The sequence below is a fragment of the Dankookia sp. GCM10030260 genome, assembly GCF_042666655.1.
GTDB lineage: Bacteria > Pseudomonadota > Alphaproteobacteria > Acetobacterales > Acetobacteraceae > Paracraurococcus.
In genome coordinates this window covers 1-53,718 of record NZ_JBHTDE010000001.1, presented here as the reverse complement: position 1 = coordinate 53,718, position 53,718 = coordinate 1, and the positions used below count along the sequence as shown (strand labels likewise).

General features: G+C 72.5%; 54 protein-coding genes (1 of these 54 only partly in view). 21 read left to right on the top strand and 33 right to left on the bottom strand.

The features are described 5' to 3' along the window. Both ACFQS7_RS00270 and ACFQS7_RS00265 read right to left on the bottom strand, forming a co-directional pair. A protein-coding gene (locus ACFQS7_RS00270) for a DEAD/DEAH box helicase (protein WP_380065012.1) crosses the window boundary here: on the bottom strand, positions 1-1,365 show its 5' portion. It extends 348 nt beyond the left edge of the window; only the first 1,365 of its 1,713 coding nucleotides appear in the window; its start codon is at positions 1,363-1,365; its stop codon lies beyond the left edge, outside the window. Between the two features lie 70 nt (positions 1,366-1,435). Continuing rightward, the gene (locus ACFQS7_RS00265; RefSeq protein ID WP_380065011.1) at positions 1,436-3,829 is read right to left on the bottom strand and encodes a helicase-related protein; all 2,394 of its coding nucleotides are present in this window, start codon (positions 3,827-3,829) and stop codon (positions 1,436-1,438) included. Positions 3,830-4,049: 220 nt separating this feature from the next. Between ACFQS7_RS00265 and ACFQS7_RS00260 the strand changes: the two genes are divergently transcribed. Beyond that, positions 4,050-4,976, top strand: coding sequence for a DMT family transporter (locus tag ACFQS7_RS00260; RefSeq protein WP_380065010.1), 927 nt, complete (start codon positions 4,050-4,052; stop codon positions 4,974-4,976). 128 nt (positions 4,977-5,104) lie between these two features. Here the strand turns inward: ACFQS7_RS00260 and ACFQS7_RS00255 are convergent, their stop codons facing one another. Further along, complete coding sequence (locus ACFQS7_RS00255; protein WP_380065009.1) at positions 5,105-6,115, bottom strand: hypothetical protein; 1,011 nt, start codon at positions 6,113-6,115, stop codon at positions 5,105-5,107. Continuing rightward, positions 6,112-6,825: a metallophosphoesterase gene (locus tag ACFQS7_RS00250; RefSeq protein WP_380065008.1), complete on the bottom strand. Its 714-nt coding sequence runs from the start codon at positions 6,823-6,825 to the stop codon at positions 6,112-6,114. Before ACFQS7_RS00250 ends, ACFQS7_RS00255 begins: the two co-directional genes overlap by 4 nt. Positions 6,826-6,912: 87 nt before the next feature. Here ACFQS7_RS00250 and ACFQS7_RS00245 point away from each other — a divergent pair, with 87 nt between their 5' ends. The 3 genes from ACFQS7_RS00245 to ACFQS7_RS00235 all read left to right on the top strand — a co-directional run bounded on the left by ACFQS7_RS00245 (position 6,913) and on the right by ACFQS7_RS00235 (position 9,293). Continuing rightward, the gene (locus ACFQS7_RS00245) at positions 6,913-7,368 is read left to right on the top strand and encodes a MaoC family dehydratase (protein WP_380065007.1); all 456 of its coding nucleotides are present in this window, start codon (positions 6,913-6,915) and stop codon (positions 7,366-7,368) included. Beyond that, the gene (gene argH / locus ACFQS7_RS00240) at positions 7,365-8,876 is read left to right on the top strand and encodes an argininosuccinate lyase (RefSeq protein WP_380065006.1); all 1,512 of its coding nucleotides are present in this window, start codon (positions 7,365-7,367) and stop codon (positions 8,874-8,876) included. Before ACFQS7_RS00245 ends, argH begins: the two co-directional genes overlap by 4 nt. Before the next feature lie 84 nt (positions 8,877-8,960). Further along, complete coding sequence (locus ACFQS7_RS00235) at positions 8,961-9,293, top strand: hypothetical protein (protein WP_380065005.1); 333 nt, start codon at positions 8,961-8,963, stop codon at positions 9,291-9,293. Positions 9,294-9,620: 327 nt separating this feature from the next. Here ACFQS7_RS00235 and ACFQS7_RS00230 read toward each other — a convergent pair whose 3' ends face one another. The 12 genes from ACFQS7_RS00230 to ACFQS7_RS00175 all read right to left on the bottom strand — a co-directional run bounded on the left by ACFQS7_RS00230 (position 9,621) and on the right by ACFQS7_RS00175 (position 21,013). Next, positions 9,621-10,091 carry a hypothetical protein gene (locus ACFQS7_RS00230; RefSeq protein WP_380065004.1) on the bottom strand — a complete coding sequence of 157 codons (471 nt, stop codon included), beginning with the start codon at positions 10,089-10,091 and terminating at the stop codon, positions 9,621-9,623. Positions 10,092-10,142: 51 nt separating this feature from the next. Continuing rightward, positions 10,143-11,285, bottom strand: coding sequence for a CaiB/BaiF CoA transferase family protein (locus ACFQS7_RS00225; RefSeq protein WP_380065003.1), 1,143 nt, complete (start codon positions 11,283-11,285; stop codon positions 10,143-10,145). A gap of 43 nt (positions 11,286-11,328) precedes the next feature. Continuing rightward, entirely contained in the window at positions 11,329-12,606 is a 1,278-nt protein-coding gene (fahA, locus tag ACFQS7_RS00220; protein ID WP_380065002.1) for a fumarylacetoacetase, read from the bottom strand. Positions 12,607-12,620: 14 nt separating this feature from the next. Next, positions 12,621-13,481, bottom strand: coding sequence for an HpcH/HpaI aldolase/citrate lyase family protein (locus ACFQS7_RS00215; RefSeq protein WP_380065001.1), 861 nt, complete (start codon positions 13,479-13,481; stop codon positions 12,621-12,623). Positions 13,482-13,492: 11 nt separating this feature from the next. Next, positions 13,493-14,686, bottom strand: coding sequence for a CaiB/BaiF CoA transferase family protein (locus ACFQS7_RS00210; protein WP_380065000.1), 1,194 nt, complete (start codon positions 14,684-14,686; stop codon positions 13,493-13,495). Next, positions 14,686-15,543, bottom strand: coding sequence for a MaoC family dehydratase N-terminal domain-containing protein (locus tag ACFQS7_RS00205; protein ID WP_380064999.1), 858 nt, complete (start codon positions 15,541-15,543; stop codon positions 14,686-14,688). The genes ACFQS7_RS00210 and ACFQS7_RS00205 overlap by 1 nt, the downstream gene beginning before the upstream one ends. 9 nt (positions 15,544-15,552) lie before the next feature. Beyond that, a complete protein-coding gene (locus ACFQS7_RS00200; RefSeq protein WP_380064998.1) occupies positions 15,553-16,524 on the bottom strand; it encodes a Bug family tripartite tricarboxylate transporter substrate binding protein in 972 nt (323 codons plus the stop codon). Between the two features lie 21 nt (positions 16,525-16,545). Further along, positions 16,546-17,826 (bottom strand): TRAP transporter large permease, encoded by a 1,281-nt coding sequence (locus ACFQS7_RS00195; protein WP_380064997.1) that lies wholly within the window; start codon positions 17,824-17,826, stop codon positions 16,546-16,548. Next, positions 17,823-18,320 carry a TRAP transporter small permease gene (locus tag ACFQS7_RS00190; protein ID WP_380064996.1) on the bottom strand — a complete coding sequence of 166 codons (498 nt, stop codon included), beginning with the start codon at positions 18,318-18,320 and terminating at the stop codon, positions 17,823-17,825. The genes ACFQS7_RS00195 and ACFQS7_RS00190 overlap by 4 nt, the downstream gene beginning before the upstream one ends. Further along, the gene (locus tag ACFQS7_RS00185) at positions 18,321-19,316 is read right to left on the bottom strand and encodes a TRAP transporter substrate-binding protein (protein WP_380064995.1); all 996 of its coding nucleotides are present in this window, start codon (positions 19,314-19,316) and stop codon (positions 18,321-18,323) included. Between the two features lie 78 nt (positions 19,317-19,394). Beyond that, positions 19,395-20,117 carry a hypothetical protein gene (locus ACFQS7_RS00180; RefSeq protein ID WP_380064994.1) on the bottom strand — a complete coding sequence of 241 codons (723 nt, stop codon included), beginning with the start codon at positions 20,115-20,117 and terminating at the stop codon, positions 19,395-19,397. After that, positions 20,114-21,013: an ABC transporter substrate-binding protein gene (locus ACFQS7_RS00175; protein ID WP_380064993.1), complete on the bottom strand. Its 900-nt coding sequence runs from the start codon at positions 21,011-21,013 to the stop codon at positions 20,114-20,116. Before ACFQS7_RS00175 ends, ACFQS7_RS00180 begins: the two co-directional genes overlap by 4 nt. Positions 21,014-21,052: 39 nt before the next feature. Here ACFQS7_RS00175 and ACFQS7_RS00170 point away from each other — a divergent pair, with 39 nt between their 5' ends. Then, positions 21,053-21,892: a DUF1932 domain-containing protein gene (locus ACFQS7_RS00170; RefSeq protein ID WP_380064992.1), complete on the top strand. Its 840-nt coding sequence runs from the start codon at positions 21,053-21,055 to the stop codon at positions 21,890-21,892. Between the two features lie 135 nt (positions 21,893-22,027). Here ACFQS7_RS00170 and ACFQS7_RS00165 read toward each other — a convergent pair whose 3' ends face one another. The 3 genes from ACFQS7_RS00165 to ACFQS7_RS00155 all read right to left on the bottom strand — a co-directional run bounded on the left by ACFQS7_RS00165 (position 22,028) and on the right by ACFQS7_RS00155 (position 24,430). Further along, a complete protein-coding gene (locus ACFQS7_RS00165; protein WP_380064991.1) occupies positions 22,028-22,993 on the bottom strand; it encodes a Bug family tripartite tricarboxylate transporter substrate binding protein in 966 nt (321 codons plus the stop codon). 2 nt (positions 22,994-22,995) lie between these two features. Beyond that, positions 22,996-23,787: an enoyl-CoA hydratase/isomerase family protein gene (locus tag ACFQS7_RS00160; protein ID WP_380064990.1), complete on the bottom strand. Its 792-nt coding sequence runs from the start codon at positions 23,785-23,787 to the stop codon at positions 22,996-22,998. 220 nt (positions 23,788-24,007) lie between these two features. Further along, positions 24,008-24,430, bottom strand: a complete 423-nt coding sequence (locus ACFQS7_RS00155) for a VOC family protein (RefSeq protein ID WP_380064989.1) — start codon at positions 24,428-24,430, stop codon at positions 24,008-24,010. Positions 24,431-24,509: 79 nt separating this feature from the next. Here ACFQS7_RS00155 and ACFQS7_RS00150 point away from each other — a divergent pair, with 79 nt between their 5' ends. The 4 genes from ACFQS7_RS00150 to ACFQS7_RS00135 all read left to right on the top strand — a co-directional run bounded on the left by ACFQS7_RS00150 (position 24,510) and on the right by ACFQS7_RS00135 (position 27,141). Beyond that, positions 24,510-24,776, top strand: coding sequence for a hypothetical protein (locus tag ACFQS7_RS00150; protein WP_380064988.1), 267 nt, complete (start codon positions 24,510-24,512; stop codon positions 24,774-24,776). A gap of 34 nt (positions 24,777-24,810) precedes the next feature. Further along, positions 24,811-25,599: an aldolase gene (locus tag ACFQS7_RS00145; protein WP_380064987.1), complete on the top strand. Its 789-nt coding sequence runs from the start codon at positions 24,811-24,813 to the stop codon at positions 25,597-25,599. A gap of 126 nt (positions 25,600-25,725) precedes the next feature. Further along, the gene (locus ACFQS7_RS00140; RefSeq protein ID WP_380064986.1) at positions 25,726-26,676 is read left to right on the top strand and encodes an alpha/beta fold hydrolase; all 951 of its coding nucleotides are present in this window, start codon (positions 25,726-25,728) and stop codon (positions 26,674-26,676) included. Positions 26,677-26,766: 90 nt separating this feature from the next. Then, entirely contained in the window at positions 26,767-27,141 is a 375-nt protein-coding gene (locus tag ACFQS7_RS00135; protein WP_380064985.1) for a hypothetical protein, read from the top strand. An 11-nt stretch (positions 27,142-27,152) separates the two neighbouring features. Here the strand turns inward: ACFQS7_RS00135 and ACFQS7_RS00130 are convergent, their stop codons facing one another. Further along, positions 27,153-28,007 (bottom strand): DUF4743 domain-containing protein, encoded by an 855-nt coding sequence (locus ACFQS7_RS00130; protein ID WP_380064984.1) that lies wholly within the window; start codon positions 28,005-28,007, stop codon positions 27,153-27,155. Between the two features lie 440 nt (positions 28,008-28,447). Here ACFQS7_RS00130 and ACFQS7_RS00125 point away from each other — a divergent pair, with 440 nt between their 5' ends. The 3 genes from ACFQS7_RS00125 to ACFQS7_RS00115 all read left to right on the top strand — a co-directional run bounded on the left by ACFQS7_RS00125 (position 28,448) and on the right by ACFQS7_RS00115 (position 31,515). Then, entirely contained in the window at positions 28,448-29,389 is a 942-nt protein-coding gene (locus ACFQS7_RS00125) for an MYG1 family protein (RefSeq protein WP_380064983.1), read from the top strand. Positions 29,390-29,597: 208 nt separating this feature from the next. Then, positions 29,598-31,028 (top strand): DUF1254 domain-containing protein, encoded by a 1,431-nt coding sequence (locus ACFQS7_RS00120; RefSeq protein ID WP_380064982.1) that lies wholly within the window; start codon positions 29,598-29,600, stop codon positions 31,026-31,028. 91 nt (positions 31,029-31,119) lie between these two features. Continuing rightward, complete coding sequence (locus ACFQS7_RS00115) at positions 31,120-31,515, top strand: MYG1 family protein (RefSeq protein WP_380064981.1); 396 nt, start codon at positions 31,120-31,122, stop codon at positions 31,513-31,515. A gap of 229 nt (positions 31,516-31,744) precedes the next feature. Here the strand turns inward: ACFQS7_RS00115 and ACFQS7_RS00110 are convergent, their stop codons facing one another. Further along, the gene (locus ACFQS7_RS00110) at positions 31,745-32,509 is read right to left on the bottom strand and encodes a DUF6602 domain-containing protein (RefSeq protein WP_380064980.1); all 765 of its coding nucleotides are present in this window, start codon (positions 32,507-32,509) and stop codon (positions 31,745-31,747) included. Between the two features lie 179 nt (positions 32,510-32,688). Between ACFQS7_RS00110 and ACFQS7_RS00105 the strand changes: the two genes are divergently transcribed. The 4 genes from ACFQS7_RS00105 (at position 32,689) to ACFQS7_RS00090 (ending at position 36,143) form a co-directional block, all read left to right on the top strand. After that, positions 32,689-34,566 carry an ABCB family ABC transporter ATP-binding protein/permease gene (locus tag ACFQS7_RS00105; protein ID WP_380064979.1) on the top strand — a complete coding sequence of 626 codons (1,878 nt, stop codon included), beginning with the start codon at positions 32,689-32,691 and terminating at the stop codon, positions 34,564-34,566. Positions 34,567-34,649: 83 nt separating this feature from the next. Beyond that, positions 34,650-34,919, top strand: a complete 270-nt coding sequence (locus tag ACFQS7_RS00100) for a hypothetical protein (RefSeq protein WP_380064978.1) — start codon at positions 34,650-34,652, stop codon at positions 34,917-34,919. Positions 34,920-35,029: 110 nt separating this feature from the next. Further along, on the top strand, positions 35,030-35,335 hold the full coding sequence (gene rpmB / locus ACFQS7_RS00095; RefSeq protein ID WP_380064977.1) for a 50S ribosomal protein L28: 306 nt from the start codon (positions 35,030-35,032) through the stop codon (positions 35,333-35,335). A gap of 49 nt (positions 35,336-35,384) precedes the next feature. After that, on the top strand, positions 35,385-36,143 hold the full coding sequence (locus ACFQS7_RS00090; RefSeq protein ID WP_380064976.1) for a sensor histidine kinase: 759 nt from the start codon (positions 35,385-35,387) through the stop codon (positions 36,141-36,143). 161 nt (positions 36,144-36,304) lie between these two features. On the opposite strand, the gene ACFQS7_RS00085 is transcribed toward ACFQS7_RS00090, so the two are convergent. From ACFQS7_RS00085 to ACFQS7_RS00060, 6 genes are read right to left on the bottom strand one after another with little or no spacing between them, the layout of a single operon-like run. Continuing rightward, positions 36,305-38,290 carry a DUF6212 domain-containing protein gene (locus ACFQS7_RS00085; protein ID WP_380064975.1) on the bottom strand — a complete coding sequence of 662 codons (1,986 nt, stop codon included), beginning with the start codon at positions 38,288-38,290 and terminating at the stop codon, positions 36,305-36,307. Next, entirely contained in the window at positions 38,287-40,965 is a 2,679-nt protein-coding gene (locus ACFQS7_RS00080) for a glycosyltransferase (protein WP_380064974.1), read from the bottom strand. Before ACFQS7_RS00080 ends, ACFQS7_RS00085 begins: the two co-directional genes overlap by 4 nt. After that, positions 40,958-42,115 (bottom strand): glycosyltransferase, encoded by a 1,158-nt coding sequence (locus ACFQS7_RS00075; RefSeq protein WP_380064973.1) that lies wholly within the window; start codon positions 42,113-42,115, stop codon positions 40,958-40,960. The genes ACFQS7_RS00080 and ACFQS7_RS00075 overlap by 8 nt, the downstream gene beginning before the upstream one ends. Next, positions 42,112-42,669 carry a 16S rRNA (guanine(966)-N(2))-methyltransferase RsmD gene (gene rsmD / locus ACFQS7_RS00070; RefSeq protein ID WP_380064972.1) on the bottom strand — a complete coding sequence of 186 codons (558 nt, stop codon included), beginning with the start codon at positions 42,667-42,669 and terminating at the stop codon, positions 42,112-42,114. The genes ACFQS7_RS00075 and rsmD overlap by 4 nt, the downstream gene beginning before the upstream one ends. Before the next feature lie 6 nt (positions 42,670-42,675). After that, complete coding sequence (locus tag ACFQS7_RS00065; protein ID WP_380064971.1) at positions 42,676-43,557, bottom strand: pseudouridine synthase; 882 nt, start codon at positions 43,555-43,557, stop codon at positions 42,676-42,678. Next, positions 43,550-44,269 (bottom strand): gamma-glutamyl-gamma-aminobutyrate hydrolase family protein, encoded by a 720-nt coding sequence (locus tag ACFQS7_RS00060; protein ID WP_380064970.1) that lies wholly within the window; start codon positions 44,267-44,269, stop codon positions 43,550-43,552. The genes ACFQS7_RS00065 and ACFQS7_RS00060 overlap by 8 nt, the downstream gene beginning before the upstream one ends. A 68-nt stretch (positions 44,270-44,337) precedes the next feature. Between ACFQS7_RS00060 and ACFQS7_RS00055 the strand changes: the two genes are divergently transcribed. Then, positions 44,338-44,769 (top strand): nucleoside deaminase, encoded by a 432-nt coding sequence (locus ACFQS7_RS00055; protein ID WP_380066178.1) that lies wholly within the window; start codon positions 44,338-44,340, stop codon positions 44,767-44,769. 67 nt (positions 44,770-44,836) lie between these two features. On the opposite strand, the gene ACFQS7_RS00050 is transcribed toward ACFQS7_RS00055, so the two are convergent. Continuing rightward, positions 44,837-45,016 carry a hypothetical protein gene (locus tag ACFQS7_RS00050; RefSeq protein WP_380064969.1) on the bottom strand — a complete coding sequence of 60 codons (180 nt, stop codon included), beginning with the start codon at positions 45,014-45,016 and terminating at the stop codon, positions 44,837-44,839. Between the two features lie 271 nt (positions 45,017-45,287). Here ACFQS7_RS00050 and ACFQS7_RS00045 point away from each other — a divergent pair, with 271 nt between their 5' ends. Next, positions 45,288-46,262 (top strand): Bug family tripartite tricarboxylate transporter substrate binding protein, encoded by a 975-nt coding sequence (locus tag ACFQS7_RS00045; RefSeq protein WP_380064968.1) that lies wholly within the window; start codon positions 45,288-45,290, stop codon positions 46,260-46,262. A 123-nt stretch (positions 46,263-46,385) separates the two neighbouring features. Here the strand turns inward: ACFQS7_RS00045 and ACFQS7_RS00040 are convergent, their stop codons facing one another. The 5 genes from ACFQS7_RS00040 to ACFQS7_RS00020 form a co-directional block, all read right to left on the bottom strand. After that, positions 46,386-46,640, bottom strand: coding sequence for a hypothetical protein (locus tag ACFQS7_RS00040; RefSeq protein WP_380064967.1), 255 nt, complete (start codon positions 46,638-46,640; stop codon positions 46,386-46,388). 52 nt (positions 46,641-46,692) lie between these two features. Continuing rightward, on the bottom strand, positions 46,693-47,142 hold the full coding sequence (locus ACFQS7_RS00035; protein WP_380064966.1) for a DNA polymerase III subunit chi: 450 nt from the start codon (positions 47,140-47,142) through the stop codon (positions 46,693-46,695). Between the two features lie 159 nt (positions 47,143-47,301). Continuing rightward, positions 47,302-48,720: a leucyl aminopeptidase family protein gene (locus ACFQS7_RS00030; RefSeq protein ID WP_380064965.1), complete on the bottom strand. Its 1,419-nt coding sequence runs from the start codon at positions 48,718-48,720 to the stop codon at positions 47,302-47,304. Between the two features lie 13 nt (positions 48,721-48,733). Then, positions 48,734-50,236 carry a leucyl aminopeptidase gene (locus tag ACFQS7_RS00025; RefSeq protein ID WP_380064964.1) on the bottom strand — a complete coding sequence of 501 codons (1,503 nt, stop codon included), beginning with the start codon at positions 50,234-50,236 and terminating at the stop codon, positions 48,734-48,736. Positions 50,237-50,367: 131 nt separating this feature from the next. Continuing rightward, complete coding sequence (locus ACFQS7_RS00020; protein ID WP_380064963.1) at positions 50,368-51,045, bottom strand: hypothetical protein; 678 nt, start codon at positions 51,043-51,045, stop codon at positions 50,368-50,370. Positions 51,046-51,175: 130 nt separating this feature from the next. Here ACFQS7_RS00020 and ACFQS7_RS00015 point away from each other — a divergent pair, with 130 nt between their 5' ends. From ACFQS7_RS00015 to ACFQS7_RS00005, 3 genes are all read left to right on the top strand, one after another. Beyond that, complete coding sequence (locus ACFQS7_RS00015; protein WP_380064962.1) at positions 51,176-51,598, top strand: hypothetical protein; 423 nt, start codon at positions 51,176-51,178, stop codon at positions 51,596-51,598. A 65-nt stretch (positions 51,599-51,663) separates the two neighbouring features. Then, positions 51,664-52,431: a 3'(2'),5'-bisphosphate nucleotidase CysQ gene (gene cysQ / locus ACFQS7_RS00010; RefSeq protein ID WP_380064961.1), complete on the top strand. Its 768-nt coding sequence runs from the start codon at positions 51,664-51,666 to the stop codon at positions 52,429-52,431. Further along, complete coding sequence (locus ACFQS7_RS00005; protein ID WP_380064960.1) at positions 52,428-53,405, top strand: L-threonylcarbamoyladenylate synthase; 978 nt, start codon at positions 52,428-52,430, stop codon at positions 53,403-53,405. Before cysQ ends, ACFQS7_RS00005 begins: the two co-directional genes overlap by 4 nt. The last annotated feature ends 313 nt before the right edge of the window (positions 53,406-53,718 follow it).

Genomic DNA, 53,718 nt, shown 5'->3' with positions numbered 1-53,718 from the left:
GCCGGAGTCGCGCTGCATCCGCGGCCCGGGCGACGGCCCGCGATCGGTCACCGCGGCGAGTTCCTCGGGCGCGGCCAGCGGCGCGCGCAGCGCCTGGATCAGCGCCGCGGCGACGGCCTCGGCCGGCCGGTCCTCCAGCAGCTTGCGGGCCAGGGCCAGGTCGCCGTCGCCGGCATCCTCCCCGCCCGTCTTCTCCAGCGCCTGGACCAGGATGCGGGCATCATCCTGGGCGTGGATCGCCTCGGCCGAGGGGGCCGGCGCCCAGGTCGCGCGCAGCCGCGCATCCATCAGCAGGCGCTCGGCGGCGCGGCGCTTGTTGTGCGGCACCAGCAGGACCGAGGTGCCCTTGCGGCCGGCGCGGCCGGTACGGCCGGACCGGTGCAGCAGCGTCTCCGGGTCGGTCGGCAGGTCGGCATGGATGACCAGGCCGAGGTCGGGCAGGTCGATGCCGCGCGCGGCGACGTCGGTGGCGACGCAGACGCGGGCACGGCCGTCGCGCAAGCCCTGCAGGGCGCGGTTGCGCTCGGCCTGGGACAGCTCGCCGGACAGGGCCACGGCGGCGAAGCCGCGTTCCGCCAGGTTGCCGTGCAGCCGGGTGACGGTGGCACGCGTCCGGCAGAACACCAGCGAGGCGCGCGCCTCGAAGAAGCGCAGCGCGTTGACCACGGCGCGCTCGGTCTCGTGCGGCGCGATCAGCAGCGCCCGGTAGTCGATGTCGCCATGCTGCGCGCCCTCGTCGCCGGCCGAGATCCGCGCCGCGTCGCGCTGGTACTGCTTGGCGAGCTGGGCGATGCCGCGCGGCACGGTGGCCGAGAACATCAGGGTGCGGCGCTCGGCGGGCGTCGTCTCGAGGATCGCCTCGAGCTCCTCCTTGAAGCCCATGTCGAGCATCTCGTCCGCCTCGTCGAGGATGACGACGCGGATCGACCTGGCGTCGATGTTGCCGCGCTCGAGGTGGTCGCGGAGGCGCCCCGGCGTGCCGGCGACGATATGCGCGCCGCGGGCCAGCGCGCGGCGCTCGGCGATCGGGTCGGTGCCGCCGACGGCGGAGACGACGCGGCCGCCGGCCGCGGCATAGAGCCAGGTCAGCTCGGCCTGCACCTGCAGGGCCAGCTCGCGCGTCGGCGCGACGACGAGGGCGAGCGGCGCGCCGGCCGGCGGCAGGCGCTCGGCCTCGCCCATCAGCTCGGCGGCCATGGCCAGGCCGAAGGCGACGGTCTTGCCCGAGCCGGTCTGCGCCGAGACCAGCAGGTCGCGGCCGGCGGTGGGCGCCTCCAGCACGGCGGCCTGGACGGGGGTGGGCTCGGCATAGCCGCGCTCGGTCAGCGCGGCGAGCAGCGTGGGGGGAAGGGCGGGAAAGGGCATCAGTGCGGTACTCGGCTCGGGGCGACGAGCGGCCCCTCGAAACGGAACAGGAAGGCGGGCATGGCAGGCATCAGGCGACCAGCTTCGAACGGCGCTGCTGGCGCAGCACGTCCTCGATCCAGCGGTCCAGCCGCTCGGTCTCGCCATTGGCCTCGTCGCGGGCGACATAGGCATCCGGGAAGCGCAGGGCGAGCCAGCGCCAGGCGACCAGCCGCTTGTGGGTCTTCTCGGCACGCTCCAGCTCGTCCCGGCTGGCGCGTTCCGGCGCCGGCAGGCGGCCGGCGGAAGGCGGCTGCACGGGGCGGCCGGCGCCGTGGTCGATCGCCCAGCGGGCCAGGCGCGCGGTGCCGTTGTCGCGTTCGTCCACCGGGCACATGGCGTAGGTCCAGCGCTCCAGCAGGGTCATGCCGGCGACGCCGTCGATCGCGCTGGCCACCGCCATCGCCTGGGTCAGGTCGGCCAGGCGGTAGTTGGGATCGTCCGGCCGCAGCACGGCGCGCTTGATCCGCGCCAGCACGCCGAACAGGCTGTCGGAGCCGATCTCCTGCGCCACGTTGGCGATGATGTCGGCATCCGGCTGGACCAGCGGGCGGGAATCCTCCGGCTGGACCGGGTCGGCATCCAGCATCATGCGGATGAATTCCGGGCTGCCGCCGCCGGCCAGCACCGCGACCACGCCTTCCTCGAAGCGGCCGTAGCGGCCGGCGCGGCCGCCGATCTGCTTCACTTCCTGGGTGTTCAGCTCGCGGCGCTGCTCGCCGTCGAACTTCCGCAGCGTCGAGAAGATGACGCGGCGGATCGGCAGGTTGAGGCCCATGCCGATGGCATCGGTGGCCACCAGGATATCGGCGTCGCCGTCGCGGAAGCGGGCCGCCTCGGCGCGCCGCACCTCGGGGCTCAGCGCGCCGTACACGACCGCCACGCGGCGGCCGCGGCGGACGAGTTCCGCCCGCATGTCGAGCACGTCGCGGCGGGAGAAGGCGACGATGGCGTCGCCGACCTGCAGGTCGCCCAGCGAGACCGGGGTCTTCGAGGCGGTCAGCGGGCCCTTCCGCTTGAGGCTGATCTCCTCCATCGGGTCGCCGCAAAGGGCGGCGATCCGCCGCACCTGGGTCGCCGCTTCCGGCGCGCCGAGCACGAAGACGTCGCGCGCCGGGGCGCCCATGATGGCGGCGGTCCAGGCGGCGCCGCGGTCGCGGTCGCCCAGCATCTGCGCCTCGTCGATCAGCGCCACGTCCACCGGCAGGTGGAAGGGGCACATCTCGACCGTCGCGGCCAAATGCCGGCTGCCGGGGACGCGGATGCGCTCCTCCCCGGTCGAGAGCGAGGCGGGCACGCCGCGGGCGGCCAGCGCATCGCGGAACTCATGCGCCAGCAGCCGCAGCGGGGCCAGCGCCATGCCGTTCTCGGCCTTGGCCAGGCGGTCGAGCGCGGTGTGGCTCTTGCCCGAATTGGTCGGGCCGGTGATCAGCGTGATGCGGCGGTTCAAGGCGCGGGCGGTGGCGAAGTGGCCGGCATAGCGGTCGAGCGCCGCGACCCGGGCGATGGCGGCGCTCGCCCCGCGGCCGAGCTTGAAGGCCGGGGATGCCAGGCCGCCGCGCTTCTTCGCGTCCAGCGCGCCCTTGTCGGCCTCCCGCCACTGCGGGACGCTACCACGCAGGTTGGCCAGCTCGGCGGGATCGAATTCCCACTTCTCCCGGCCGCCCTTCTGCGGGATGCGGCGGGCGACCGGGATCAGCCCGGCGGCGACCCAGCGCAGCGCCTCCTTCTCGACGCAGCCGAGCAGGCCGGACACGTCGCGGAATTCGACGAGGCTCTTTTCCCAGGTCTTGAGCCGCTGGACCTCCTCGCGCCGCTTGTTGCGGGCGGCGGTCTCGGCGTCGCGCACCTCGCGGCGGCGGCGGGCCTCGGTGGCGCCGACCGATTCGAGGAAGGGGATCGCCTCCTCGCCATGCAGGCCGAAGGCGACCGCGACCTCGCGCGCCAGCTCGGCGTGGCGGTCGGGCGCGAGCGTCCCGGCGGCGGCGCCGTTGGCGGCCTCGGACAGGTCGATGACGACCGCTTCCAGCGAATCCTCGGGCGAATGCCCCAGGGCGCGGAAGCGATGGCCCAGCGCCGCGTCGAGCGCGGCGAGCAGGGTCGCGTCGTCCGGCGCGAGGTCGGTGATGGTGGCGGCCGCGGCCTCGGCATCGGCACGGCGGACCCAGGCCCGGCCGGCCTTGCTGGCCAGGTGGTTGAGCCGGGAGATCCAGGCGCGGCGGCGGACCTCGCGCAGGGCGATGCGGACGGACGCGGCGTCGGCCGGCAGGCGGCGCTCGACCCGGCGGATCAGCGCGGGCATCTCCCGCGCCTCGACCTCGAGGCCGGAGGCGAGGATCGCCGCCTCGGCCGGCGAGATGCCATGCGGGGGGGCTTCGTCCGGCGCGTCGGCCAGGTCGAAGGGAACATCAAAGGGTGTGGTCAACAGTGTTCTTCTCCGCGCCCCCCTTGGGGGTCGCGCCATGAAACGGGCCAGATGGGCTGCCGGATGCAAGCCGTAGGCCGTTCATGGGCCTGTTTGGCGGTTCGGGGGCGCAACACGCCCCTCCCGGCACCTACCTTATATAGTGCCGCGTGCTGCGGTTGCGAGAAAAAGCTGCACGCCGCATCGTGTGCAGCCATGCAATAAGCGAGCATCAGAGCGCGTGACCGAGGATTCCAGGCCGCCGCCCCCGGCCGTGGCGACCGCTGGCGCCCCCGCCTACCCGGCGCAACGCATCCTGCTCGGCATCCTGTTCATGTGCGCATCGGGCCTGCTGTTCCCGATCATGAGCAGCTTCGCCAAGCTGCTGGGGGCGGAGTATTCCAGCCTGCAGGTCTCCTGGGCCCGGGCCTTCGGGCATATCCTGTTCCTCCTGGCGGCCTTCCTGCCGAAATATGGGCTGCGCGTGCTGCGGACCCGGCGGCCTGGGGTGCAGCTGGCGCGGTCGGCGATGCTGTTCACCTCCAACCTCTGCCATTTCTTCGCCATCACCTTCATCCCGATCGCCAAGGCGGCCGCGATCAGCCTGACCGCGCCGCTGATCGTGGCGCTGCTGGCCTGGCCGATGCTGGGGGAGCGGACCACGCCCGCCCGGGTGGCGGCGCTGGGTTGCGGGTTCCTCGGCGTGCTGGTGGTGATCCGGCCGGGGACGGCGCTGTTCCACCCGGCCTCGCTGCTCGTGGTGCTCAGCGCCTGCTGCTACGCGCTGTATCAGATCCTGACCCGGCGGGTGGCCGGGGTGGACAGCCCGGAGACCTCGGCGCTGTTCAGCTCGGTGGTCGGCGCCTTCGTCATGCTGCTGGTGCTGCCCTTCGTCTGGCAGACGCCGGACGGCTGGGGCGACCTGGCGATGTTCTGCGGCCTGGGCGTGCTGGGGGCGACCGGGCATTACTGCGTCGCCAAGGCGCTGGGCTATGCGCCGGCCAACATCATCTCGCCCTTCCAGTATTTCCAGTTGATCGGTTCGGTGGTGATCGGCTGGTTCGTCTTCGGCGACTGGCCGGATGCCGGGGTCTGGGTGGGTGCCGCGGTGATCATGGCGGCGGGGTTGTGGATCGGCTGGAGCCAGACGCGGAAGCGGCAGGCCTGAGCGCGGCCGCAGCGCGAGGACATGCCCGCGACGGCGGTTTGCGTTCGGAAGCGACCGCGGCACCGCCGTGGCGCCTTGTTCCCGGAGCCGATCCACGCCTCCGGGCGCGCGCCCGCCCGCGATCTGCTCTATCCCAGGCGCGGCGGTGGCGCCGCGGTCGGCCCCGACCGCGCGAGCAGTTCCTGCAGGAGCAGCCGGAGGTCGCCGCTCATCAGCGCAATCTGCGCCTCCAGCAGGTCGAGCATGGCGTCCCGTGCCTCGAGCTCCTCCACCGTGTAGACACCGCCCGGGCCGAACAGCAGCGCGATCCGCGCGCGCTCGGTGTCCGAACCCGGCTCGCCGAGCAGGTCGGCGGCACGCCAGGCCGCGATGACCGCCTCGGCGATGCTCGGCCGGCCCGCCTCGCCGTCGGGCCGCCGCGTCAGGTAGCGCCAGACCGGGGCGGGGAAGAGGTCCGACCGCGCGGGCCGTAGCCAGACATCGCGGAGCAGGTTGCGTTCCGACCGCAGGCGGCCGGAGGCCGAGCCGAACAGCAGCGCCGTGGCGACCGAGGCCTCGGCCAGGCCGCCCGTCATCGCCGCGACATCGCTGCCCCCGACGCCCGCGACCGAAAGGCCGCCCGAGACCGCCGCGGTCAGCGCGCCGACCATGATGCTGGCGATGCCGAGGCTGCGGGTACGCCGGTTCTCGATCCCCTGCAGGCGGACCCGCAGCTGGTCCCCGCGCTCCCCCTCGCAGTCGATCGCGGCGAGCATGCCGGAGATGTCCAGCATCGTCAGCATGATCCGGTCCATGACCGCCTGGCGCAGGCGCAGCAGGCGCAATTCCTCGGCAAGGCCGCGTGGCCCGCGGGCCTCCAGCATCGCCATCTGCAGCAGGGGTGCGCCGGCACCGATCGCGTCGGCGACCTCGGCCGCATTGCGGGAGAAACCGGACGCGACCAGGTCGCCGGGACCGGCACCGGGATCCTTTCCGGGGGGCTCGGGCCGCGCTCCGACCCGCGCCGCGCAGAGCCGGTCGTCATCGGCCAGCAGCGACGGTGGCGCCCTGTCCGCCGCCGGGCCGGCGCAACCGAGCAGCGCGACGGCCAGCAGCCCGGCCGGCAGCGCGATCCATCCCGGGCTCGCGCCGTTCCTCATGCCTGCAGGAAGGCCAGCCGATCGTCCTCCAGCACCAGGCAGGTCAGCTCCCGCCCGAAGACCGCGCCGGTGTCGATGCCGATCCGGTTCGCCTTCACCACCGGCCCGCGGGTCGGCGAATGGCCGTGCACCACCACGGCGCCGAAATCCGCGTCCGAGTTCAGGAAGGCGTGGCGGATGCGGATCAGGTCGTCGGGCGACTGGTCCTCGAAGGCCAGGCCCGGCCGCAGCCCGGCATGGACGAAGAGATAGCCGCCGAGCCGGTGGTGCAGCGCGAGGCCCCGCACGAAATCGAGATGCGCCGCCGGGATGCCCGCGCCCCAGAGCGCCGGGTCGCCGTCGGCGTCCAGCCCCCAGCTTGCCAGGGCCTCCCTGCCCCCACTGATCCGCCAGTCGGTGACCGCGGCGCGTTCGCCGTGCAGGGCGTCGAGCATGGTGCGCTCGTGGTTGCCCATCAGGTTGACCACCGGCACCCCGGGCAAGGGGGACCCGCCGGCCAGCCGCGCCACCACCCCGGCGCTGGCCGGGCCGCGGTCGACATAGTCGCCGAGGTGCAGCAGCAGCGGCGCCGCCACCGGCCGTGCCGCGAGGTCGGCCGCGACCATGGCGTGGAGGCTGGCAAGCTGGTCGTCGCAGCCATGCACATCGCCGATCGCATAGACGCGGTGGCCGGGTGGGAGCGATCCGGGGGCGGGCTGGAAATCGGGCATCACGCCGCATGATCCCCCGCCCTGCCCCGCTGGCCAAGCCCGCCCGCCCGTGCCAGGAATTCCCCCAAGGATAAGACGGAGGAAACCATGCTCGAGATCGAGACCATCGCCGACCTGCCGAAGCATATCGGCCAGAAGCTCGGCAGCAGCGACTGGCTGGTGGTGGACCAGAAGATGATCGACCAGTTCGCCGAGGCGACCGGCGACCACCAATGGATCCATGTCGATGTCGAGCGTGCCAAGCGGGAGATGCCGGGCGGCAAGACCATCGCGCATGGCTACCTGACGCTGTCCCTGCTGCCGAAGCTCAACCACGGCATCTGGAAGGTGAAGCAGCGCAGCCGCGGGGTGAATTACGGCTCGAACAAGGTGCGCTTCACCGCGCCGGTGCCGGCCGGGTCGCGCGTCCGCGGCCACCTGACGCTGAAGGCCGTCGAGCCGATCCAGGGCGGCGCCCGCGTCACCATGGAGGCGACGGTCGAGGTCGAGGGCAGCGACCGCCCGGCCCTGGTCGCCGAGACCCTGTCGCTGGTCTACGAGTGAGCGGCGCGGCGGAGGTCGGCCTGCGGGAGCGGGTGAAGGAGGCGCCCTCCGCCCTGCTGGTCGAGAGCTACTACCGCCCCGCCGTCGCCCGCGCCCAGGCCGCGGTGTTCGAGCATGAGATGTGGGCGCATTGCGCGCATGGGCTGATGCTGGAACGCCAGGGCATCGTGGGGCGGGAGGCGATCGGCGCCTGCCTCCGCACCGTGCTGGAGCTGGCGGCGCAGGGGCCGGACGGCGTGCCGGTCGACCACCGCTCGGAGGATCTCTATTCCTATGTCGAGCGGCGGATCGTCCAGGTGCTCGGCGCCGATGTGGGGGGACGGCTGCATACCGGGCGCAGCCGCAACGACCTGAACGCCACCACCTGGCGGATGGCGCTGCGCGGCGACCTGGCCGCGGCGCAGCGCGCGCTGCTCGGCCTGCGCGGCACGCTGCTGCGGCTGGCCGAGGAGCATGCCGCCGTGGTCATGCCGGGCTATACCCATGCCCAGCATGCCCAGCCCGTCACCTTCGGCTATTGGCTGCTGGCCGCCGCCGACGTGCTGGCGCGCGACCAGGTCCGGCTGGCGGGCGCCCTGGCGCATGCGGATCGCTGCCCGCTCGGCGCCGGGGCGCTGACCACCACCGCCTTCCCGCTCGACCGCGCGCTGGTCGCCGACCTGCTGGGCTTCGCGGCCCCCCTGGAGATCGCCTACGACGCCGTCGCCTCGCGCGACGACGGGCTGGAGGCGGCCTCGGCCATGGCGGTGCTGGCCAGCTTCCTGTCGCGGCTGGCGACCGACCTGATCGCCTGGTCCACCTGGGAATACGGCTTCCTCGAGCTGGCGGACCGGCATTCCGCCGTCTCCTCGATCATGCCGCAGAAGAAGAACCCGGCGGCGCTGGAACATGTCCGCGCCGCGGCGGGGATGATCCAGGGGGCGCTGACCGCAGCGCTGGCCTGCACCAAGAACACCCCCTTCGCCGATGTGGGCGACGCGGTGACCGCGGTGAACGAGCCGATCCTCGATGCGGCGCTGCGGACGCGGCGAATCCTGGCGCTGCTGGAGGAGGTCTTCGCCGGCCTGGCGTTGCGGCCGGAGCGCATGGCCCGCGCCGCCGCCGAGGGCTTCGGCAGCGCCACCGAGCTGGCCGACGTCATCGTCCGTGAAAGCGGGATGTCCTTCCGCATGGCGCACAACGTGGTGGCACTGGTGGTCCGCGACGCGCTGGCGGCCGGGCTGCCGGCGGATGCGATCCGCAGCGCCGATCTCGACCGTGCCGCCGCCGCGCTGTTCGGCAAGCCGCTGGGCATCGCCGAGGCCGCAGTGGCGCAGGCGCTGGACCCGGCGGCGAACATCCGGGCGCGCAGCGTGCTCGGCGGCCCGGCCCCGGCCGAGATGGCACGGCTGCTGGCGACGCGGCGGGACGCGCTGGCGTGCGACGCGGCAAGGCTGGACGGCATCGACCGGCGCATCGCCGCCGCCCGCGAGCGTTGCCTGGCGGAGGCCCGCACCCTGGCCGGTTGACGACCGGATTGCACCGGGCCGGCAGCGGCCTATCTTCGGCATCCGTGCCGGCCGCCGCGGCCGCGCGGAACCGGAGGGTGCACCATGTCGATCCGTCGCGCCGCCTGCCTCGCCGCCGCGCTGGGCCTGGCGGCGTCCCTGGCACCAGGCGCCGCGGAGGCACGCGGCTGGCATGGCGGCGGGTTCGGCGTCTATCTCGGCCCACCGGCCTATTACGCGCCGCCGCCCTATTACGGCGGCTACTGGGCGCCGCCGGCCTACTACCCGCCGCCGGTGTACTATGCGCCGCCACCGCCGGCCTATTACGCCCCGCCGGTCGTCACCTATCCGCAGCCGCACTACATCGTGCCGCCGCAGGACCAGGTCGCGCCGGCACCGGCGCCCGTTCCGCCGATCGCCTCCAGGAGGCCGCGCTGACGCACGCGGCGTCGGGCTTCGCTCACGCAGCATGGTTCAGCGTCCGCGAGGCCGCGCGACCGGGCTTTCCGGCGATTCCGCCCCAAGCCATCGCGCTCCGGGGTCCGGTTCAGGTGGCGGAGTCCGCCGGCGGCATCGACCGGCGCGGAGGCCGGGCGTTGCTCGACGATGCGGGGCACGGCCTGCGGGGTCATGCCGCCGGCGCCGTCGGCCCGGCGACGGTGCCGGCATCCGCCTGAAGGATGCCGGCGGCCAAGGCGCGCCGCCGGTCGTGGCTGGCTTTGCATGCGGTCATGGACAGGAGTTCCTGGCCGATGCGCCGCAGGCTCAGGCCGCGAGGCGCGCGGAACGGCTCAGGCCGGTGTATTCCAGCTCCGCCAACAAGGCGACGACCAGCGCCTGGGCGACGACGAAGGTGCCGCCGAGCACGGTCGGCGCCACCCAGCCGGAGACCAGCAGCAGCACGCTGTCGAGCGCCCAGAGCGCGTTGCCGACGATCACCAGCCAGACCAGCAGGCGCGGCGAGGCGCGCCGGAGCCCCAGCACCGCGACAAAGCCGGCGAAGGCCAGCAGGAAGACGCCGACCTGCAGCAGCATGGCGGCAGGCAGGCCGAACCAGCGCGCGAGCGGTCCGGCGAGCAGCGCCAGCAGCAGCCCCATCGCGCCGCTGCAGGCCGCATCCGCCAGCAGCACGCGGCGGAGGAAGTCGGAGGGGATGATGCGTTCCATGACGCTCGCTCGTGCCGCGACGCCTGCGTTCCGGCGGGCGACGGTGCGGTCGGTCGGCGTGTCGTGCATAGGGTCTCTCCTGCGTTGCGCGGCGGCCGGGGGCCGTCGACGCGAGCAGGATCAGCCCTTGCGGGGCGCCGGATCGATTACCTGCGGGGTCATCGGCGCCTCGCCCAGCCGCGGCGCCGCGTGCCGGATGCGCGGGCGTTCGCCGTCGAAGGAAAGCGGCATGGCGAGGAGGGAGAAATCCTCGCCCGGCACCGGCTGCAGCATCTCCATCGCCGCGGTCTGCGGCTCCGCCATCACCTCGGGGATGGAGTTGACCGGGGAGCACGGCACGCCGGCGGCGATCAGCGCCTCCGCCAGCTCGCCGCGCGGCCGCGGCCGCAGCAGCGCGGCGATCGCCGGCAGCAGCGCGGCCTGGTTGGCCAGCCGCTGCCGGTTGGTGGCGAAGCGCGGATCGGCCGGCCAATCCTGGCCGAGCACGTCGGCGAATTTGCGGAACAGCCGGTCATTGCCGCAGCAGACCAGCAGCGGGCCATCAGCGCAGTCGAAGGCCTGGTAGGGTACGAAATTGGGGTGGCCGGAGGCGTGGCGCTCGGGCAGCTTGCCTTGGTTGACATAGGCGCTGATCTTCTGCCCGCCCCACATCAGCGCCGTCTCGAACAGGGAGGTATTCACCACGCAGCCGCGCCCGGTGCGCGCGCGCTGCTGCAGGGCGGCCAGCGCGCCGATGACGGTCCACATCCCCGTCCCCTGGTCCACCACGCTGGCGCCCATCCGCACCGGCGGGCCGCCGGGCTCGCCGGTGATCGAGGAGAGACCCGCGAAGGCCTGGAACAGCGGCTCGTAGCCCGGGCGGCGAGACAGCGGACCCTTGTGGCCGAAGGCGCCCATGGCGCAGTAGATCAGCCGCGGATGCAGCGCGGCGACGGCCTCCGGCCCGAGCCCCAGGGCTTCCGCGACACCGGGGCGCAGGTTGTGCACCAGGATGTCGGCATCGGCCAGCAGCCCATGCAGCGCGGCGACGCCCTCGGCCGATTTCAGGTCGAGCGTGACGCTGCGCTTGCCGCGGTTGAACTCGTGGAAATTCAGCGCGTCGCCATGCCGGAAGGCGGGGCCCATCTGCCGCGCATCGTCGCCGCCATCGGGCTTCTCCACCTTGACGACGCTGGCGCCGAGATCGGCGAGGATGGCGCCGGCGAAAGGCCCGGCCAGCACCTGGCCGAGCTCGACCACCTTGATGCCGTCCAGCACGCTCATCTCCATCGCTCCCCCGCCATGCGGCGCGCCGCCGATCGAACCGTCATGTCGCGGGCAGCACCGTGCCGCGGCATTCGCCGAAGCCGATCGTCACGTAGCCGTCGCGCTTCGCCTGGGCGCGGAACACCACGGTGTCGCCATCCTCCAGGAAGCGCCGCTCCTCGCCATTCGGCAGCGTGATCGGCTTGCGGCCGCCCTGGGTGATCTCCAGCAGCGCGCCGAACCCGTCCTCGGTGGGGGAGGAGATGGTGCCGCTGCCGAAGAGATCGCCCGGCGCCAGGTTGCAGCCGCCGCAACTGTGGTGCGCGACCATCTGGGCGAAGGTCCAGTACAAATGGCTGGTGTTCGACAGCGAGAGGCGGAACGGCCCGCCCTGCCGCGTCACCAGCGATACCTCCACAGCCAGGTCCAGCGCGCCCTGCGCCTGGTCGGCCTCATCCCACAGGTAGTCCAGCGGCTTCGGGTCGCCGTCCGGCCGCGGCGCCTGGGCGATGCGGAAGGGCGCCAGCGCTTCCGGCGTGACGACCCAGGGGCTGATGGAGGTGTGGAAATTCTTCGCCAGGAAGGGGCCGAGCGGCTGCGCCTCCCAGCCCTGCACGTCGCGCGCCGACCAGTCGTTCAGCAGGCAGAAACCGGCGATGTGCTTGGCCGCCTCGGCGATCGGAATCGGCTCGCCCTGCGCGTTGCCAGTGCCGACCCAGATGCCGAATTCCATCTCGTAGTCGAGGTTGCGGCTCGGACCGTAGCTCGGCACCGTCTCGTTCGCCGGCTTGCGCTGGCCCTTCGGCCGCCGCACCGCGGAGCCCGAGACGCGCACCGAGGAGGCCCGGCCGTGATAGGCGACGGGGACATACCTGTAGTTCGGCAGCAGCGGATTCTCCGGCCGGAACAGCTTGCCCGCGTTGCTGGCATGGTGGATGCCGGCGAAGAAATCCGTGTAGTCGCCGATCCGCGCCGGCAGGTGCAGCGTGCAGTCGGTGGCGTCATGGAGGTTCGGCCGCACCGCGGCCTGCTGCGCGCTGCCCGTCGCCAGCAGGTCGGACAGCGCCGCGCGCAACGCCCGCCGCGGCCCGGCGCCGAGTGCGAAAAGCCCGTTCAGCGCATCGCCGGCCGCCGCTTCCGCCGCGCGCTTCGCATCGCCGGACAGCAGATGCGCCACCGCGGGCAAATCGAGGATGCTGTCGCCGATCGCCACGCCACCGCGCGCCTCGCCGCCGCGCGGGGAGAAGATGCCGAGCGGCAGGTTCTGGATCGGGAAATCCGCATGCCCATCGGCGGAGGCGACGAAGCTTCGCCGCTGCGGGTCGTGGGTGGCGTCCATGCGCGTCTTCTCCCTCAGCGTGCCCGCGCCAGCAGCCGGCGCGCGCGTTCCACCACCGGCAGGTCGATCATCGCGCCCTCGAAGGCGACGGCGCCGGCACCCTTCGCCAGCGCTTCGTCGAAGGTGGCGATCAGCCTCCGGGCGCGGTCGGCCTCGGCCGGCGCCACGCCGTATTCCTCGTTGATGATCGGCACATGCAGCGGATGGATGCAGGACGTGCAGGCGAAGCCCAGCCTGCGCGACCGCTTGAGCGCCGCGCGATAGCCGTCCAGGTCGTTGAAATCGGCGAAGGCGCCGATCGAGCCCAGCGGCAGGATGCCGGCCGCCCGCGTGGCGGCCACGACCATCATGCCGAAATGGTACAGCATGTCGGCGCCCGGCACGGCTTCCAGCTCGGTCGAGAGATCCTCGCTGCCGACCGCCATCGCCGCCATGCGCGGGTCGGCCGCGGCGATGGCATAGAGGTGCGGCAGCGCCTGCGGCGTCTCCACCAGGGCGATGAAGCGGGTATGGCCGATGGGCAGGCCGAGCGCCGCCTCGCGTGCGCCGACCACCTCCGACAGCAGCCTGATGTGTTCCGGCCCCATCACCTTCGGCAGCATCAGCGCGGTGACCTGCGGCATGACGGCAGCGGCGATGTCGGGGATGGCGATCTCAAGCTGCCGGTTGATGCGCACCGCGATCTCGGCGCCGCCCTGGCCGACCACCGCCGCCGCGGCCGCCAGCGCGGCGCGCGCGGTGTCCTTCTCCGGTGGCGGGATGCTGTCCTCGAGGTCGAGGATGATGACATCCGCGCCCCGCGTGTGCGCCTTGGCGACGAAGCGCTCGGCAGTCACCGGGACGAACAGCAGGGAGCGCCAGTTGGGCAGCGTCATGGCCGTGGTCCTCATTGGGCGGCGCCGGTCGCGCGCAGCGCGGCGATCTCGGCCGGGGTGTAGCCGGCTTCCGCCAGGATGGCATCGGTCTGCGCGCCGGGGCGCGGCGCGGGCAGCGTCTCCTCCCGCATGCCGCCGGCGAAGGTGACGGGCGTACGGGTACGGCGGATGCGGCCCTCGGTCGGGTGGTCGTCGAGGTGCCAGAAGCCGACATCCCGCAGGTGCGGGTCTTCCAGCAGGTCATCCAGCGTGTTGTAGCGCGCCGCCGGCACGTCCGCCGCGGCGAAGATCTCCAGCCATTCGGCGGTGGTCTTCCGCGCCAGGCCATCGACGCGCACGCGGAAGTACTCGGCGGCGTTATCGGTGCGGGCGATCGGCGTGTTGAAGCGCGGGTCGTCCTTCAGCTCCGCCCGGCCGATGGCATCGAAGAAGGCGAAGGCCTGCGGGTTGCTGTTGGGCTGGACGGTGATGTAGCTGTCGGCGGTCGGCAGCGGGCGGTAATCCGGGCTCAGCAGCCGGGCATCGCCGGTCGGGCCTTCCGGCGGGTCGAAGGTGGCGGCGCCCAGGTGCTCGCTCATGACGAAGCTCGCCGCAGTCTCGAACATCGGCACCTCGATCGCCTCGCCCTGCCCCGTCTTCTCGCGGCGGTACAGCGCGAAGCCGATCGCCTGCGCCGCGACCAGGCCGGTGATGTGGTCGGTCATCACCATGGGCACGAAGCGCGGCTCGCCGGTCGCCCGTTCAAAGGTGCCGGCGACGCCGGACAGCGACTGGATCACCGGGTCGTAGGCCGGACGGCCGGCATAGAGGCCGCCCTCGCCGAAGGCGACGATGCCGCAATGGATCAGCCGCGGATTGAGCGACGCCAGCGCGGCGGCATCCAGCCCCGCGCGCGCCAGGCCGGCGGGACGGACGTTGGAGACGAAGACATCTGCCGCGCCGATCAGCCGCTTCAGCGCCGAAAGGCCGGCAGGCCGCTTGATGTCCAGCGTGATGGCGCGCTTGTTGCGGTTGAAGTTGATGAACTTGCCCGACATGGCCGGGGAGCGCGACCCGGCCGCGAGGTAGCGCAGGATGTCGCCGCCCGGCGCCTCCACCTTGATCACCGCGGCGCCCTGGTCGGCCAGCGTGCGCGTGCAGATCGGCCCGACGACGACCGTCGTCAGGTCCACCACCGTAACGCCATCCAATGGGCCACCGGCCATCAGCCGAACTCGCAGTCGAGCTGGGCGCAGAGGTTGGCGTCCTTGTCCTGCACCCAGGCCAGCACCTTGCCGTCCTTCGGCGCATGGCCGCAGAGCGTGATGGTGTCGCCGACATGGATCGGCCGTGTCAGCCGCGCGCTGAACCCGCGCAGCGTCCCCGGCGTATGCGCCACCGCCGCGTCCAGCAGCAGCTGCATCGTCAGCCCGCCGTTCTGCACCGTGTTCGGGTAGCCCTCCTCCTGCCGCGAGTAGTCCGCGTCGTAGTGGATGCGGTGGGCGTTCCAGGTGATGGCGGAATAGCGGAAGACCAGCGGCGCGGTCAGGTGCCTGGTCATGCCCCAGGACGGATCGTTCGGCGCCGGCACGGGCACGCCGGTGCCGCTCTTCTCGCCCGGCTTCACCGCCTCGCGGTAGATGGCGTCGAACTCGTCCACCGCGATGATCTCGCCCGCGCGGCGGATGGTGTGGCGCATGGTCAGCACCGTGATGAAGCCGGTGCGGGCCTGCTTCGGGACGATGGCGGCGACCTCCGCCGTCTTGCTGGCGACGTCACCGACGCGCAGGCTGTCATGGATCGTGACCCGCCGCCCGGCACCCATGCGGCGCGGCAGCGGGATCGGCGGCAGGACGACGCCCGGCTTCGGGTGGCCGTCCGGGCCGATGTCGGATTGCCGCGGCGCATCGGCGAAGAACAGGGTGAACCAGTGCGGCGGCAGCACGTCGCCGTTCTTGAAGGCGGCAGGGTCCAGGTCGAGCATGCCGGCGATGCGGCGCACCGCGGCCAGGCCGACATCCTCCTCCACCACGCGGGTGCGGCCGACCCAGGATTGCAGCTCGGGGCTGAGTGTCTCGGACATCATGCGATCCTATTCGGCAACCAGGTTCAACCGGCGGATCAGGCCGCCCCAGCGCACCGCATCCTGGCGGGCGCGGGCGGCGAATTCCTCCGGCGCATTGGGCGCGGCGGCATCGGCGCCGACCCGGGCATAGGCCGCGCGCACCTTCTCGTCGCGCAGCGCCTCGTTCATCGCGGCGTTCAGCCGCTGCACCGACTCGGGCGGCGTGCGGGACGGCACGGCGAGGCCGAAATAGGCGCTGGCCTCGAAGCCCGGAATGCTTTCGCCCATGGCCGGGATGCCGGGCCATTCCGGCCGCCGCGCCGGCGTGGTCAGGGCGACAGGGCGCACGCCGGCCGCGCCGCGGATCGCCTCGGCTTCCGGCACGCCGAGGCAGCGCGCATGCACGCGGCCGGCCAGCATGTCGGCCATCGCCTGGGTGCTCTGCCGATAGGGGACATGCACCATGTCGAGCCCGAGCCGCGCGCCGATATCCTCCATGATCAGGTGGGTGATGGCGCCGACGCTGGCCGAGGCATAGGTGAACCGCCCCGGATTGGCCTTGATCCAGGCGAGCACGCCGGCGAAGTCACGGCCGGGGATCGACTCGTGCACGATCAGCATGTTCGCCGTGGTGCAGAACATCCCGACCGGGGTGAAGTCGCGCTCGGCATCGTAGGCGATGCCCTTGTAGAGCAGCGCGTTCAGCCCGCTGTTCGTCCCGGCGCCGGCAACCAGCACGGTGTAGCCGTCGGGCGCCGCGCGCGCGACGGTTTCCGCCGCCAGGTTGCCGTTGCCGCCCGGGCGGTTGTCCGCCAGCACCGGCTGGCCGAGCCGCGCCGACAGCGCCTCCGCCGTCACCCGGCTGACGATGTCGGTCTGCCCGCCGCCGCCGAAGGGCACCACCAGGCGGATCGGCCGGTCCGGCCAGGCGGCGCGCGCGATGCCCGGCGCCGCGAGCATCGCACCGAGCAGCAGGCGACGCGTGGCGATAACGGTCATGGATGTCTCCTCGCGCACATCCTAGCGCCCCGCCGGCTGAAGGAAGAGGGCGAATCCGGGAATGTAGGTGGTCAGGAACAGCACCACGAGCATCAGCAGGATCTGCGGCCAGATGGCGCGGGAGATGCGCGCCAGCGACAGGCCGCTCATCGCCATGCCGATGAACAGGCAATAGCCGATCGGCGGCGCCGCCATGCCGATGGCGACGTTGGTCACGATGATCGCGCCGAAATGGATCGGGTCCACGCCGAAGCGGGTGGCGATGGCGATCAGCATCGGCCCGAGGATCACCATGATGGCGATCTCGTCCATGACCGCCGCCAGCAGGAAGAAGGCGATGTTGAGCGAGGCCAGCGCCAGCCAGCGCTGCTGGATGTTGTCCGCCATCCAATGCGCGAAGCGCGAGGCGATCTGTTCCTGCGCGACCAGGATGCCGAAGCCGGTGGAGACCGCGATGATGGCGCAGACGATGGCGCTGGTGCGCATCGAGTTCGAGAACAGCCGCGGCAGCACGGCCAAGGTCAGCTTGCGCTCGACGAACAGCCCGACCAGCAGCGCATAGACGCAGGAGATCGCCGCCGCCTCGGTCGGGGTGAAGATGCCGCCATAGATGCCGCCGAGCACCACCAGCGGCGAGGCCAGCGCCCATTTGCCCTGGTGAAAGGCGGCCCATGTCTCGGCCAGGCTGGCCTTCGGCAGCTTCGGCACCTTGTTGCGCCTGGCGTGGACCCAGCAGACGACCAGAAGGCCCGCGGCCAGCGCCAGGCCGGGCATGATGCCGGACAGGAACAGCTTGCCGATCGACTGCTCCGCCACGATCCCCCAGATGACGAAGGCGATGGACGGCGGGATCAGCGGCCCGAGCACGCCGGCCGAGACCGCGATGCTGGCGGCGAAGCCGCGGTCGTAGCCGGCCCGCGCCATGGCGGGGATGAGGATGGAGCCGATCGCCGCCGTCGTCGCCGGCGCGCTGCCGGAGATGGCGGAGAACACCACCGCCGCCAGCACCGCCACCATCGCCAAGCCTCCGGTGCGGTGCCGCACCAGCGTGCCGGCCAGGTCCACCAGCCGTTGGGAGAGGCCGCCCGCGGTCATCAGCTCGCCCGCCAGCATGAACAGCGGGATCGCCAGCAGGCTGAATTGCTGGCTGCCGCTGATCAATGCCTGGGCCAGGAAGGCGGGCTCGATATCCGCCAGCAGCAGCGCCGCGGTGATCGCCAGCGCGATGGCGATGGCGAAGGGGAAGCCGAGCACCACCAGCCCGGCGAAGCCCGCGGTCAGGCACCAGGAGATCGGGGTCATGCCAGCGGCGGCTCCGCCGCCGGCAGGGCCCCGCCCGGGCGCAGCGCGCGCTCCAGCGCGAACAGCGCCACCAGCACGCCGGCGATCGGCGCCAGCACGTTGAGGATCTCGATCGGATAGCCGATGGCGGCGGAGACGCTGCCCGAGGTGAGGTCGAGGAAGCGCCAGCCGGACCAGGCGAGGAACCCGCCCAGCGCCGCCGTCACCGCATCGGTCAGCCGCTCCGCCAGGATGCGCGGGCCGCGCGGCAGCAGGTCCGGCAGCGCGGTCAGCCGCACATGCCAGCCCTCATGCACGCCGAGCGCCAGGCCGCCGAGCACCGACCAGCTGAACAGCAGCACGGCCAGCTCCTCGGACCAGCTCGGCGTGTCGCCGAAGACATAGCGCATCACCACCTGGTAGGTGATGGCGGCCAGCATCAGCGCGGCGGACAGCGCGATGCTGGCCCGCGTCACCCAGGCGATGCCGCGCGCGAGCGGCGACAGCAGCGGCACCTATTCCACCGCCGCCAGGGCGTCCTTGATCACGTCGGCGCCGATCTGGCCCTTGAAGCTCTCGTACATCGGCAGCACGCCGCGCCGGAACGCCGCCTTGTCCGGCACCTCGTTCACCTGCATGCCGTGCTTCACCAGGCTTTCGCGGAAGACCGCCTGCGCCGCGGCGTTGGATGCCCGCTGCACCTTCGTCGCCTCGGCGCCCGCTTCGGTCACCGCCGCCTTGAGGTCGGCCGGCAGGCGGTCGAAGCTGCGCCTGGCGATCAGCAGGCCGATCATCGAATAGATATGCCCGGTCAGCGACAGGTACTTCGTCACCTCGAAATACTTGTTCTGGTCGATGATGCCGAGCGGGATCTCCAGCCCGTCGATGGCGCCCTGCTGGACCGCGGTGAAGGTCTCGCCCCAGGCCATCGGCACCGCGTTGCCGCCGAGGCTCTTGTACATCTCGATATAGATCGGGCTCTGCAGGACGCGGAACTTGATGCCCTTGAGGTCGCCGGGCGTCACGATCGGCCGGACGTTGTTGATCATGTGGCGGAAGCCGCCTTCCATGAAGCCGAGTGGCATGACGCCCTTCGATTCCAGCCGCTGCTTGAGCGAGGCGCCGACCTTGCCGTCCAGCACCGTCTGCGCCTGCGCTTCCGAGCTGAACAGGAAGGGCATGTCGTTCACCTGGAAGGCGGGCTCGACCTGGGCGATCACCGCATTGGTGATGACGCCCATGTCGACGGTGCCGAGCCGCATGCCGTCCAGGAGCGGGCGCTCGTCGCCGATGGCGCGGTTGGGGTAGAGCTGCACCTCGATCCGGTCGCCGGCGCGGTCGGCCAGTGCCTTCTGGAAGGCGCGGGCGCCGACCGCATAGGGGTCCGCCGCGCCGTCGCCGCTGGTCCAGCCGATGCGGAGCACGGTCTTGCCCTGGGCGCGCAGGATGGCGGGCGCGAGGCCCATGGCGAAGGCGGCGGCGCCGAGGCCGCGGCGGCTGAAAGTGGTCATCGGATCGTTTCCCCAATAGCCAGCCTTGGCGCCGGCCGATGGCACGATGATACGGCCTCGCGCCGCCGCAACAAGCCGCTACGAGGCCATCAGGCGCCCGTACCCCGCCACCGCGTCCGGAATCCCCAGCCGCCGCAGCGCGTGCCAAGCCATGACCTGGTTGCTGGTGATGACCGGCAGGCCGAGCTCGGCCTCCAGCCCGGCGATCAGCCCGGCGGAACGGATGGCGGTGCAGCTGATGAAGCAGGCCTCGGCGCCCGGCGCGGCGCGGGCGGCGGCGCGGGCCTGGTCGGCGATGCGCGCCGGCGGGACGCGCGCCATCGCGGCATTGGTGTTGACGCCGAGGCAGGAGCCGCCGGCGACCGCCACGCCATGCGCCGCCAGCCAGGCGATCTCCCGCGCGTGGACCGGTTCGACATAGGGCGTGACCAGCACCAGCCGCCGCACGCCCAGCGTTCCCAGCGCCGCCAGGATGCCATCGGCGGTGCTGCAGGCGGGCAGGCCGGACGCCGCCTCGATCCGTGCGCGGATGCTGCCGGCGCGTTCGGGGGCGAAGGTGGAGACGGCGGTGCAGTGGAAGCCGATCAGGTCGGGCCGCGCATCGGCCAGCAGGCGGGAAGCGGGCTCGAGCGCGTCCAGCATCGCCGCCAGCTCCGCCTCGCTGCTGCCGGTCAGCGCCAGGCGGGTGACCAGGGCCACGACGCCGGCCGGCAGCATGGCGTGGATCTCGGGCTCCGCCACGCTGTTGCCGGAGGGGATGAGCAGGCCGATGCGGGCGCGGTCGCCATAGTCGATCGTCATAGCGAAGCGCGAGCCTCGGCCAGCCAGGACCGGTCGATATAATCCGCGGCCCGGCGCGGCCGCTGCGGCAATTCGCGGATCAGGCTGCTGATCTCGATCAGCGCCTGCACGCCGGCCTCGCTCGCCTCCCCGTCGCGCGGGAAGATGCGGTCGCGCGTATAGTCCGCCCAGGCGCGGTCGGCGTAGCGCTGCGCGATCCCGCTCTCCTGCATGGCGATGCGGCTGGCGGTCGCCTGGTCCGTGTGGAACCGCTCATGCGCCCGCAGGAAGCCGCGGCAGAAGCGCAGCACCAGGTCGCGATGGCCGGCCGCCCAGCCGGCATCGATGTCGAGGCTGGTGAACTGGAAATCCGGCACCTCGTCGCGCGGATTGCCCAGGCTGACGAAGCCTTCATCCAGCGCCATCTGGTCGAGCGGCGCCCCCTGCAGCCCGGCATCGATCCCGCCCGTCCGCAGCATGTCCCAGCGCGCCAGGATCGGCCCGCAGGGCACCAGCTCGTAGTCCCCCGGCCAGTGCAGCCCGTGCCGCGCCAGCAGCTTGATGATGAGGGAGGACGACCCCGCCCGCAGCGAGGAGACGCCGATCCGCTTGCCGCGCAACCCGGCATAGTCGGCGATGCCGGCCCGGGCGATGAAGGAGAAGGGCAGCCGGTTGACGTTGCCGCCGATGATCCGCTGGCGGCCGCCCGCCTCGGCGTCCAGGATCACGTGTTCCGTCACCCCGTAGGCGAGCTGGGCGCGGCCGTCGCGCAGCCGGTCGTTCACCTCCTCGATGCCCTCGATATGGTCGATCCGCAGGTCGAGCCCCTCCGCCGCGAAGAGCCCCGCATGCAGCCCGATCCAGCAGGGCAGGTTGAAGTAATTGCGGGACACGACGGCGAGCGTCAGCTGGTCCATGATGGCCTCCCCCCGTTTCGATCCGAAGGAAAGCACGGCATGGCCGTCATCGCCATCATCGCCCAGGGCGCCATGGGCGCCGGGATCGGCCACCGCCTGGCGCGGCGCGGCGCCACCGTCCTGACCAGCCTGGCGGGCCGCAGCGCCGCAAGCGCGCAGCGCGCCGCCGCGGCCGGGATGCGCGACGCGACGGCGGCCGAGCTCGCCGGCGCCGACATATTCCTCAGCGTCCTGCCGCCGGCCGAGGCCAAGGCCTGTGCCGCCTGGCTGGCGCCGGCGCTGTCCGTGGCACCGCGGAAGGCGATCTACGTGGACTGCAACGCCATCAGCCCGGCGACCGCGGCCGAGGTCGCCGCCATCATCGGCCCGACCGGCGCGGCCTTCGTCGATGGCGGCATCATCGGCGGCCCGCCGCGGGAGGATGGCTATACGCCGGTGCTCTACGTCGCCGGGCCGGAAGCCGACCGGCTCGGCGCGTTGCGCGACCACGGGCTCGATGTCCGCGTCACGCCCGGGCCGATCGGCGCGGCCTCCGCCCTGAAGATGTCCTACGCCGGCATCACCAAGGGGCTGGTCGCGCTGTCCTCGGCCATGATGCTGGCGGCGACGCGGGCCGGCGCGGCGGAGGGCTTCCGCGCGGAACTCGCCCGCTCCCAGCCGCAGCTGCTGGCCTGGTTCGGCCGCATGGTCCCGCCGATGCCCGACAAGGCCTATCGTTGGGTCGGCGAGATGGAGGAGATCGCCGACTTCACCGGCCCGGAGGCGGCGGCGATCTACCAGGCGATCGCCGGCTTCTACGCGGGCATGGCGGCCGATCAGGGCGGGACGCGGGAGAAGGCGGCGGCCCTCACAAGCTTCCTGCAGGACCCGGCGGCGTAAGAAAGGCCGGGGGAAGGTATTCCCCCGGTCCCCCATCTATTTTTGTGAGTTTGGCACCCACCGCGCGGCAGGTGCCAAGCCCACGGAAATAGAGGAGGGTCCAGTGAGGATGCTTCCTTCCTGGCCTTGCCTGCCTTACCCTTCCTCGGGCTTGAAGCCGGAGGCGGCGACGATCGGCCCCCAGCTTTCGCGTTCGCTGCGGATGCGCTCGGCGAAGGCGGCGGGCGCCATGATCTCGGGCACGAATTCCAGCCGGGTCAGCACGTCGCGCACCTCGCTGGTCGCCGCCGCCGCGGCCAGCGCGGCGTGCAGCGGCTGCACCACGCTGGCCGGGCTGCCGGCCGGCAGCAGAACGCCGAACCATTCCTGCCGCGACAGCGTGGCGAAGCCCAGCTCGGCGAAGGTCGGCACGTCCGGCAGGCGCGGGATGCGCGCAGGCGCGCTCACCGCCAGGATCCGCATCTGCCCGCCGGTGTGGAAGGGCACCGGCTCCGACAGCACGTTCATCCCGGCGGTGATGACGCCGGCCAGCACGTCGGTCATCACCGGCGCACCGCCGCGATAGGGCACGTGGTTCATCGCCAGCCCGGTCTGCCGCGCGAATTCCACGCCCATGAAATGCGGCATGGTGCCGGGCGAAGGGCTGGCCCAGGCGATCTGCTGCTGCCCCTTCCCCCAGGCGATGAACTCGGCCAGCGTCCTCGCCGGGTGGTCGGCGCGCACGGTGAAGGCGAAGGGGAAGGCGCAGACCGTGCTGACCGGCACGAAATCGGTCAGCGCGTCGTAGCGCAGCGACTTGTACAGATGCGGGTAGATGGTCAGCATCGAGGCCGGCGTCTGGATATAGAGACTGCCATCGGGTGTCGCGGCCTTGGCGGCTTCCAGCGCGATGCGGCCGCCGGCGCCGGGCCGGTTCTCCACCAGGATATTGGCGTTCAGCGGCGCCCGCATGCGCTCCGCGAAGGTGCGGGCGACGATGTCGGAGGAGCCGCCGGGCGGCCAGCCGAGCAGCGCCTTGACGGTGCGCTGCTGCGCGACCGCCGGCGCCGCGAGAAGGGCACCTGATCCGGCCAGGGCGGCGCGGCGGGAGAGTCGGATCATCGTCAGCGTCCCTTGAAGACCGGCTTGCGTTTCTCGGCGAAGGCGCGCTGCGCCTCCCTGGTGTCCTCGGTGGCGGACAGCGCCACGGTCTGCGACTGCTCGTAGCGGTAGCCCTCGTGCAGCGGCAGGTCCTCGGCCAGGGTGAAGGACCGCTTGGCGGCGCGCACCGCCAGCGGCACCTTCTGCGCGATCTCCTGCGCGATGCCCTGCGCCGTCGCCAGCAGCTCGGCGCCGGGCACGCAGGCCGAGGCGACGTTCATCCGGTACAGCTCCGGCCCGGTGATGCGCCGCGCGGTGAACAGCATCAGCCGCGCGTCGGACTGGCCGAAATGGCGCAATACGTGTTTCACGCCGCCGGCCAGGCCCACATCGACCTCGGTCATCGACATGAAGCTGTCCTCGGCCACCACGACGATGTCGCAGCACAGCGCCAGCACGGCCCCGGCGCCGATGGCGGCGCCGTTGACGGCCGCGACGATCGGCTTGTCGCATTCGATGAGGGCATCGAAAGTCGCGCGGACCAGGCGGTTGTGCCTTGGATAGGCGCCGCGGATCTCGGTCATCCCCGGCCGTTCCTTCAGGTCGGCGCCGGCGGAGAAGGCGCGGCCGGCGCCGGTCAGCACCACGGCGCGGACCTCGGGGCTGTCGTGCAGCACGTCGAAGAGCCGGCAGGTCTCCTCGCGGAACCTGCCGTTCTGCGCATTCACCGGCGGCCTATCGAGCGTGACGGTGGCGACGAAATCCGCGACCTCGACGCGGTAGCATTCGAGGCCTTCGAGCCCTGGCAGCGGCATGGTTGTTTCCCTGGACGGTTGGGACCGGTTTACCCGAGCCCTGCCGGACCGGCCAGTGGTCCCCGGGGGAGAGGGCAGCAAGGCCAGGGAGGACGTATCCTCCCTGGACCCTCCTCTGTTTCCGGGAGTCCGGCATTCGCCGCGCGGCGGGTGCCAAGCCCACGAAAAGGAAGGGTGGGGCTTGGGGAGGGAATGCGTCTCCCTCCCCAACCCTGCTTGCCTACCAGACCGGCCAGAGCCCGGGCGTCGCCAATTCCAGCAGATGGCCGTCCGGGTCGCGGAAATAGACGCTGGTGCTGCCGCGCGGCCAGTGCGTGCGGCCCTCGATGGCCACGCCGTGCCCGGCCAGCCGCGCCTCCCAGTCGGCCAGGTCGGCCGCCGCCACGGCCAGGGCGCAATGCACCGCGCCATGCCCGTCATGCGGCGGGATGGTGCCGCCGGGCAGCTGGACCGTCTCCGTCGTGCTGCCGCGCAGGAAGACCAGCAGCGCGCTGCGCCCGCCGACCGGATAGGCGGTGAGCCGTTCGTCGGCGAACATCGGCGCCAGCCCCAGCGCCGTTTCGTAGAAGCCGCGCGCGCGTTCCATGTCGTCGACGTAGAGCGCGGTCTCGAGCACGCCGGCAAGCGGTGGGGCATCGGCCATGCCGCATCCTTCCGCCGCGCGCGGAACGGCGCAAGCCACGCCCTGGCGAGACGCCGCGGCCGACCCGATATGCCGGGGCATGGTCCGATGCGTCCTCCTCGCCGCGCTGCTGCTGCCAAGCCTGGCCCTGGCGCAACCCGTCCTGCAGGACCCGCCGGCACCGGCCAGCCCGGCCGAGCGGCAGCGCCAGTTGGATGCCTTCTGGAGCCGGCAGCGGGAGAAGGAGGCCAACGACCGCTTCTGGAACGGCCCCAGGGAAGCCCGCCGGGCACTGACCCAGGACCAGTTCGAACGCTGGGACACCCAGCGCCATCGCCGCCAGGGATGGCGAAGCTACCCCTACTAGCGGTAGCTTCCCGGCAAACGATCGGGAGCCGACCATGGCCCATGCCCTCGGCGGTGCCGCCGCACCTGCCATCCTGCGCAACAGCGACCTCGACACCGATGCGGTGCAGCGGGCGCGCGTCGACCTCGCCGCCTGCTTCCGCATGGCCGCACGGCTCGGCCTGCACGAGGGGATCTGCAATCACCTCAGCTTCGTCGTGCCCGGCCGGGACGACCTGTTCCTGGTGAACCCCTATGGCTGGGGCTTCGCCGAGATCACCGCCTCCCGCCTGCTGATCTGCGACTTCGAGGGCAACGTGGTGGCCGGGGACGGCGTGCCGGAGGCGACCGCCTTCTACATCCACGCCCGGGTCCACAAGAATGTCCCGCGCGGCAAGGCCTGCTTCCATACCCACATGCCAAACGCCACCGCGCTGACCATGCTGGAAGGCCCGCCGCTGGCCTGGGCCGGGCAGACCGCGCTCAAATTCTACGGCCGCACGGTGGTGGACGAGGAATATGGCGGCCTGGCCCTGGACGAGGCGGAAGGCGACCGGATCGCGGCCAGCATCGGCGAGGCCGACATCGTCTTCATGCGCAACCACGGCGTCATGGTGCTGGGCGAGACGGTGGCCGAGGCCTGGGACGACCTCTACTACCTCGAGCGCGCCTGCGAGGTGCAGCGGCTGGCGATGTCCATGGGCCGGCCGCTGAAGCCGGTGCCGCCGGAGATGGCGGCGCGCACCTATGCGCAGATGCGGGAGGGCGACCGGGAGAGTGCCCGGCTGCACCTCGAAAGCGTCAAGCGCATCCTGGCGCAGGAAGCCCCCGACTTCGCCCGCTAGCGCGCGATGGCTTGCGGCGGCATCGCCGAACAGCCCGAATCGCGCGACCCAACGGACGCCAGGGCGTGATGCGCGCGCGAAGCCGAACGCATCATGGTCCGGCAGCCACCGAGCAGGACCTCCGCCATGCAGATCCGCCACCAGACCATCGAGACCAACGGCATCCGCATGCATGTCGCGGAAGCGGGCGAGGGTCCCGCCGTGCTGCTCTGCCACGGCTTCCCCGAGGCCTGGCATTCCTGGCGCCACCAGATGGTCGCCCTGGCCGCGGCCGGCTACCACGCCATCGCGCCCGACATGCGCGGCTATGGCGAGACCGAGGCGCCGGCCTCGGTCGCCGACTACACCATCCTGCACCTGGTCGGCGACATGGTCGGGCTGCTGGATGCGCTGCGGATCGACCAGGCGGTGATCGCCGGGCATGACTGGGGCGCGCCGGTCGCCTGGAACGCGGCGCTGCTGCGGCCGGACCGCTTCCGCGCGGTGGCCGGCCTGTCGGTGCCCTATGCGCCGCGCGGGCCGACCAGTGCCTTCGAGATGCTGCGCCGGGCCGGGCGGCACCGCTTCTATCAGATCTATTTCCAGGCCCCCGGCGTCGCCGACAACGAGCTGCGGCGCGACCCGCTGGTGACGCTGCGGCGGACCTTCTTCACCCTGTCGGGCGACGTGCCGGAGGCGCAGCGCTGGAACCCCGACCTGCCGGAGGGCGGCTTCCTCGCCAGCCTGGCCGAGCCCGCCGCGCTGCCCGCCTGGCTGCCGGAGGCCGAGCTGGCCCTCTATGCCGAGACCTACCGCCGCACCGGCTTCCGCGGCGGGCTGAACTGGTACCGCAACATCGCGCGGAACTGGGAGCTGATGGCCCCCTTCGCCGGCGCCAGGGTGCGGGTGCCGGGCTGCTTCATCGCCGGCCGGCGCGACCCGGTGCTGGGCTGGGCCGGCCGCGCCGTGGAGGCGCTGCCGCAGACCGTGCCCGACCTGCGCGGCACCACGCTGATCGAGACGGCCGGCCACTGGGTGCAGCAGGAGGCCCCGGCCGAGGTCAATGCCGCGCTGCTGGGGTTCCTCAAGGGGCTGTGAGGCGCCGGCCTCAATCCGCCGGCTTCCCGCCATGATCCCGGCGCGATCGGGGCGCTTCATCCGCTGAACCGACCCAGGAGGGTCCGACCGATGAAGTACCGTATCGCCGCCGCCGCACTCCTCGCCACCGCCCTGCTCGCGCCCGCGGCGCAGGCCCAGGGCTGGCACCGGGGCCATGGCGGCGGCTGGGGCGGCCCGCCGCCCCGCGCCCACCACCATCGCGGCAACGGGGCCGGCGTCGCGGCCGGCATCATCGGCGGACTGGCGCTGGGTGGGCTGGCGCTGGGCGCCGCCGGCGCCTTCGCCGCGCCGCCGCCGCCGCCGGTCTACTACGCCCCGCCGCCGCCGCAGGCCTACTACCCGCCGCCTCCCGGCTACTACGCCCCGCCGCCGGGCTATTATGCGCCGCCGCCGGCCTATTACGCGCCGCCGCCGGTGGTCTATCGCCCGGCCTATGGCTGGTAGCGGCGCGGGCCTCACGGCCCCTGCCGCAACCCGGCGCGGAGGGCACGGCCGGCCTCGCCGGCGGGGTCGATCAGCCCTTCCCGCAGGAAGAGGTCGATCAGCACCAAGTTGACGTTGAACTTGACGGCGTCGGTATCCCGCACCGCCTCCAGCACCCGCGCCAGGGGCCAGAGCTCGAAGCGCTCCACCTCGTCGTCGTTCGGCCTCGGCTGGAAGCCGTCCGGCAGATCGAGGTCGAAGCAGTGCAGGACGTCGCGGCGGATGCCGGTTTCCTCCCGCATCACGTAGGAGATCCGGCCGACCGGGCGGGCCTGGAGGGCGAGCGCGGCGGGCAGGCTGGCCTCCTCCGCCGCCTCCTTCACCAGGGTCTGCTCCGGGCCGAGCCCGGCCGGGATGCCGCCGGCCACCAGGTTGTCCAGCTTGCCCGGCGCCACCGCCTTGGCCCGGCTGCGCCACCCCATCCAGAGATGCAGCCCGTCCGGGCGCCGCACCCGCCCGTTGAGATGCACCCCCTCCGCCGCGATGCCGAAGGCCGGCAGCGCGCCGCGGTCGAGCCGGGCCAGCACCGGGCCGCCGGGCGCGGCGCGGATGTCGAAGGCCTCGTCCCGCAGGGTGAAATGGCCGCGCTCGGCCAGGCTGCGGGCGATGCCGGCCAGGGCCTCGGTGCGGGCGCCGGGGCTGCGCAGGCGGCCGGCCAGGGCGGCGCCCTGCGCGTCGAAATGGATCTCGCGCGGGAAGAAGGCCAGCGCCCGGGCCAGGTCGGAGCCGAGCCAGCCGACCTGCGCCGCGCCGATGCGGAAGGGGACCAGCCCGGCCGGGGAGGCCAGGTCGTTGCAGGCTTCGATGTGGCGCTGGAAAGGGCTCATGCCGCCAGGAAACACCGGACGCGGCTTTCGGACAAAACCGCCGCGGTGGGGCCGCGCGACGGCGGGCGGCGCCGCATCGGCCTCAGGCGGGTTGAGCCCGCGGCGGCCCGATCCGGCGCCAGGGCTGGCAATCTGCGGGTTTGCCGCCGATGGGCTTGAGGAATTTCGGGAATAAGCGGGTTTATCGGGGGGGTCGCGCGACGGGTTTCGGACAAAGCCGGGCCGGCCGCCAGGGACAGGCGGGATGCGGTGAAGGGGCTGGGCATGGCGGCGACCTCCCTCGGCGGCGGGCCGGCAGGGTACAGGAATATTATCCTTAAATCAAGCCGCATCGCAGCCCCGGCGGCCGGGCTCATCGACGCGGCGGGCCGGCCACGCTAGGCAGCGCCGCAAAGCGCGCCGCGCCGGCGCCGAACCCCCACCCGTATCGGACCCCCATCATGACGCGCACCGCGCCGCTGCCCATCCTCGCGACCCATGGCGGGAAATTCCATTGCGACGAGGTCTTCGCCTATGCCGTGCTGCGGCTGGCGCTCGGCCTGGCCGAGGCCGGGCGGGATCATGTGCTGCTGCGCACCCGCGACGCCGCGCTGATCGCGGGGGCCGGGATCGTCTGGGATGTCGGCTTCGCCTACGACGCCGCCGCCCGCCGCTTCGACCACCACCAGCGCGGCGCGCCGCTGCGGCCGGACGGCACGCCCTACTCCTCCGCCGGGCTGGTCTGGCAGGTGTACGGCGAGGCCGCGGTCGCCGCCCTGCTGCGGCCGCAGGGCGCCGAGGGCTTCGCCGCCGCCATCGCCGCCGAGCTGGACGAGAGCGTGGTGCGGCGGATCGACGAGATCGACAACGGCGTGACCGACGGGCGGCGGGACGGGCTGGGCCTGGCGACGCTGATCGGCGAGTTCAACCCGGCCTGGGACGACCCCGCCGGCACCGGCCCCACCGCCGGCGACGCCGCCTTCCAGCAGGCGGCGGATTTCGCCGCCGGCGTGCTGGCGCGCCGGGTGGAGGAGCGGCGGGCGCGCCGCGCGGCCGAGGCCTTCGTGCTGGCGGCGCACCGGGCGGGGGAGGATCCCCGGCTGCTGGTGCTGGACCGCGGCATGCCCTGGAAGAACGTGGTCTTCGCGCATGGGCTGCCGGTGCTGTTCACCGTCTCCCCCGCCTCGAACGGCAATTGGATGGTGGATACCATGCCGCCCGAGCCGGGGTCCTTCGAGCAGCGCATGCCGCTGCCGGAGGACTGGGCCGGGCTGGACGCGGCGGCGCTGGCGGCGCGGTCCGGGGTGGCGGATGCGGTCTTCGTGCATCTGCGGCGCTTCGTCGGCGCGGCGAGGTCGCGGGAGGGGGCGGTGGCGATGGCCAGGTTGGCGATGGCGGGGTGATCCGTCGGATCACCGCGGCGCGGCCTCTCGCCACGCGCAGGCGGCCGGCGCCGACCGGGGGCGGGGCGCGGCGAAGCCCGGCGGGGATGCGGCGCCGCCTGAGAAAGGCGGAATTCGGATAGCGCTTCCCGGCCCCGGACGGCGGGTGCCTGCCGCAAGCTTGGCCGCAGGACCACCCCAGCCTCCCGGCAGGAGAAACCCGATGCGCATGTCCAGACGACAGGCCCTGACCAGCGGCGCGGCGATGCTCGCGGCCGGCGGACTGCCGCCCGCCCAGGCCCATTGGGACGGGCCGGTGGTCCGGGCCCTCGAGGGCCTCGAGGATTTCGCCCCGGCGATCGAGGCCTATACCTACCTCTATCCGCTGGTCACGATGGAGACGACCCGCCGGATCATGACCAACGTCGCCGCACCCGCCGGCACCCGGGCCCCGATGGGGCAGTTCATCAAGGCGAGGAGCTACCCGGATGCCTCCTTCCGGGACGTGACCGCGCCGAATGCCGACACGCTCTACACCACCGCCTGGATCGACCTGGCGCGGGAGCCCTGGATCCTCGGCCTGCCCGACATGAAGGGCCGCTACTTCCTGTTCCCGATGCTGGACGCCTGGACCAACGTGTTCCAGGTGCCGGGCACGCGGACGACGGGCACCGGCGCGCAGACCTATGCGATCACCGGCCCGGGCTGGCGCGGCACGCTGCCGCCGGGGGTGAAGGAATACAAGTCCCCGACGAACATGGTCTGGATCCTCGGCCGCATCTACTGCACCGGCACGCCCGAGGACTACGCCGCCGTGCACGCGCTGCAGGACGCCTGCCGGATCGTGCCGCTCAGCGCCCATGGGAAGGCCCATACGCCGCCGGCCGGCCAGGTCGATCCCGGCCTCGACATGAAGACGGCGGTGCGCGAGCAGGTGAACCGCATGCCGCTGCCGGACTACCTCGCGCTGGCGGCCGAGCTGCTGAAGGCCAACCCGCCGGCCGCGGCGGATGCGCCGATGCTGCCGAAGCTCGCCCGCCTCGGCATCGTCCCGGGGCAGGGCTTCGACCGCGCCCGGCTCGACGTCGACCTCGCCGCGCGCGTGCCGCAGCTCGCCTTCGACCGGATCATGCTGCATTTCCGCTTCAGCGGCGGCGACATCCAATCCGCGAATGGCTGGTCCTTCACGACGAAGACCGGCCTCTACGGCACCAACTACCTGCAACGGGCCCTGGTCACCGCCATCGGGCTCGGCGCGAACCGCCCGCAGGACGCGGTCTATCCCGTGTCCAAGGCGGATGCGGACGGCAAGGCCTATGACGGGGCCAGCCAGTACGTCATCCGCTTCCCGGCCGGGCAGCTGCCGCCGGTGCAGGGGTTCTGGTCGGTGACGATGTACGACGAGAACTTCTTCTTCGTCGCCAACCCGATCGACCGCTATTCGATCAGCGCCCGGCAGGCCTTGCAGGCGAACCCGGACGGGTCGGTCGACCTGCATGTGCAGCGGGCCTCCCCGGGCGCGGGGCGGGAGGCGAATTGGCTGCCGGCGCCGGCCGGGAAGTTCCAGCTGATGCTGCGGATGTACTGGCCGGACGAGAACGACCCGTCGATCCTCAACGCGACCTGGCAGATGCCGGCGGTCCGGAAGGTGATGGTCTGAGTTGGTCGCGGCGGGGCCTTGGGTGGCTGCCGTGGCGGGGCGTCATCCAGCCATGGCCGAATGACCGGCATGCCGCCAATGAATGGCCGAGATGCGGGCGCGCCGCGCGGTCGAGGCCAGCGTGCTGGCGTCGCACTGGGCTGGGAAGGACCCTTGGCTGCTCGTGCTGAACCGCGGCATGCCGTGGAAGAAAGTGGTCTTCGCGCATGGGCTGCCGGTGCTGTTCACCGTCTCCCCCGCCTCGAACGGCAATTGGATGGTGGATACCATGCCGCCGGAGCCGGGGTCGTTCGAGCAGCGCATGCCGCTGCTGGAGGCCTGGGCCGGGCTGGATGCGGCGGCGCTTGCGGAGAAGTCCGGGGTGGCGGATGCGGTGTTCGTGCATCTGCGGCGGTTCGTCGGCGCGGCGAAGTCGCGGGAGGGGGCGATGGCGATGGCGATGGGCCAGGACGTAGCGGAAGTGAAAAGTTTCAGTGAAAGCAATTAATCCGGTCAGACAAAGCCAGATTGATTAAGGCCTTCGCTGACCCAGCCACTCCACTGCAAGTGCTTTACAGCGACTCACAGTGGAGTAGGTCACCCGACCGTCACGCACCCTAAAAGGGTACGTCTGGGAGTCGACTGTTCGAACCAACGGCCCGCTAGGACTAGGTTGCAATTACCAAGATAGATTGTCAAGCATGATAATCATTATCCTGCATCGACAGTTCTGCCATTCAGAGCTTGACCCATGAATTTGGATTGTGCGTAGTGTATCGGTCATATGGAGCAGGATCTCTTCTAGCAGATTCCCTCATGACAAAATTTAGAATAGAATAATAAAAAGAACTAATAGCTCCGCCAGATTCATCTTCCAATCTGCATAGTTTTGCAGGGATATTTAATATCCCACGATTTAGAACGTAGACCATGTCAACAAGGTGCTCGTCAGCAGCTAAATCCGTGATCCTAGAAAATTCTTTATCTTTCCAGTTTTTCTCTACTATGTTTGTTTCGTATGCAAATACACAGTGAAAGTATCGACATTGCTTGGGTTTATTTTTTACTGCATCTCCAACATTAGATCCAGCCAACTCCCGACCAAAGGGCTTCAATTTTCTTAATTTCCGGGATGAATCAATGCATTTCTTAATTTCTTCCGCGGTTAGTTTGGATTTTATTTCTACAGTTGCCAAGACAGCTTCAGCAGGCAAGATCGAGACGGCATCATTGGAAAAAGGAAAATTTATGGTATTGTCGTAAATTAATAAGTCAAATTGTTGGCTTGATGATCCAAGAAGATCAACAGCTTCTCCTTGCGAAACTGAGAATTTGTCTGGCAAATTTTTATCAAAAAAATTCCGTAATTCTTGTTCTCTTGCGGCTCCTTTATTGCCTCGATGGTTTATCGATGCCGTATTTTTTAAATGTATGCCAAACTGATTTACCGCATTTGCAAATCTCTTGTTCAAATAAGGGCTCTTGGGAAGCGGCTTGGGCATGGCGACCTCATCACAAAAAACATTATAGCACTAATTAAGCTTATCAACGTCTTTGTTACGACGAGCAACCCCTGCTAGTACTAAAAGAAGACATTGCTAGGCCTTATGGCTACCAGCCCCCTCGCCCCCTCCCCCATTCCGCCCTATCTCCCGGCACCGCCCGCCGGAGCACCCCCGCCTTGCCCGCACCCCAGGCCGCCGAACGCAGCCACTGGCAGACCCTGCAAAACCTCCTCCCCTGGCTCTGGCCGGCCAACGAGCCCGGCCTCCGCCTCCGCGTCGTCGCCGCCGTCGCCTGCCTCGTCGCCTCCAAGGCCGCCAACGTCCTGGTCCCGCTGGTCTATGCCCGCGCCGTCGATGCGCTCGCGCCCAAATCCGGCCCCGCGGCGATGCTCGCCATCCCGGTCGCCCTTGTCGTCGGCTACGGCCTGCTGCGCATGGCCAGCGCGGCCTTCGGGGAGCTCCGCAACGCCGTCTTCGCCAAGGTCCAGGCCCGCGCCGCGCGGCGCATCGCGCTCTCGGTCTTCGCCCACCTGCATGCGCTGTCGATGCGCTACCACATGGACCGGCAGACCGGCGGCCTGTCCCGCGTCATCGAGCGCGGCACGCGCGGCATCACCTTCGTGCTCAACTTCCTGCTGTTCAACATCCTGCCCACGATTCTCGAGATCTTCCTGGTCGCCGGCATCCTCTGGGGGATGTTCGACTTCTCCTTCGCCGCGGTCACGCTGCTGACCATCGGCCTCTACGTCGCCTTCACCCTGATGTTCACCAACTGGCGGCTGCGCTTCCGGCGGGAGATGAACCAGACTGACCAGGACGCCAACACCAAGGCGATCGACAGCCTGCTGAACTACGAGACGGTCAAGTATTTCGGCAACGAGCCGCACGAGATCCGCCGCTACGACGAAAGCCTGACGCGGTACGAGCGCGCCTATGTCCGCTCCGAGACCTCGCTGAACGCGCTGAACTCCGGCCAGGCCTTCATCATCGCGCTGGGTCTCACCGCGGTGATGCTGCTGGCCTCCCAGGGGGTGATCGCCGGGCACATGTCGGTCGGCGACTTCGTGCTGGTGAACACCTACCTCATCCAGCTCTACATGCCCTTGAACATCCTCGGTTTCGCTTACCGCGAGATCAAGCAGGGCCTGACCGACACCGAGGCCATGTTCACCCTACTGGGCGAGCCGCAGGAGGTCGCCGACGCGCCGGATGCCGTGCCGCTCGTCGCCGGCCCCGGGTCGCTTACCTTCGAGGATGTCCGCTTCGCCTACCGGCCGGACCGGCAGATCCTGAAAGGCGTCTCCTTCGCCGTGCCGCCGGGCCGGACCCTGGCGATCGTCGGGCCGACCGGCGCCGGCAAGTCCACCATCTCCCGCCTGCTGTTCCGCTTCTACGACACCACCGGCGGGCGCATCCTGGTCGATGGCCAGCCGATCGAGCGCGTCACCCAGCCCAGCCTCCGCGCCGCCATCGGCGTGGTGCCGCAGGACACCGTGCTGTTCAACGACACCATCCGCTACAACATCGCCTATGGCCGCCCGGGTGCGACGGAGGAGGAGGTGATCCAGGCGGCGAAGCTGGCCCAGGTGCACGACTTCGTCATGCGCCTGCCGGAAGGCTACCGGACCATGGTGGGCGAGCGCGGCCTGAAGCTCTCGGGCGGGGAGAAGCAGCGCGTCGCCATCGCCCGGACCATCCTGAAGGACCCGCGCATCCTGATCCTGGACGAGGCCACCAGCGCGCTCGACACCCGGACGGAACAGGAGATCCAGGCCGCCCTCCGCCTGGTCTCCGCCAACCGCACCACGCTGGTCATCGCCCACCGCCTCTCCACGGTGGTCGAGGCCGACGAGATCATCGTCCTGCAGGACGGCAGCATCGCCGAGCGCGGGACCCATGGCGCGCTGATCGCGGCGGACGGGCTGTACGCCGAGATGTGGCGCCGCCAGTCGGAAGCCGTCGCCATGGCGGAGGCCGCCGCCGCCGCCCAGGCCGCCGCCGACCTCGACAAGCCGCGGGCCGGCCGCGCCGCCGCGGTGGCGGCCCCCGGCTGACGCAGCCCAGGGTTGCAGCGTGGCGGGAGGGGTTTCACGCCGGCCCCCCCCGCCCTATCTGCACCGCAACAGGAGGGCGCTGCATGCAACTCGACCCCCAGGGCGTGGCCCCGGATGACCTCAGCCATGCCGGCTCGGTGGTGGACAAGGCGATCGAATACATGATCGACCAGAAGATCGCGCCCATCTCGGTCGCCTCGGCGCTGCTCGGCGGCGCGCTGGGCCTGCTGGCCCGCACCATGGACGACCGCGCCATCGCCGGCGTGCTGCGCAACGCGCTGCTGTCGGTGGAAAGCGGCGAGCTGCGCGAGATGCGCGACCAGCTCCCCGGCGGCGGCGGCCAGCCGCAATAGGCCGCGCCGCGCTTGACTCGCCCGGCCCCGCGCGTCATACGCCGCAACCTTCATCGACCACCCGCGCGGGGCGGCTTCCGCCTCGCGCTGCTGTTTTCGGGATTAGCACCATGGCCCGCCGCTGCGGCATCACCGGCAAGGGCGTTCTGACGGGTAACAACGTCAGCCACGCCAACAACAAGACGCGTCGCCGCTTCCTGCCCAACATGCAGGAGACGTCGTTCTTCTCCGACGTGCTGGCGACCAGCATCCAGCTCCGCCTGTCGGTGAACGGCATCCGCACGATCGAGCACAATGGCGGGCTCGACGCCTTCCTGCTCGGCACGCCGAACTGCAAGCTGCCCGAGGAAGCCCAGGTCCTGAAGCGCCGCATCGCCCGCGCCCAGATCAAGAAGGCCGGCGCCGTCGCGGCCTGAGCCGCCGGTCAAGACTTTCGAAAGACCGAGACAGCTAGAAGCCGGGCCCATGCCCGGCTTTTTTCTTGCCTGCCTGCTGCTTGCGCCGTTCCTCGCCGCGGCGATGCTGCGCGCCCGCCGCCTCGCCCACGCCCTGGCGACGGCCGAGGAGGCCGAGGATGCCGCCCGCCGCCAGGCGGAGGGCCGCGGCCGCTGCCTCAGCCTGGTGGCGCGGGAGCTCCAGGGGCCGGGCCTCGCTTTGCTCAGCCAATCCACCGCCCAGCCGGACGCGCTCGCGGTCGCCGCCGCGGCGCAGCAGATGCTGCGGCTGTCGGACGACATCGCCGAATACCTGGCGGTCGAATCCGGCCCCCGCCGGCTGGCGCCGGAGCCCCTGGCCGTGATCCCCCTGCTGGAAGCCGCGGTGGCCGAGGTCGCCGTCCGGCTCGGCGCCGGGCGGCGCGACTGGCGGCTGGCCGAGGACTTCGCCGGCCTGACCCTGCAGGCCGACCGCCGCGCCCTGCACGGCGCGCTCACCCAGGTGCTGACCCGGGCGGCGCGGATGACGCGGGACGGCGACCTGATCGACCTCCGCCCGGTGCTGACGGAGGAGACCGTGGCGATCGTGGTGGAGGACGAGGGCGCCGGCCTGCCCGCCGCCGACCTCGCCGCCGGGGCGCAGTCCGGCACGCGGGGCATCGGCTTCGGCCTGGCCATCGCCCGGTCATTGGTCGAGGCGCATGGCGGCACCCTGGCGCTGGAAGCGCTGCCCGGCATCGGCGGGCGGATCTGGCTGACCCTGCCGCGGGAGAGGTTGCTGGCTGCATGAAGCAGGGTTGGGAAGGGAAAGGTATTCCCTCCCCCGTTGGGCGCATGCGCCCAACCCCATCCCCTCCTTTACTCTGGGTTCGGTGTGGCCGCGCAGCAGGCGCCAACCCACGGAAATAGATGAGGGGCCTGGGGAGAATACCTTCTCCCCAGCCTTTCTTCCTACCCGGCCTTCTCCACCAGCGTCACCGCCGCCGCCATCTGCCGCGCGCTGGCGATCCAGCGCTCATACTCCTCCGGGTCGGTCGTGGCGTCGCGTGCCGCCGTCGCCACCACCGCCGGCAGCAGCCGCAGGATCGCCGCCAGGGTCGCCCGGTCGCGCTCCCCCTTCAGGGAGGCGGCGAAGCCGCCGGCCAGCTTCGCCTCGGTGATCTGGATATAGGGCCCCGCCGCATCCGAAGGCCCGGCCGGCCAGGTCTCGAACAGCACCGGCCAGTCCGGCCGCTGGCGGAACTCCAGCGAGGGCACCGCCCCGTTCACCGCCAGCTTGCAGCGCAGCCGCGGCCAGGCATGCGCGCCGGCGCGGACGCCCTCCATCAGCAGGTCGATATGCCGGTAGCTGCCGCCGGGCACCAGGAACCGCTCCAGCAGCCGCACCGCGGCGGCGACCGGCGCCTCGGCAGGCGCCGCGGGCAGGATGCGCAGCGGCGGCGGGGCGCGGCGGGCGGATTCGGGCGGCGGCTGCGCCGCGCGGGTGCCGGACAGCCGGGCCACCTCGACCCGCAGCACCTCCTCGGGGCCGGTCGCGGCGTTGCGCAGCACCAGCGCCACCACCGCCCGGCGCGGCGGGTCGGGCGGCAGGGCGAGCGCCAGCCGGCAGGTGCCGTCGCCGAACACCCCGGCATGCCAGCCGGACCAGCGCGCGCCCGGCGCGACGGTGGACAGCTCGGCCGCGGCGCCGATCGTCGTCCCCTCCGGCTGCAGCCAGAGCGCGGCCTCCAGCCAGGCGGCATCGCCCAGCGCCACGGCCAGCTCGGCCCGCAGCAGGTCGAGTCCGTTCAGCGGCACCGCCGGCAGCACCACCAGCGCCTGCTCCCCGGGCGCGAGCGCCGCCACCAGCCGGGCCGGCTGGTGGCCGATCGCCACCCGCTCCACCCGGCCTTCCGGCATCCGGGCGGCGTTCCAGACCTGCTGCGGCAGCTCGGCCGTGGCGCCGGTGGGGGGCGCCGGCAGGCCGATGGCCTCGCCGTCCCAATGCGGCGACTGCACCAGCCGGCGGCCGGGCATCGCGGTCCAGAGGCCGCAGGCCAGCGCCCGGCCCTCCCCGCCGCCGCCGGCGACCGAAGCGGCATGGCCCGGCGCCACCGGCTCGGCGCCGAGCGACAGGGCCAGCCGGTCGAAGCCGCCCAATTCGGCCTTCACCTCCAGCCAGGCGGTCTCGCGCAGCGGCCCGACCGGCTCCGGCAGGTCGAGCGTCAGCCAGCCCGCCGCCAGCGACCGGCCGGGCAGCACCCAGGCGCCGGCGATCCGGCCGCTCTCGGCGCCATAGAGCCGCACCCGCAGCACCGCCTCGGCCCCGGCCAATGCCTCCCGCAGATGCAGCGCGATGCTGGCCAGGCCTTCCAGCTTCACCCCCAGCGCCTGGCCGATGGCCAGCCGGCCCGCCTGCGCCGCCACCGCATGGCCCTCCGGGGAAGGCTCGACCGAGGCGACCAGCAGCGGCACGGCCGGCGGCTGGAGCTGCGCGGCGGCCCGGCGCAGCGCGGCCTGGGAGACCCGCAGCGCCTCGTGCTCCTGCCGCAGCGCCGCCAGCCCCTGCTGCGCCGCCATGCCCTCCGCGGCGCTGGCGGCGAGCGCGCCCAGGGCGGCGGCGGCGATCGCCGGCAGGGCGGCGGCGCCGGAGCCGGCCTCGATCACCGGCGGCAGCGCGGCCGGCGCGGCATCCCGCCACCAGCCGAGCAGCGCGGCGGCGGCGGCGGCCTCCGGCGCGACGATCGCCAGCGCCTGGCCGGGGGCGGCGGGCAGCGGGATCCCCGGCCCCTCGGCGGCCGCGCCAAGCGGATGCAGCCCCCCGTCCGCTGCCAGGACCCAGGACGCGAGGCCGGGCAGCGCCAGCGCCTCCGGCGCCGCGACGCCCGGCAGAATGATGACTTTCGGCCCACCGTCGAACAGCGCGGCGAGCCGGCCGGGGGCGACCCGGGGGTTCATGGCGCGATCCAGGCCGGCGCGTGCATCGCCCGGTCGTCGATCACCGGCGGCGCGGCCGCTTCCGGCGCCGGCACCAGCGCATCCAGCCGGGCGAGGAATTCCTGCATGCCTGTCTCCCAATCCAGCGCCGCGGCCCTGGCCGCGGCGGCGGCGCCCATGGCCCGCAGCCCGGCGCGGTCGGCCGCCATCCCCTGGATGGCCTCGATGAAGCGGGCGATGATCGCCTCCTCCGCCAGCTCGGCCGGGACCAGCACGCCGTCGGTCCCATCGGTGACGATCTCGGCCACAGCGCCCACCTCGGTCGCGGCCACCGCGCAGCCCATGCGCTGCGCCTCCAGGATCACCAGCGGCACGCCCTCGAAGCGCGACGGCAGCACCAGCAGGTCGGCCCAGGCATAGAGCGCGTCGAGCGCGGCCGGGTCCTGCACCGGCGGCTCCACCGCCACCTCCAGCAGCGGCCGGGTGCCGTCGCTCAGCACCTCGCGGCCCACCACCCGCCAGGCCACCGCCGGCCCGCGGGTCGCGGCGATCATGGCGGCCAGCCGGTCGATGCCCTTCTGCGGGTCGAGCCGGCCGATGAACAGCACCCGCAGCGGGCCCTCCCGCGCCGGGCGCGCCGCCCGCGCCGCGGCGACCCGCGCCGGGTCGGCCGCATAGCCGGGCGCGTTGCGCACCAGCAGCAGCTTGTCGCGCGGGATGCCATGGCCGATGCACCAGGCGCGCAGCGCGTCCGAGATCACCAGCAACCCGTCATAGGCGTGTTCATAGGCGGCCAGCGAATGCGGGTTGCCCAGCGGCTCGTCCCAGCGGGTGCGTTCGACCAGATGCAGGCCGCCGAAGACCCGCACCCCCAGCCGGCGCAGGCTGGCGGCCAGGGCATGGCAGCCCATGGCATGGGTGTTCACCACGGCGTCGCAGCCGGCCAGCACGCCCAGCGCATCCGCCGCCGCCGCGTCGCGGTCCATGTGCGAGGTGGTGATGCCGAAATAGCCGGCATCGTATTCCAGCCACTGCTCGCCGAGCCCCTGGAACAGGGTGACGCTGTCGAAGCTCGCGCCGACCTCCGGGCCCCAGTCCATGCGCAGCGCGCCGGCGACGACCAGGTGGGTGCGCCAGCCGCGGGCGCGCAGCACCTGCGCCTGGCGCAGCAGCACCTTCTCCACCCCGGCGAAGGAGAACAGCGGCAGCAGGAAGCCGATGTCGCGCTTCCCCGGCGCCGGCAGCCGCGGCAGGGTGGCGCCCAGCCCGATCGCCGCCCGCGCCTCCATCGCCATGCCGCCGCGCTTGCTGCGCCAGTCGGTCCGCCACGGCCCCGGCAGCCCGGCGGTTGCCGCCTGCAGCCGGCCGAGCGCGGCGATCTCCGCCTGCAGCAGCCGCAGGGTGGCGGCGGAGGCGGCCGGCACCGCCCCCGGCAGGGTCAGCCGCAGCCGGGCGATGCGCGGCAGCGGCACCTCGCCGTCGAGGCTCGCCACCGCGGGCGAGAGCGGCTCGGCGGCGAAGCGCAGCAGCCGCTCGCTGCCCAGCAGCAGGACGGGGGCGGTGGCGATCGCCGCCGCGGGGTCCTGCCGCAGCTCGAAGCGGAGCTCCGCCGCCTCGGCCGCGGCGAGGTCAAGCGCGACCATGTCGTGGTCCCGCAGCAGCCGCTCCGCCCACCAGAGCAGCATGGCCAGCAGCCCGTGGCGGCGCAGCAGGCCGAGCGCCCCGGCCTCGGCGAAGACGCAGATCGCCGGGGCATGCACCGCGCCGGGGGTCCGCCCCGCCTGCACCAGCCGGGCGCGCATCGCGGCGGGGGCGAGGCGCTGCACCTGCCCGGGGTCGAGGCAGAGGCCGACGGCGGGGTCGTCCACGGTGAAGACGGCGAAGCGCGGCGCCTCCGCGGCCTCCAGCCGCAGCAGGGCGGCGGGCCGCAGCAGCGGCGCATGGCGCTCCCGCAGCAGCCGCAGCAGGTGGTCGCGCTGCCGCTCGGCGGCGGTGAGCATGCTTTCCGGCCGGCGGCGGTAGAGGAAGCCGGCATCCGGCAGGTGCTGGCCGCGGAAGCCGGCGCGGGCCGCCTGCAGCCAGAAGTCCCAGTCCTCGAAGCCGGCCCGCATGGTGGCGGTGTCGAAGCGCAGGCCCTGCTCCAGCAGCGCCCGCCGCACCAGGCTGCCGGCCTCGCAGTAGTTCTGCACCAGCAGGTGCAGCAGGGAGAATTCACCGCCCGTCGCATAATTCGCCGCGGCGCCGAAATCGTCGACATCCGGGTAGAGCCAGCCGACCTCGGCCGGCGCCGCCCGCAGCGCAGCCCAGGCGCGCGCCAGGAAGCCCGGCAGCAGCCGGTTGTCGGCATCGAGGAAGAAGACCGCCCCGGCGTTCGGGAAGGCGGCCAGGGCGAATTCGATGCCGGTGTTGCGCGCCGCGGAAAGCCCCTGGTTGCGCTGCCGCAGCAGGCAGACCCGGCCGGGATGGGCGGCGGCGTATTGCAGCGCCACCGCGGCGGTCGAGGGCGAGGGGCAGCCGTCGTCCACCACCACCGCCGCGACCGGCGGCGCCCCCGCCTGCGCCAGCACCGAGGCCAGCGCCTCGGGCAGCAGGCCGGGCTGGTTCCAGGCCGGGACGATGACGACGATCGCCACCGCCGCCGGGTCCTGCGGCGGCGCGGGCGGGGGCAGGGTCAGGGCCGCGCGCGAATCAGGCAAGGGCGGCCCGGATCAGGCTGAAATAGCGGCGGAGCATGGCGGCCTCGTCCAGCGCGACGGCGGATCGGTAGGCCGCATCCACGGCGGCCCGGGCGGAAGCGGGGTCGTTCAATCTCACGGCCGCTTTATCTGTCAAGTGTGCGACGCCCCCCGCCGGGGCGATGGCCGCCAGGCGTGGCGCCTCCGCCCCGAAGGCCTCCAGCGCATCGCCCGAGGCGATCACCGGGCAGCGCCGCACCGCGGCCTCCAGGAAGACCAGCGGGCAGCCCTCCAGCCGGGAGGGCAGCAGCAGCGCATCGGCCGCCAGCAGCCAGTCCGGCACGTCGTCCACATGGCCGAGCAGCCGCAGCGGCCCGTCGCGCCGGCCGGCCGGGCTGGCCGCCAGCGGGGCGCGCAGCGAGCCCTCGCCGAGCGCGGCGAGGGTGGCGCCGGCCGCCGTCTCCAGCCGCCGGGCGATCTCCGGCAGCAGGTCGGCGCCCTTCGAGAGTTCGAGCCGGCCGGCGAAGACCAGGAGCTTCGCCTCCGGCGAAAGGCCGAGCCGGCGGCGCTGCCGCGCCCGGGCGGCGGCGCGGTCGACCGGGTCCACCGGCAGCGCCGGGACGCCGTTCGGCACCACGGCGAAGCCGGCCTCCGGCAGGCCCAGCCGCGCGGCGGCGCGGGCGGCGACCGGGGCGGCGACGGCGGCCCAGCAGAAGGGCGCATCGGGCAGCGCGGCGAGCACCGCCAGCGCCGCCTCGGGCAGCGGCGGCTCCGGCTCGCGCGGTGCCAGGTGGTGGATGACCAGGCTGGGCAGCCCGGCGGCGTGCAGGCCGCGGAACAGGCCGAGGCCATGGGTCGGCCAGGGCAGCGGCAGGATGACCAGGTCGGGCCGGCTGGCGGCCAGGGCCTCGGCCAGCGCCGCTTCCTGTCGGTCCATGTTGGCCTCGGGCGTGGCCCTGGGCTGCCAGCCGAGCGGCACGGCCAGGCGGTGCACCCGGGTCGGCCAGCCCAGCATGGCGGCGAAGCCGGCGTCCAGCGCGGGCTCCAGCGCCACGGTCACCGCGACCCCGGCCTCGGCCAGCGCATTGGCCAGGGCGGCGCTGTGCTTCTCGGTCCCGCCCAGCCCCATCGAGGGCAGCGCGACCAGGGCGCGGGCGAGGCCCGTGGTCACGCCGCGGCTTCCAGGACCAGCAGCAGGGCCGGGCCATGGGCGCGGTCGGCCAGCAGGGTGAAGCCGGGCGGCGGAGCGGTGGGGGGGACACCGTATTCGGCGCAGACCAGGGCGCCGGGGGCGATCCAACCGGCGGCGGCCAGCGCGGCGAGCGCCGTCTCCATCACGCCCTCCCGGTAGGGCGGGTCGAGGAAGACCAGGTCGCAGGGCCACTGGGCGCGCGGCGGCCTGGTCGCGTCGGCCGGCAGGACGCGGCAGCGCGCCTCCTCCCGGCAGGTGGCGATGTTGGCGCGCAGCGCGGCCAGCGCCGCGCGGTCGTTCTCCAGGAAGACGGCCGAGGCGGCGCCGCGCGACAGCGCCTCGAGGCCCAGCGCGCCGGTGCCGGCGAAGGCGTCCAGCACCTTCGCGTCCTCGATGCGTTCGCGGCCCGCCCAGGGGGCGTGCCAGAGCATGTCGAACAGCGCCTGGCGCACCCGGTCGGCGGTCGGCCGCGTGGCCTGCCCGGCGGGCGCGGCGAGGCGCCGGCCGCGATGCTGCCCGGCGATGATGCGCAAGCCCGGCTAACCCTGGTCCGCCTCGGGCGGCTCCTCGGCCGTGGCCCGGCCGGCGCGCGCCTCGGCCTTCACCTTGCGCAGCCGCGCCTGCGCCGGGGTGTCGGTCTTCAGGCCGAGCTGGTCGCGCATCACCTTGGGGTTCACCTCCTCGACGCTGCCGCGGGTCAGCGACCCCAGCTGGAAGGGTCCGTAGGCGGTGCGGATGAGGCGGGAGACCTTGAGGTTCAGGTGGTCCATGACGCGGCGCACCTCGCGGTTCTTGCCTTCGTGGATCGCCACGGTCAGCCAGGCATTGGCGCCCTGGCGGCTGTCGAGCCCGGCCTCGATCGGGCCGTAGCGGACGCCTTCCACGGTCACGCCCCCGGCCAGGCCGGCGAGCAGGCGTTCGTCGATGAAGCCGTTGACCCGGACGCGGTAGCGGCGGAGCCAGCCATTGGCCGGCAGCTCCAGCCTGCGGGCCAGCGCGCCGTCGTTGGTCAGCAGCAGCAGGCCTTCCGAATTGAGGTCGAGCCGGCCGACCGAGACGACCCGCGGCAGGCCGGGCGGCAGGGCGGCGAAGACGGTCTGGCGGCCCTTCTCGTCCTTGTGGGTGGTCACCAGCCCGACCGGCTTGTGGTAGCGGAACAGCCGGGTGCGCTGGGCATTGGCGACGATGCGGCCATCGACGGTGACCAGGTCGCCGGGCTGGATGAAGGTGGCGGGGGTCTCCACCACCCGGTTCTCCAGCTTGACCCGTCGCTCGGCGATCAGCTTCTCGGCGTCGCGCCGGCTGGCGACGCCGGCGCGGGCCAGCCACTTGGCGATGCGCTCGCCGCGCTCGGCGGGCTCGGCCCCAGGCTGGTCCGCGCCCTGGTCGATGATGTCGTCGTCGTCGTCGAGGTCATCCATGGCGGCATGCCTCGACGAAGGCCCGGAAGATCAGCGGGTCGGCCGGGTCCACCGCATATTCCGGGTGCCACTGGACGCCGAGGGCGAAGCGGTGGGCGGTCGATTCGACGCCCTCCACCACGCCGTCGGGGGCGAGCGCGTTGACCACGGCGCCGGTCCCGGGCGTGGCGACCGCCTGGTGGTGGGCGCTGTTCACTGCCATCCCTTCGGTGCCGGTGATGCGGGCGAGCAAGGTGTCGGGCGCGATGGCGATGGGATGGCCGGGCTCGGTCCGCGGGTTGGGCTGCTCGTGCTCCAGCGCGTTCGCCACCGTGTCGGGGATATGCTGGATGAGCGTGCCGCCGAGCGCCACCGCCAGCAGCTGCTGGCCGCCGCAGATGCCCAGCACCGGCATGTCGCGCGCCAGCGCGCCGCGGGTCACCGCCAGCTCGAAATCCGTGCGCCCCGCCTTCAGCGTGACCGTCGGGTGGGTGTCGCCGCCGCCATACAGCGCCGGGTCCACGTCGAAGGCCCCGCCGGTGATGACCAGCCCGTCGATCTCGTCGAGATAGGCCTCGGCCAGGTCGGCATCGTGCGGCAGGGCCACGGGCAGGCCCCCCGCCGCGGCGATGGCGGAGAAGTAGTTCTTGCGGAGGGCGTACCAGGGCAGCTTGGAGTAGCCGCCCGGCTCCTCCGCATCCAGGGTGACGCCGATGACGGGGCGGGTGCGCATGCGGGTTGCTAGACCTGATCGCCCTGCCGGTACAAGGTCGCGCGATGCCCCTTCCCCCCAATCCCGCCATGGAACGCGCCCTGGCGGAGGCCGCCGCCGCCGCGGCGCGGGGCGAGGTGCCGGTCGGCGCGGTGGTGACGGATGCCGCCGGCGCGGTGCTGGCGGCGGCGGGGAACGCGGTCGAGGCGCGGCACGACCCCTCCGCCCATGCCGAGATGCTGGCGCTGCGGGCGGCGGCGGCCGGGCGCGGGGCGAAGTACCTGACCGACTGCACCCTGACCGTGACGCTGGAGCCCTGCCCGATGTGTGCCCAGGCCGCCAGCTTCTTCCGCATCCGGCGGGTGGTCTTCGGCGCCTATGACCCGAAGGGCGGCGGGGTGGACCATGGCGCGCGGATCTTCGCGGCACCGAGCTGCCACCACGCGCCGGAGGTCGTCGGCGGGGTGCGGGAGGCGGACTGCGCCGCGCTGCTGCGGGGCTTCTTCGCGGCGCGGCGCTAGCGCGGCCTGCGGATCCGCCGGTTCGGCGGGCCGCGCCAGGCCATTGCCTGCCAGGCGGCGATCCGCCTCAGGACCGCGTCTCGGTCACCGCCAGGGGGTGAACCGGTTGCTCGGCCTCCGCCACCTCGGCGGCCGGCGGTTCCGGTTCCTCCGCCGCCGAGGCGGCGGACAGCGCGGTGCCGGCGAGGCTGGCCGAAAGCAGCAGCCGCCGCAGGAAGTCGCCCCAGGGATCGGCGCGCTTGTCCATGCGCCTCACCCTCGGCCCGTCCGTGATGGGGATGCTGACCTGCCTGTCATGCTCCGTACCCCCGGTTGCAGCGGCAGTATGACACAACTGCTGTGGCGTAATCGCGGCAGAAACAATACCGAATGTTTCCAGGGGGCGGGTTATGGTGTCAAAGCTCGTCACATCGGGGTGATCCGGGTGAAGCGGCCAAGTCACGGGGGTGGCGACGCGGTCGGCGTCCCGGGCTAGAAGCCCGGCAATGTCATCCGCAACGACCAAGGAACAGGACTGCATGATTTCCCGCCGCGGGCTCATCGCCGCATCCCTCCTGCTGCCCGGGGCGGCGCAGGCGCAGGCGCCGGAGGCCTGGCCGTCCCGCCCGGTTCGTATCCTGCTGGCCTACCCGCCCGGTGGCAGCACCGATGTGCTGGCGCGCACCCTGGCCGACCGGCTGGCGGTCGCGATCCCTGGAGCAAGCTTCGTGGTGGAGAACCGGCCCGGCGGCGCCGCGGTGGTCGGCACCCAGGCCGCGGCCACGGCGGCGCCGGACGGCTACACGCTGGCGCTCGGCAACAACCAGACCCATGCGGCGAATGCGGCGATGGTGCGCGACCTGCCCTACCGCCCGGTCGAGGACTTCGCCCCCATCGGCCGGCTGGCCGAGGTGCACCACGCGCTGGTGGTGCCGGCGGCGTCGCCGGCGCGGAGCCTGGCCGAGCTCGCGGCGCGCGGGAAGGGCGGCGGGCGGCTGACCTATGCCTCCTCCGGCGTCGGCTCGGCCAGCCATGTGATCGCCGAGAGCTTCGTCAGGCGGCAGGGGCTGGAGGCGACCCATGTGCCGTACCGGGGCGGCGCCCAGGCGGTGACCGATACCGTGTCCGGCACGGTGGACTTCTTCGTCTCGACCTGGCCGCAGGTGGTGGCGCTGGTGCAGGACGGGCGGCTGCGGTGCCTGGGGCTCGGCGCCCCGGCGCGGCTGGCGGCATTGCCCGAGGTGCCGACCTTCGCCGAGGCCGGCGCGCCCACCATGGCGGTGGATGCCTGGTTCGGCCTCTGGGCCCCGGCGCGGACGCCGGCCGCCATCGTCGCCCGGCTGTCGGAGGCGCTGCCGCGCATCCTGGCCGAGCCGGAGATGGCGGCGCGGCTGGCCGGGCTGGGCTTCACCCCGGCGCCGCTGCCGGCGGCGGAATTCGCGGCGTTCCAACGGGCCGAGGTGGCGCGGTGGAAGGCGCTGGTGGAGCTGACGGGGATCCGGATCGAGGGCTGAGGCGCGGGTCGGCCGGCAGGAAGGCCTGGCCTCGCCGCGCGGCGGGTGTCGGCGCAGAAAAATGGCTGAGGGGTCCGCGGAGAATATCTTCTTCCCGGTCTTTTCTTGCCCATGGCCGGCTGCTCAAAGGTACTTGCCCCGCTCCAGGATCTCGAGCGTGTACTCCCGGTAGCTCATCCCCAGCGTCTCCGCCCGGGCGAGCCGGCTCAGCATCACCTCGCGCGGCGCTGCCCAGGCGCGCTTGCTGGCGCGGCGCCAGAGATGCAGCCGCCCGGTCTCGTCCGGGTCGAGCGGCGGGCCGCCGTTGTGGCCGATGCGCGGCGGCGGCGCCTCCGGCAGGGGCAGGGGCGGCAGGCGATGGCGTCGGCGTGGGGTCATGGCCGGGCTCCCAGGGCGGGACGGACCGAGCAAGCCCCGGGCCAGCCGCGCCTCACGCCTTCTTCTCCCAGCCCCGCTGGCCCTGCTGCCAATAGGACAGCGCATGCCCGGCCGCCTTGGCCGCGGACCAGCGCCGGCGGGCCGCCGCCACCGCCTGCTCGTCGCCGCCGTCGAACAGGTCGAGCACGCGGTCGAATTCGGCCAGGCGGGCGCTTTCGGCGCCATCCAGCAGCACCAGGAAGCGGGCGCCGTTGGGCGCCTCGGCATCCTCCGCCGACAGCCAGATCGGCTGCTGCGCCGCATGGCCCGCGGCCTTGCTGCCATGCGGCAACCAGTCCGGGTCGGTCGAGAGCCACAGCGCCGCATCCAGCGCCGCCACCCGCTCCTCGGAGCCGCACAGCACGCAGGCACGCCCGCCCCCGGCCAGCACGCGGCCGAGCAGCTTGGGCAGCGCCTGGTCGAGCGGCGTGCGGGTGAGGTGGTAGAAGGCGATCTCGGTCATGCGGGGCGCATCGGCATAGCATGCGGGGGGCAAGGCCAGGGAGGAGGTATCCGCCCTGGACCCTTCCCTATTCCTGTGGGTCGGCCCCTCCCGCGCGGCAGGCGCCAACCCAAGAAATGGAAGCGTGGGGAGGGAATGCTTCCCCCTCCCCACCCTTCCTCAATGCCGGTCCGCATCCTCGAAGTAATGCGCCACCAGCGCATCCAGCAATCGGGCGCCGAACCCGCTCGGCCCGGCCGGCCCCAGCGCCGCCGCCTCCGCCCGGGCCGCCACCCCGGCGATGTCGAGATGCGCCCAAGGGGCATCGCCGGCGAACTCGCGCAGGAAGGCCGCGGCATGGCAGGCATCCGGCAGCAGCCGGCCGGCCAGGCACTGCTTCAGGTCGGCGATCCCGCTGCGCAGGTCCTCGCGGTGCCGGGCGCCGATCGGCATCGGCCAGAGCCCCTCGCCCACCGCCTCCCCGGCCGCCGCGGCCTGGGCCAGCAGCGCCGGGTCGTTGCCGAACAGCCCGGCCCGGTGATGGCCCAGCGCGGTGACGACCGCCCCGGTCAGGGTCGCCAGGTCCAGCATCGCCTGCGGCCGGAAGCGGCTTGCGTAGTGCAGCGCATCGGCCAGGACCAGGCGGCCCTCGGCGTCGGTGTCGACCACCTCGACCGTCTTGCCCGATGCGGTGCGCAGCACGTCGCCGGGGCGGTAGGCGCCGCCGCCGATGCTGTTCTCGGCCAGCGCCAGGACCGCCACGGCCGGCGCCGGCGATTGCCGCAGGGCGAGCGCCAGCATGGCCCCGGCGCAGGCCGCGGCGCCGGCCATGTCGCCGCGCATCGCCGCCATCCCCGCCGCCGGCTTGAGGCTGATGCCCCCGGTGTCGAAGCAGATGCCCTTGCCGACGAAGGCGACCGGCGCCGCGGCATGGCTGCCGCGCCAGCGCAGCACCGCCAGCCGCGGCGGGCTTGGGCTGCCGCCGCCGACCGCCAGCAGCGCGCCCAGCCCTTCGCGGGCCAGCCGCTTGCGGCCGAGGATGTCGACCGCGATGCCGTGCTCGGCCAGCGCCTCCAGCCGCGCGGCGAAGGCCCGGGTGGTGAGGTGGTTGCCCGGCTCGGCGGTGAGGTCGCGGGCAAGCAGGCAGCCGCGCACCGCGGCCGAGATCCGCGCCCAGTGCGGCGCCGCCGCCTCCGGGCTGTCGACGATGAGATCGAGCGCCTGCAGCCCCGGGCCGTCCGGCCGGCGATGCGGCTCGAACCGCCAGGCGCGCAGGCAGGCGCCGGCGGCGAGCGAGGCCGCCGCCTCCGGCCCCAGGCCGCGGGCATCGAGGCCGAGCCGGGTCGCCGGCCCGGCCGCGGCGGCGGCGGTGCCGCCGGCGATCTCCCAGTCCAGCGGCCGCTTCGCCGCGCCGGCGCCGACCAGCAGCAGGCGGCCCTCCGGCCCCGGCAGGGCGAGGCATTGCTCCGCCGCGCCGGTGAAGCCGGCGGCCTCCGCCGCGGCGCGGAGCGCATGCGGCACCCCGGCGCCGGCGGCGACCGGGATGGCGCGCAGCCTGTCCCTGCCGCGCGGCGCCCGCCGCAGCCGGACCTTCAGCATCGGGCGGTGACGCTCACCCCTCGTAGTGGTCCGCCACCAGCCGGTCGAGCAGCCGCACGCCGAAGGCGGTCGCGCCCTTCGGCACGGTCGGCAGGTCCTTGGCCGACCAGGCCGTGCCGGCGATGTCGAGATGCACCCAGGGCATCGGCCCGGCCTTGGTGTCGACGAAGCGCTGGATGAACTGCGCCGCGGTGATCGACCCGCCCGGCCGGCCGCCGACATTCTTGATGTCGGCGATGTCGGACTTGATCTGCTTGTCGTAGGCCTCGCCCAGCGGCATGCGCCAGCAGGCCTCGCCCACCGCCTTCCCGGCCGCGGCGACCTGCTGTGCCAGCGCGTCGTCGTTGCTGAACATGCCGGCGTGTTCGTGGCCCAGCGCCACGATGATCGCCCCGGTCAGGGTCGCCAGGTCGATCATGAAGCGCGGCTCGAAGCGCTCCTGGCAGTAGTGCAGGACGTCGGCCAGGACCAGGCGGCCCTCGGCGTCGGTGTTGATGACCTCGACCGTCAGGCCGGCCGCGGTCTTCACCACGTCGCCCGGGCGCTGCGCATCGCCCGACGGCATGTTCTCGACCAGCCCGACCAGGCCGACCGCATCCACCTTCGCGCGGCGGCCGGCGAGCGCGGCCATCAGGCCGATGACGGCGCCGGCGCCGGCCATGTCCCACTTCATGTCCTCCATCCCGCCGGCCGGCTTGATGGAGATGCCCCCCGTGTCGAAGGTGACGCCCTTGCCGATGAAGGCGACCGGCTTGCCCGACGGCTTCCTGTTCTTGCCCCCGCCGGCGCCGTTCCACTGCATCACCACCAGGCGGGGTTCCCTGGTGGAGCCCTGGGCCACGCCGAGCAGCGCGCCCATGCCGAGCTTCCGCATCTCCTTCGGGCCGAGCACCTCCACCTCGACGCCCAGCTTCTCCAGCGCCTGGCAGCGCTCGGCCATCTCCTCGGGGTGGAGGATGTTGGGCGGCTCGGAGACCAGGTCGCGGGACAGGAAGACGCCGTCGGCGACAGCGCGCAGCGGCGCCCAGGCGGCCTTGGCGGCGGCGGCGGCCTCGGTGGCGACGGCGACGCGTTCGAGCTTCGGCTTGTCGTCCTCCTTCTCCGTGGTGCGGTAGCGGTCGAAGCGGTAGCTCTTCAGCAGCAGGCCCATGGCGAAGGCGGCGGCGTGCGGCGCGCCGAGGCCCTCGGCGGCGATGGTCGCCTCGCGTTCCGCGCTGACCAGCGCCAGGGTGGCGCCGCCGGCGGCTTCCAGGCCTTCCGCGCTCAGCTCGGCGGCCTTGCCAAGGCCGATGGCGACCAGCTTCGCGGGGCCGCCTTCCGGCAGCGGGGCCCAGAGGGTGCAGGACTGGCCCTTGCGGCCCTTGAAGGCGGCCGCCGCCAGGGCGCGGGCGACGGCACCGCCCGAGGCCGCGTCGATCGCCTGGGCGAGGCCCGCGAGCACCGCGTCCTCGGCCAGGGGCAGCACCAGGGCGCCGTGGCGGGGCAGGGCCGGCTTCACGAAGGCGATGTCGAGCATCCGCGGATGATCCTTGCAGTGGGAGTTCGCGGGACGATAGCACCGGGCGGCCGGGGCGCCACATGGGGTGCGGGGGGAGGAGGCCGCGAGGCGTTGGGTCGGCCCGGCTTGTCTGACGGCCAGTAGGCGTATTACTGGACAAACGTCTTCACGAAGGGTGTTGGATCGGCGCTTTCACTGGTCCAGTCGGCGCGGCTGGGATGGGTAAGTGTCAGGACGTGCAGTCCACCAGCGTTGCGGTGCGCCAAACTGGTCCAGCGTCTATTGTTGTTCTCCACAAAGCTACCGACCTCTTGCGTAGCCTCAAGCTTCTCGCGCACCCAGGCCCCGGCCGTTCCGCCCAGACATACCACCAGGGGGATTTGTAGGCCTTCGATCACCGCCTGATGGACGGGCCAGCACCGGCGGAAAAGATCGGCGCTGTCTTCCAGAGTAGCTGCGTTGGCAGTGCGCTCGAAAGCGATGTTGCTTGCCGGTGTCATACGGATGTCGCGCTCGATGCGGCTGAACAAGTGCTGCACGCGGATCTGCATCGGCGAATACCTGGGCGGATCGTTGGGGCCCGAACCGCCTGCCCAATGCTCATCCACATAGGCCGACCACTCGGCCGGAATTGACGTCCGGTACGACTCCATGTTGGATGATATGCTGCCGCAGGCCAAGTCGGCTGGGTTGCCCCCTGGGTTGAGCCCCAAGACATAAAGTCCCGGGCGATTATGGGGACGAAAGGCGTTCCGCCCGGTGTAGAAAACCGAGCCCGAGCGGACATATAATTCCTTGTCAACAAACTTGAATAAGTCTTCGAACATCGTTGCGCCCTTTCTAATCAGCGACTGGGACAATAAACGTTCAAGAAACCAAAATCTTAATGTGAGGTAATTCCGGAGCGACCCCGCTACGGCCCCGGCGAATTCGCCCGACCTGCTGTCAGGAACACCGATGCGAAGCGAGACCGCCGTGCCCCCACAGGTCGGCATTTTCTGGTTCGTGGTTGCGGGCGTCACGCATATGCTCAGCCGAGGCTGTCCACTCGATGCCGCCGAGGCCTATGGCGATTGCCTCACTTTCCCCGATGGCCATGCCGAGGTCTGGGAAGCCTGGCGCAAGCGGGCCCTGCCGCTTCCGGTCCCGGCCCTCGGGCCGGTCATCGCCGCGACCGAATACGAGGTCTGGCCGCGCGGCCGCATCGTCTACGAGAGAACGCAGCAGCGCTTCGTGATCTACAGCGATGCGCAGTTGCTGCTGCCGCGGCGGCTCGACCGCATCCGCGCCGACTTCGGCCTATTGGGCGAAGTGTCGGTGGGACGCACCGACTGGCATTATACGCGTGCGACCCGCCTGCCCGACGACGCCGAGGCGTAACCCGCCCAGGCCTACCGCGCCCGCCCCGGTTCTGCCGCCGCCCCTGCCCTGCTACACCCTTCCGCATGACCGATCCCGAACTGCTCGACCTCGCCGCCGACCTGGCCCGCCGCGCCGCCCATGCGATCGAGGCGGTGAAGCGCGCCGGCTTCGCGGTGGAGCGCAAGTCGGACGAAAGCCCGGTGACGGAAGCCGACCGCGTCGCCGAGGCGCTGATCGTCGAGGCGCTGCGGGCCGCCACGCCGCAATACCCCGTCGTGGCGGAGGAGGAGGTCTCGGCCGGCATCGTCACCGCCGCGGCGCCGCGCTACTGGCTGGTCGACCCGCTCGACGGCACCCGCGACTTCGCCAAGGGCCGCAGCGAATATGCCGTCTGCATCGGCCTGGTCGAGGCCGGCCGCGCCGTTCTCGGCGCCATCGCCCTGCCGGCGACGGGCGAGGTGTTCGGCGGCCTGCTCGGTACCGGCGCCTGGAAGGAGGACGGGGCCGGCCGGCGCGCCATCCGGGTGCGGGCGGTGCCGCCGGAGGGGCTGACCGTGCTGGCCAGCCGCACCTATGCCGACGACCCGCGCATGGTGCCCTTCCTGGCGGGACGGCCGATCGCCGAACGCCGGCCGGTCTCCTCGGCGCTGAAGTTCTGCCGGGTGGCGGAAGGCGCGGCCGACCTCTACCCGCGCTTCGGCGGGACCATGGAATGGGACACTGCGGCCGGCCAGGCGCTGGTCGAGGCGGCCGGCGGCGTGGTGACGCAGGTGGACGGCAGCCCGCTGCGCTACGGCAAGCCGGGCTGGCGCAACCCGGATTTCGTCTGCCATGGCGGCGCCGGTGCATGACGGAGCAGCTCGGCCCCGGTGACGTCGCCCGCGCCGCCGGCCTGCTGCGGCAGGGCGAACTCGTCGGCTTCCCGACCGAGACCGTCTACGGCTTGGGTGGCAACGCGACGGACGGCCGCGCCGTCGCCGGCATCTTCGCCGCCAAGGGCAGGCCGCAGTTCAACCCGCTGATATGCCACTACCCGGATGCCGAGGCCGCCTTCGGGGACGTCCGCGCCGACGACCGGGCGCGGCGGCTGGCGGACCGCTTCTGGCCCGGCCCGCTGACCCTGGTGCTGCCGCGCCGGGCGGCCTGCCAGGTGGACCTGCTGGCCGGCGCCGGGCTCGACACGCTGGCGGTGCGGGTGCCGGCCAACCCGATCGCGCTCGACCTGCTGCGGCGGGTGGGCCGGCCGGTGGCGGCGCCGTCGGCCAACCGGTCCGGCGCGGTCAGCCCGACCACGGCGGCGCATGTGCTGGAAGGGCTTTCCGGCCGCATCGCCGCGGTGCTGGATGGCGGCCCCTGCCCGGTCGGCGTCGAGAGCACGGTGCTGGACCTGACCGGGGCCGGCGCGGTGCTGCTGCGCCCCGGCGGCGTGCCGGCCGAGGCGATCGAGGCACTGCTCGGCAAGGTCGGCCGCGCGCTGCCCATCGCCGCGGCGGCGGCGACCGAAAGCCTGCGCTCACCGGGGATGATGCTGTCGCACTATGCGCCCGGCCTGCCGGTGCGGCTCGGCGCCGACAGCGTCGGACGGGATGAGGCGCTGCTGGCCTTCGGCCCGGCCCTGCCCGGCGCCGCCGTCACCTGGAACCTTTCGGAGGCCGCCGACCCGACCGAGGCCGCGGCGCGGCTCTTCGCCGGCCTGCGCTGGCTGGACGCGGAAGGCACCGCACGCGGCTGCCGCCGCATCGCGGTGATGCCGGTGCCGGAGGGCGGGCTCGGCGCCGCGATCAACGACCGGCTGGCGCGGGCGGCGGCGCCGCGCGGGGGGTGATGGGGTAAGGCCAGGGAGGAGGTATCCTCCCTGGACCCTCCTCTATTCCTCTGGGCCTGGCACCTGCCGCGCGGCAGGTGCCGGACTCACAAAGAATCAAGGGCGGGTTTGGACGCATGCGTCCAACGGGAAGGACATGCTTTCTCCTCCCCAGCCTTGCCTGCTTCCCCGCCCCGCTGTGGCCCGGTAATTACCCACCCCCCTTGCGCGGGAGTGGGTTGGCTGATTCGATCCTGGCATGCAGCGGGACGCGCTTGAGCGGCTAAGCAAGGCAGAGCTGATCGAGCTGGTGCTGCGGCTGCAGCGGCCGGAG

Coding starts and splice junctions, on each gene's coding strand:
- ACFQS7_RS00185 (WP_380064995.1), bottom strand. CDS start 19,316: ATGACCACTTTCAGCCGCCGCGGCCTCGGCGCCGCCGCCTTCGCCATG.
- cysQ (WP_380064961.1), top strand. CDS start 51,664: ATGACCGATCCCGAACTGCTCGACCTCGCCGCCGACCTGGCCCGCCGC.
- ACFQS7_RS00025 (WP_380064964.1), bottom strand. CDS start 50,236: ATGCTCGACATCGCCTTCGTGAAGCCGGCCCTGCCCCGCCACGGCGCC.
- ACFQS7_RS00015 (WP_380064962.1), top strand. CDS start 51,176: ATGCGAAGCGAGACCGCCGTGCCCCCACAGGTCGGCATTTTCTGGTTC.
- ACFQS7_RS00090 (WP_380064976.1), top strand. CDS start 35,385: ATGCCCGGCTTTTTTCTTGCCTGCCTGCTGCTTGCGCCGTTCCTCGCC.
- fahA (WP_380065002.1), bottom strand. CDS start 12,606: ATGGACGCCACCCACGACCCGCAGCGGCGAAGCTTCGTCGCCTCCGCC.
- ACFQS7_RS00115 (WP_380064981.1), top strand. CDS start 31,120: ATGCGGGCGCGCCGCGCGGTCGAGGCCAGCGTGCTGGCGTCGCACTGG.
- ACFQS7_RS00060 (WP_380064970.1), bottom strand. CDS start 44,269: ATGCGCACCCGCCCCGTCATCGGCGTCACCCTGGATGCGGAGGAGCCG.
- ACFQS7_RS00225 (WP_380065003.1), bottom strand. CDS start 11,285: ATGAGCGTGCTGGACGGCATCAAGGTGGTCGAGCTCGGCCAGGTGCTG.
- ACFQS7_RS00120 (WP_380064982.1), top strand. CDS start 29,598: ATGTCCAGACGACAGGCCCTGACCAGCGGCGCGGCGATGCTCGCGGCC.
- ACFQS7_RS00140 (WP_380064986.1), top strand. CDS start 25,726: ATGCAGATCCGCCACCAGACCATCGAGACCAACGGCATCCGCATGCAT.
- ACFQS7_RS00050 (WP_380064969.1), bottom strand. CDS start 45,016: ATGGACAAGCGCGCCGATCCCTGGGGCGACTTCCTGCGGCGGCTGCTG.
- ACFQS7_RS00170 (WP_380064992.1), top strand. CDS start 21,053: ATGGCCGTCATCGCCATCATCGCCCAGGGCGCCATGGGCGCCGGGATC.
- ACFQS7_RS00145 (WP_380064987.1), top strand. CDS start 24,811: ATGGCCCATGCCCTCGGCGGTGCCGCCGCACCTGCCATCCTGCGCAAC.
- ACFQS7_RS00045 (WP_380064968.1), top strand. CDS start 45,288: ATGATTTCCCGCCGCGGGCTCATCGCCGCATCCCTCCTGCTGCCCGGG.
- ACFQS7_RS00195 (WP_380064997.1), bottom strand. CDS start 17,826: ATGACCCCGATCTCCTGGTGCCTGACCGCGGGCTTCGCCGGGCTGGTG.
- ACFQS7_RS00150 (WP_380064988.1), top strand. CDS start 24,510: ATGGTCCGATGCGTCCTCCTCGCCGCGCTGCTGCTGCCAAGCCTGGCC.
- ACFQS7_RS00205 (WP_380064999.1), bottom strand. CDS start 15,543: ATGTCCGAGACACTCAGCCCCGAGCTGCAATCCTGGGTCGGCCGCACC.
- ACFQS7_RS00020 (WP_380064963.1), bottom strand. CDS start 51,045: ATGTTCGAAGACTTATTCAAGTTTGTTGACAAGGAATTATATGTCCGC.
- ACFQS7_RS00255 (WP_380065009.1), bottom strand. CDS start 6,115: ATGAGGAACGGCGCGAGCCCGGGATGGATCGCGCTGCCGGCCGGGCTG.
- ACFQS7_RS00035 (WP_380064966.1), bottom strand. CDS start 47,142: ATGACCGAGATCGCCTTCTACCACCTCACCCGCACGCCGCTCGACCAG.
- ACFQS7_RS00065 (WP_380064971.1), bottom strand. CDS start 43,557: ATGGATGACCTCGACGACGACGACGACATCATCGACCAGGGCGCGGAC.
- ACFQS7_RS00085 (WP_380064975.1), bottom strand. CDS start 38,290: ATGAACCCCCGGGTCGCCCCCGGCCGGCTCGCCGCGCTGTTCGACGGT.
- ACFQS7_RS00130 (WP_380064984.1), bottom strand. CDS start 28,007: ATGAGCCCTTTCCAGCGCCACATCGAAGCCTGCAACGACCTGGCCTCC.
- ACFQS7_RS00215 (WP_380065001.1), bottom strand. CDS start 13,481: ATGACGCTGCCCAACTGGCGCTCCCTGCTGTTCGTCCCGGTGACTGCC.
- ACFQS7_RS00040 (WP_380064967.1), bottom strand. CDS start 46,640: ATGACCCCACGCCGACGCCATCGCCTGCCGCCCCTGCCCCTGCCGGAG.
- ACFQS7_RS00230 (WP_380065004.1), bottom strand. CDS start 10,091: ATGCACGACACGCCGACCGACCGCACCGTCGCCCGCCGGAACGCAGGC.
- ACFQS7_RS00160 (WP_380064990.1), bottom strand. CDS start 23,787: ATGCCGCTGCCAGGGCTCGAAGGCCTCGAATGCTACCGCGTCGAGGTC.
- ACFQS7_RS00210 (WP_380065000.1), bottom strand. CDS start 14,686: ATGGCCGGTGGCCCATTGGATGGCGTTACGGTGGTGGACCTGACGACG.
- ACFQS7_RS00100 (WP_380064978.1), top strand. CDS start 34,650: ATGCAACTCGACCCCCAGGGCGTGGCCCCGGATGACCTCAGCCATGCC.
- ACFQS7_RS00175 (WP_380064993.1), bottom strand. CDS start 21,013: ATGGACCAGCTGACGCTCGCCGTCGTGTCCCGCAATTACTTCAACCTG.
- ACFQS7_RS00235 (WP_380065005.1), top strand. CDS start 8,961: ATGTCGATCCGTCGCGCCGCCTGCCTCGCCGCCGCGCTGGGCCTGGCG.
- ACFQS7_RS00005 (WP_380064960.1), top strand. CDS start 52,428: ATGACGGAGCAGCTCGGCCCCGGTGACGTCGCCCGCGCCGCCGGCCTG.
- ACFQS7_RS00155 (WP_380064989.1), bottom strand. CDS start 24,430: ATGGCCGATGCCCCACCGCTTGCCGGCGTGCTCGAGACCGCGCTCTAC.
- ACFQS7_RS00110 (WP_380064980.1), bottom strand. CDS start 32,509: ATGCCCAAGCCGCTTCCCAAGAGCCCTTATTTGAACAAGAGATTTGCA.
- ACFQS7_RS00250 (WP_380065008.1), bottom strand. CDS start 6,825: ATGCCCGATTTCCAGCCCGCCCCCGGATCGCTCCCACCCGGCCACCGC.
- ACFQS7_RS00125 (WP_380064983.1), top strand. CDS start 28,448: ATGACGCGCACCGCGCCGCTGCCCATCCTCGCGACCCATGGCGGGAAA.
- ACFQS7_RS00165 (WP_380064991.1), bottom strand. CDS start 22,993: ATGATCCGACTCTCCCGCCGCGCCGCCCTGGCCGGATCAGGTGCCCTT.
- ACFQS7_RS00055 (WP_380066178.1), top strand. CDS start 44,338: ATGGAACGCGCCCTGGCGGAGGCCGCCGCCGCCGCGGCGCGGGGCGAG.
- ACFQS7_RS00135 (WP_380064985.1), top strand. CDS start 26,767: ATGAAGTACCGTATCGCCGCCGCCGCACTCCTCGCCACCGCCCTGCTC.
- ACFQS7_RS00200 (WP_380064998.1), bottom strand. CDS start 16,524: ATGACCGTTATCGCCACGCGTCGCCTGCTGCTCGGTGCGATGCTCGCG.
- ACFQS7_RS00245 (WP_380065007.1), top strand. CDS start 6,913: ATGCTCGAGATCGAGACCATCGCCGACCTGCCGAAGCATATCGGCCAG.
- ACFQS7_RS00030 (WP_380064965.1), bottom strand. CDS start 48,720: ATGCTGAAGGTCCGGCTGCGGCGGGCGCCGCGCGGCAGGGACAGGCTG.
- ACFQS7_RS00180 (WP_380064994.1), bottom strand. CDS start 20,117: ATGACGATCGACTATGGCGACCGCGCCCGCATCGGCCTGCTCATCCCC.
- rpmB (WP_380064977.1), top strand. CDS start 35,030: ATGGCCCGCCGCTGCGGCATCACCGGCAAGGGCGTTCTGACGGGTAAC.